Source organism: Caecibacter sp. AF58-12pH5A (genome assembly GCF_027681725.1).
Classification (GTDB): domain Bacteria; phylum Bacillota; class Negativicutes; order Veillonellales; family Megasphaeraceae; genus Megasphaera; species Megasphaera hominis.
In genome coordinates, this window is sequence record NZ_JAQDBC010000002.1 from 1 (window position 1) to 57671 (window position 57671).

A 57671-nucleotide genomic window follows, 5' to 3' on the forward strand; every position below is an offset into this window, starting at 1 on the left:
CGGCTCTTTCGAGCCAGTGATCCTCATTCGTTTTTATAGGGGCGTTATTTCACAGCCCCCTTTCAGCTTCATAGGAAGGATTACGCTTGCTTTTTGTAGACGATAGAGGCTACGCCCAGGAGGATTAAGACCATGCCCAGGGCAATATTCCAGGTCAGCACTTCACCCAGGCAGAGCACACCGCCCAAGACGCCGATGACCGGTACGACGAGGACGGCCACACCGGCCTTCGCCGCTTCCATATGCTGCAGGATATAATTCCAAAGGAAAAAACCTGCGGCCGCTGCCAGAAGGCCGTTGTAGAGGAGGGCTGCTACACTCACAGGCGTCCAGATAACCGTCGTCTGGCCGCTTCCTTCGGCCCAGAGAAAGAGGACGACGGCGCCAATCGCCATCTGCCAGGCCGTACATTGTAACACATCGCAGGCCGTCAATTTGAGCTTCAGGATCACGCCGGCAATAGCCCAGCCCAGGGCGCCGAGCAGGACGATACAGATGGCCTGGAAATTCGCGTCGAAATGGACATTCATGAGCAGACACAGGCCTGCCATGGCCGTCGCGATGCCTAGGACCTTGCGGCGCGTGAGCCTTTCGTTCAAAAAGAAATGGGCCAGAATAGCCATAAAGACGGGCATGGTATAATTAAGGACTGCCACCAGGCCGGCACTGAGACTGACGATGCCGATCTGCATGGCCGCATTGTTCAATACGACCTGGGTCATGCCGGAAAGGAAAATCCAGGGCCAATACTTTTTTTCCGGAATCAGCAGATGCCGCCAGGCACAGACGGCGAGCAAGACGAGAGCACCCAGAACGGCCCTGTAGGAAACAAAGAGCACTGGCGGAAAAAAGGCCGTCGACAGTTTCATGACGATCCAGTTAAAGCCCCAAATAAAATACAGCAGCAGTAATGCCTTAATCATGTAGATCACGTCCCGTTTGGTTTAGTATGTAGTATAGAGAACACGTTTATATTATAGCATGGACAGCGGGAAAAGTTTTGCCTGTGCCGCCGGGAATTTTGCGGTATAATAAAAACGACAGTATCTATTCCTATTAAAGGAGATAAAAGACATGACACAGCATATAACCTATCATACCCTCCTCGTAGAGGGCGCCCCTGTTTTTTATCGCGAAGCCGGCGATCCGTCGCTGCCCAAGCTGGTCCTTTTCCACGGCTTTCCTACGTCGAGCTCTATGTTCCGCGGGCTCATACCACGCCTGGCCGACGCGTACCATATTATTGCGCCGGATTATCCAGGCTTTGGCCAGTCCGGCGATCCCGACAGGAAGACCTTTGCCTATACCTTCGATCACCTGGCAAAGGTCATGGAAGCCTTCCTCGTAGCGAAGGGCTTTACGGATTTTTCCATGTACGTCTTCGATTACGGCGCACCTATCGGTTTTCGCCTGGCCCTCTGGCATCCCGGCTGGATCCGGGCCATCATCAGCCAGAACGGCAACGTCTATGAAGCGGGCCTTGGCAAGAAATGGGCAGCCCGGGCGGCCTATTGGGCCAAGCCGACGGCGGCACTGCGCGAGCAGTATAAGGCTGCCTTTCAGGCAGACGCCGTTATCGGCCAGTACACAGGCGGCGAAGCGCCCGGTTCCGTAAGCCCCGATGGCTATACGCTGGACCTTGTAGCCATGGCCAAGGCCGGACGGGACGAAATTCAGTCGGACCTCATTTGGGATTACCAGACCAACGTCCGTCTCTACCCGGCCTTCCAGCAGTACCTGCGGGAAAACCAGCCGCCTGTCCTCTGCGTCTGGGGCAAGAACGACCCGTCCTTCATTCCCGCCGGTGCCGAAGCCTTCAAAAAAGACGTGCCCCGCGCCCAGGTCGAACTCCTCGACGGCGGCCATTTTGTCCTCGAAACGCATGGGCCGGAAATAGCAGACAAAATCCGTCATTTCCTGTCCCAGGTACTACATGAATAAGGAGCTGATTGTACGTGAAGTGTGTTGTTTTATTGAGCGGCGGCGTCGATTCGACGACCTGCCTGGCCATAGCCCTGGCCAAATATAAAAAAGAAGAGGTCCTGGCCCTGACGGTCTACTACGGCCAAAAGCACGATAAAGAGCTGCAGGCAGCCCGGGCCGTTGCAGCCCATTATGGCGTAGAGCAGCAGGAAATCAATCTGGCCCAGGCCTTTACCTATAGTAATTGCTCGCTCCTCCAAAAGAGCGACCAGGCCATTGCCCATACGTCCTATGCCGACCAGCTGGCCGCCCAAGGCGGCACAGGGACGGTCGCTACGTACGTGCCCTTCCGCAATGGCCTCTTCCTGTCCTATGCCGCAGCCGTTGCCGTCAGCGTCGGTGCCGAAGTCATTTATTACGGTGCCCATGCCGACGATGCCGCCGGCCGGGCGTATCCGGACTGCACGCCCGAATTCGAGGCGGCCATGAACACGGCCATTTACGAAGGCTCCGGCCGCACGTGCCACCTGGAAGCACCGCTCCTGGCGTGGAACAAAGCCGGCGTCGTCAAGAAGGGCCTTGCACTGGGAGCCCCGTACGAGCTGACGTGGAGCTGCTACGAAGGCGGTGAAACGCCCTGCGGCGTCTGCGGTACGTGCCGCGACAGGGCAGCTGCCTTTGCGGCTAACGGCGTAGCCGACCCGGCCCTTACGAAGGAGGCCAAGGCATGAGCAAAAGGAGACTCCTCGTCTGCGCAGCCCTGGCAGCCGTCCTCGGCATGGGGCTCATGACGCCCGGCACAGGCTATGCGGCAGTGAGCGAAAAAAATGATTTCTACCAGGCCGTGAACGAAAAGGTCCTGGCCGAAAAGAAGATCAAGCCTACGGAATCGTCGTGGTCGTGGTTTCAGGAACGGAACCGGGAAAACAAAGAGTTCCTGACGAAAAAAATAGAAGCCATTGCCAAAAAGCAGGGTACTTATACGGAGGGGACGGAAGAACAAAAAATAGCCGATCTCTACCAGTGCATTACAGACCAGAAGACACGCAATGCTACGGCACCGGCGCACTTAGAGACACTCGTAGCGCCCCTGCAGGCGGCTAAGACGCCTGCTGAACTGACGGCAGCCGTGTGCGCCCTGCACGACCAGTATGGTATCGACGTCCTCATGGACATGTCCGCCCAGCGCCTGCCCGACAAGCGCCGCTACATTGCCCGCTTTGAAGCGGCCGGCCCGGTCCTTTCCCGCTACGATCTCGAAAAGGAAGCCCAGCCCGGCGCCTGGCAGGACTATCAAACGTATGTCGCCAACGTCCTTGCGGCCGGCGGCCTGGCTGAGAAGGCTGCCGTCACGGCGGCAGGCCGTATTTTTGCCTTCGAGCAAAAACTCGGCCCGACGCTGTTGACGAGCGAAGAAATGAACGACATTATGGTCCAAAACCGCCAGGTCTCGCGGCAGGAATTTATTGCCATGACGCCCCATTTGGATGGCGAAGCCTTGCTAAGGGCCTGGCACCTCGAAAAAGAGCAGACCTTGTACCTGGCCGATCCGGCCTATTTGCAGGCCCTTGATGCGGCCTATACGGCAGACAATCTGGACCTCTTCCGCCAGTACTTTACGTTCCGTGTCTATCACCAGCTGGCCCCGTATAGCGATATTCCCCTCCGCGATTTGCGCCAGCATTACCAGAACCACCGCTATGGCATCCGCGCCAGCCGCACGGAAAAAGAACAGGCCTCGTACATGCTCCAGTCCCTCATGCCCTATGAACTGGGCCAAATCTACCTGAAGGAACGCTGCACGCCGGAAACGCAGGCAGCCGTCCGCCAGATCATCGATGAAGTCCGTCAGGTCTACCGCAGCCGCCTGGAACAAAATACGTGGCTCACAGCCGCTACGCGGGCAAAAGCCATAGAAAAGCTTGACGGTCTGCGCGTCTTCGTCGGCGGCCCGGCAGCGGACGACAAGCCACTCATTGAAGATATGCACGCTGTCGTACCGGAAGGGAAGGGCGGCGACTTGCTTACCAATATCCTCCAAAACGAAGCCTGGGCAGCCAGGGAAGAAGAAAAGCTCGTGGGTACAGACTTTAATCCCGATAAATGGTATGCCTTTAATCCGCAGGACGTCAACGCTGCCTATATTTCGGATAACAACAGCATCACCATTCCTGCCGGCATCCTGCAGGCCCCCTTCTACGACAGCCACGCATCGCGCGGCACCAATCTGGGCGGTATTGGCGTCGTCATTGGCCACGAAATTTCCCACGCCTTCGACCCGAACGGCAGCCATACCGATAAGGACGGCAATCTCATCGACTGGTGGACGCCGGCCGACTACGCAGCCTTCCAGAAGCGGGCTTCTGCCTTTGCGCCCTATTATAGCCGCTACCAGCTGGCGCCGGGCCTCTACGAAAACGGCCAGCTCGTCATGAACGAAGCCATTGCCGATTGCGGCGGCCTCTCCGTAGCCACGGTTATTGCCGGCCCAGAGGAACGCGTACGGCGCGACCTGTATCAGAACTTTGCCGCCATCTTTGCCTCGAAATATACGGACCAGCTCCTGTATCAGCTCGTAAAACTCGACCCGCACCCGAACGGCAAGGCCCGTGTCAACGGCGCCCTTTCCTCGACAGAAGGCTTCTATAAGGCCTACGATATCGTCCGTGGTGACGGCATGTACGTAGCGCCGGACCAGCGGGTCGGTCTTTGGTAATCATATTTTTGCAGATTACTGACGTTTTTTTGCTTGCATTCTTGTGGTTGATACGATACAATCACAGTGAAAGAAGGTCTTATCTTTGGGTAAGGCCTGCTCCCCGGGTGGGACAAAAAACGTACCCCTGGGACGAAAAGTGAAAAGCTTAGTCTGCGATCTGGTATTGTAAGGAGGATTTTATGAGAAAGTACATAGCACTCATTGCGCATGATGCAAAAAAAGACGCGATCGTCGAATTGGCAACTACATTTAAAGCTGTATTATCCCGCTATCCTCTCGTGGGAACCGGTGAGACAGGGCTCCGCATCGAAAATGAAACGGGCCTTTCTATCCAGAAAATGCAGCCCGGACCAATGGGCGGTGACCAGCAGATCGGCGGCATGATTGCATCGGACCAGGTGTTGGGCGTCGTATTCCTGCGTGATCCTCTGACAGCCCAGCCGCACGAACCAGACGTATCGGCTTTTCTTCGTCTTTGTGACGTCCACGCCGTACCGGTTGCGACGAATGTAACGAGTGCCCGCATCCTGCTGACTGTGTTGGATACGCAGCCTGATTTATTTTAATATCGCGAAAAGGAGCCATTACCTATGTATAAAAAGACAAAAATCGTATGTACCCTGGGACCTAGCTCGAATACGCCAGAAATTTTGGCCAAAATGATTCAGGCCGGCATGAACGTCGCCCGCTTCAACTTCTCTCATGGATCTCATGAAGAGCATAAACAGCGTATCGAAATGGTACGCAACGTAGCGCGCAACCTCAACGTTCCCGTCGCCCTCATGCTCGATACGAAGGGCCCGGAAATCCGCCTGGGCCTCTTCAAAAACGGCTCGGTAGAGCTCGTCGAAGGCCATGAATTTACCTTGACGGCCCGCGACGTCGAAGGCGATGAAACCATTGCCTCCATGACCTACAAGGACCTGCCCAAGGAAGTCAAAGCCGGCGACCACATCCTCCTCTCAGATGGCCTGGTCAATCTCGTCGTCACGTCTGTCGAAGGCGACGACATTCATACGAAAATCCTTAACAGCGGCAAGATGAGCGACCGCAAGCGCGTCGCCGTGCCGGGCATTGCTATCAACCTGCCGGCCGTATCAGAAACGGACGAAGCAGATATCGAATTCGGCATCCACATGAACATGGACTGGATCGCCGCTTCCTTCATCCAGCGCGGCAAAGACGTCCTCACCATCCGCCGTATCCTGGAAAATCACGACAGCCACATGAAGATCATCTCCAAAATCGAATGCAAGGCTGCTGTCGACAATATCGATGAAATCATCAGCATGAGCGACGGCATCATGGTAGCCCGTGGCGACCTCGGTGTAGAAGTACCGGCCGAAGAAGTACCGACACTGCAAAAGCTCCTCATCCACAAATGCCAGATGGCAGGCAAGCCCGTCATTACGGCAACGCAGATGCTCGAATCCATGTGCAACAACCCCCGGCCTACACGGGCCGAAACGAGTGACGTAGCCAACGCCATCCTCGACGGCACAGACGCCGTCATGCTCAGCGGTGAAACGGCCGGCGGCCTCTACCCGGTAGAAGCCGTACAGACTATGGCCCGTGTTGCTACCTATACGGAAAGCCAGTTCCCGCCCCGCGCCTATGTAGATGAAAATGCCGGCCCGGCAACGACGACGGAATCCATCGGCAAGGCCACTGTAAAAATTGCCCAGGACTTGCACGCCGCAGCCATCATCGCCTCGACCGAACGGGGCGGCACAGCCCGGATGGTGTCCAAATACCGTCCGGCGTGCCCAATCATCGCCGTTTCGACCCATGAAAATGTTGTCCGCAGCCTGCAAATGAACTGGGGTGTCCAGGCCATTGTAGGCCAGGAAGGCAATACGACCGATGAAGTCGTCGACAACGCCATTTATGCTGCCTTAGACGCAGGCATTATCAAAGCCGGCGACCTCGTCGTCCTCACGGCCGGCGTACCTGTAGCCAAGGCCGGCTCGACCAATATGATCCGCGTCCAGGTCGTCGGCGACGCCCTCCTGCGTGGCACCGGTATTGGCCGTAACTCCGCTATCGGCTCCGTCTGCATCGGCACCAGCCTGGCAGACCTGCAGAAGAACTTCAAGGACGGAGATATTCTCGTCGTCCGCGCTGCCGGTACGGAATACGTGGACTATATGAAACGGGCCAGCGCCATCGTTTCCGAAGAAGCAGGCCTGACCAGTGAATCGGCGATCGTCGCCATTACCTTTGGCATCCCGACCATCGTCGGTGCTGCCCATGCAGCAGACCTCCTGGAAAATGGGGAAGTCGTCACTGTCGATGCCGGCAGAGGCACTATTTTCCGCGGCAAAGCCAACGCCCGCTAATATCATACATAAAAAAAACGGTTTCTTTCCTCAAAAGAGGAAGGAAGCCGTTTTTTGTATATCCGGGATCAGAAGCGGACGCTTTCGCCGTCTTCGGGCATGACGTAGTTCGTGACCTGCCGTTTGGCCAGGAGTCCGCGCATGGTATAACGCGTAATGGACGCGTGGGATACGTTATCCATATGGGTGATAAAAATTGTTGCCTCCGGTACGGTGGCAGCTACACAGGCGACGTCTTCGTCGTTCATGATCAGGCGGCCGCACGTGCTTTCTTCAGCAGCACAGGCGTTGACCGTGACGACGGCCGGCTGGAAACGGCGCAGCGTAGCCTGCACGTCCGGGTACCAGACGGTATCACCGCTGATGTAGAGCGTCTTTTCCTGCGCTGCTGTCAGGACGACGCCCATGGTGTTGCCACACGGGACCATTGTGCCGTGGCGGGACGGCACGCGGGTCAGCGTTATAGCGCCAAAGGCAGTGCCTGCTGCAGCTACGATGCGGACGTCTGTAAAACCGGATTTCCGGCAAATGGCTGCGTCTTCTTCGTCCTGGACGAAGGCCGGCGTCCCTTTGTCCAAGGGCGCGCCGACAGTACCATCGGCAGCGAGATCGATGTGGTCGGCATGGAGATGGGTAAAGATATAGCCGTCGACGCCGGCGAGGATGTCCGTTACCGGCAGGGGCAGATCAAAAATCGGCATGGCAATCTGCATCTTTACCGGATCCGGTACCTGGTAGGCGTGGCCGGGAATATCGGCCATGGCACCCATGCCGCCTTTTTTTACCAGCCAGGGATCGACGAGAAAGGTCTTGCCGGCGTACGTGATTTTGTTGGTTGCATTGCGGATCTGCTGTATTTCCATCATAGTTCCTCCTAACGCAAATACTATACATGTTGACAAATAATGAACACCTTGTATAGTATTAAGTATAGCGCGCGGGAGAGAGAATGCAATGGACAGATAGCGGGAACTGTCACGTTCCTGCACAGATAGAAAAAATTGTCTAAAATGAGGTGCTCATGATGGAAGAAAAAACACGCAAGACAGACCGGCGCAGCCGCTATACGTGCCGGGTCATTAAGGAAACACTGCTGGCCTTATTGAAGGAACGGCCTTTTACCAAGATCAACGTCTCCCAGCTTTGCCGTGCGGCCGATTTGACGCGGGGGACCTTTTATCTTCATTATCGCGATCTCTACGACGTCCTCGACGACGTTCTGGAGGAGGCCCTGCACCTGACGGAAGGGGATTTCACGGAAAAGGAATTCTGGCAGCTCCTGGAGCTCGTCGAGAGCGACGCGGCCTCCCTGCCGGAACGGCTCCTGCAGCAGTATTCCCTCCTGCCTGTGTGCCAGCGCGTAACGGACATACCGGCCTACCGCGTCCTCTTTTTGGATGAAACCATTTCCTCCTATGTCCTGCAGTTCATCTTTCGCCGTGAAAAGAGCCGTTCCCTGCCGTTTCTGGAGCATTACCTGCACGTAGATGAAGCCATGGCCGAGCGCATTTTCCTCTTCTTTGTCGCCGGTGCCTTTGCCGTCAACCAACAGGGAAAATGGCAAAAGGACCCGGCCTGGTATGCGTTTCAGAGCCTTATCCTGCAGATGTTCAGCCGTATTCCCAAGGGAAATGAATAAGCAAAAAAACACCCCAGCCGTGTGACTGGGGTGTTCGTATACCGGGCTAAGGCTTAGCCGAGGATTTTCTTCAGGTCTTCTTCCGGAGTGCTGATCGGAGTGATGTTGAAGTTGTCTACGAGGTACTGCAGAACATTCGGGGAAAGGAATGCCGGCAGGGACGGTCCAAGATAGATGTTCTTCAGGCCCAAATAGAGGAGGGTAAGGAGGATGCAGACAGCCTTCTGTTCGTACCAGGAAAGAACGAGGGTGAGCGGCAGGTCGTTTACGCCGCAATCGAAGGCTTTAGCCAAAGCGACAGCAACCTGAATAGCGCTGTAAGCGTCGTTGCACTGGCCCATATCCATGATGCGCGGCAGGCCGCCGATGGTGCCGATATCGAGGTCGTTGAAACGATATTTGCCGCAAGCCAGGGTCAGGATAACCGTATCCTTCGGTGTCTGTTTTACGAATTCCGTGTAGTAGTTACGGCCCGGACGTGCACCGTCGCAGCCGCCTACGAGGAAGAAGTGTTTGATCGCGCCGGCTTTGACAGCGTCGATAACCTTGTCAGCTACGGAAAGAACCGTGCCGTGGCCGAAGCCTGTCATAACCGTGGAGCCGCCGTTGATGCCTGTGAAGTGCTGGTCTTCACTGTAGCCGCCTAATTCGAGGGCTTTGTTGATAACCGGTGTAAAGTCTTTGTCTTCGCCAATGTGTGTCAGGCCGGCATAGGAAACGACTTCCGTCGTGAATACGCGGTCTGCATAGGACGGACGGGGCGGCATGAGACAGTTCGTCGTGAAGAGGAACGCGCCGGGAACGTTAGCAAATTCTTTCTGCTGGTTCTGCCAAGCTGTACCGAAGTTGCCTTTCAGGTGTTTGTATTTCTTCAGTTCCGGATAGCCGTGGGCCGGGAGCATTTCGCCATGTGTATAAATGTTGATGCCCTTGCCTTCGGTCTGTTTGAGGAGCAGTTCCAGGTCTTTCAGGTCATGGCCTGTAACGACGATGAACGGTCCTTTTTCGATGGTCATGGAAACTTCCGTCGGAACCGGTGTGCCATACGTGGATGTATTGGCTTCGTCGAGCATAGCCATGCAGGCCAGGTTTGCTTTACCGGTTTCCATGACGATCGGCAGGAGTTCTGCCATGCCCCAGTCTTCGCCAAGAGCAGCCAGGCCTTTTACGAAGAACGTATCGACTTCTTCGCTGGTCTTGCCGAGCATCAGTGCATGGTATGCATAAGCAGCCATGCCGCGCATGCCGAAGAGGATGAGGGATTTGAGGGAACGGATATCTTCGTTGGCATCCCAAATCTGTTTTACATCGTAGTCGGAAGCAGCGCTGCCGCCTAAAGCAGCCGTTTCTGCGTGTACTTTGTCCAGCATAGCCTGGATGGTTACGACATCGAAGTCAACGTTCGTAATCGTTGTGAACAGGCCTTCGAGGACGATGCGGTACGTATGAGCCGTAGCCGTTGCCGTCTTGCACGTACGTGCCAGGCCGATCAGGGCACCTGTTAATTTGTCCTGCAGGGCTGCAGCTTCTGCGGATTTGCCGCATACGCCGGCGCAACCGGTACAACCGGTACCGCGGGCTGTCTGTTCACATTGAAAGCAAAACATCTGTTGTTCCATCTTCATTACCTCCTGATGATCTATTCGTTAATTAAAAGAGAAAGCGTTCTGTAAGCGCAGTTCCTTACTGCTCTTACAGTATAGCCTGTAGAAATAACAAAGTCCGTTGCATATACAACAGCAACAGATTTTTTCTATGAGTATATTATATCATATAATTGAATTTGTGATATGATGTGATTATAATGAAAGGGTGATCAAAATGACCTGTAAAGAAGAAAAGAAGTCCTTGCGCCGGGCTGTTCAGCAAGGTGTACGGCAGCTGCCGGAGGACTATTGTAAAGCCGCTGATGCGGCCATTTTCGAGCATATCCGCGCCCTGCCGGAATACGCTGCCGCCAGGACCGTATTCGTCTTCGTCGGCATGGACTGGGAAATCCGTACGCAGCCCCTGATTGAAGACATGCTGCGAGCCGGGAAAATCGTCGGCGTCCCCTTATGCACAGGCAAGCGGACCATGGAAGTACGCCGCATTACGGGTATGGACGATCTGGAAAAAGGCTTCTACGGCCTGCTCGAACCGAAAGCCCATACAGCGCGCCTCCGTCCGGACGAAATCGATTTGGGTCTCATCCCCTGCTGTACCTGTACGGCTAGTGGTGACCGCCTGGGCTACGGCGCCGGCTTCTACGACGTGTATCTGGCCCAGAGCCACTTCCTGCGCGTCGTCCTCTGCCGCAGCCGCACCATGTCAGAAACAGTACCTGTAGAAGAACACGACCAGCCGATGGACGTCGTCATTTCCGAAGCGGGCATCAGCCGCACAGGCCGCAACTCACGCTGAAAATAGGCAAGTGCCCAAGCCGGCATGCGCCTGTTTCACTATATAATAGGGTAGAAAGAGGGATTTATATGACAAAATTTTCGAAACGCTGGTCTGATCCGGCACTGGTAGAAACGTGTGATGTCATGGACAGACTGTTTCAGCCCATGACCGCCGCCGATGGCATTGCCTTCAGCATTGGCTCACCGGCCCAGGAAGCCCTGCCGGTCGATGAACTGCAGGAAATCTCGCAGGACGTGTTCCGCCGTGACGGACGAGGGGTAGAAGCACTGGCGTACGGCACGAAAATGGGCATCCGCGATTTGCGCGAAATTATTGCCGCCCAGCTCTTAGCACCTAAGGGCGTAAAAACGACGGCCGACAACATCCTCATTACGGCCGGCGGCCTGGAAACGATGAAGCTCATGTGCGACGTCTTCCTCGACCCGGGCGATGTAGTCCTCGTCGAATCGCCGACCTTCGTCCACTGCGTCATGATCTTCCAGATCTTCAATGCCGTCTGCATTCCCTGCCAGATGGATGACCAGGGCCTGATCCTGGAAGACGTAGAAGCAAAAATCAAAAAATACCATCCCAAGATGATTTATACGGTACCGACCTTCCAAAACCCGACAGGTGTCACCCTGGCCCAGGATCGCCGGCAGAAACTGGCCGAATTGGCAGAAAAATACGATATCCTCGTCCTCGAAGATGATCCCTACCGGGATATCCGCTTTAAAGGCAAGGACCTCCTGCCCATCAAAGCCTTTGACCAGACCGGTCACGTCGTACTGGCCAACAGCTTCTCCAAAATCTTCTCGCCCGGCAGCCGTCTGGGCTATGTCGTCGCACCGGACGATATTATGGAAAAGATTTCCTACGCCAAAGTGGCGACGAACTCCCATTCCAGCAAGATATCCGAAGTTCTGGCGGCAGAATTCTTCAAACGGGGCTACTTCCCGGAACACCTCAAACGCATTTGCGCTCTCTACCGGGAACGCTGTGCTGTCATGATGGACGCCATCGACACGTACTTCCCGGCCGGGACAAAGCATACCTATCCTGACGGCGGCCTCTTTACGTGGGCCGAACTGCCTGGCGACATCGATACGACAGAACTGCTCAAGGAAACGATGGACCAGCTGCACATTTCCTTCGTAGCCGGCAGCGGCTTCTATGTCGAAGGCGGTGATGCAGGCAAGCACTGCATGCGCATCAGCTTTGGCGCCGTTACACCGGAAAAAATCCAAGTCGGCATCAAACGCCTGGGCGACTACATCAAGACGAAACTATAAGCCATATATACAGAAAACGCACCCTTGCACGTCCTAAGGCCTTCCCTTAGACGCGGCACGTGTGCGTTTTTTTGTCGTACGTATTTATATTTTCAAAAGCTGGCGCAAACACGGCTCGAGCAAAAGCCCCTCCCGCAGGTCGCCGCTCATAGAACGCGTGTAATCGACAGCATAATCGATAAAATTCGTAGCCAAATCGGTGGCCCTGTGAATAGACACGCCCTTTAGCGTAGCCCCGGCAATGACACTGGAAAAAACGTCGCTGACACCGGGAATGGCCGTATCAATCTTTTGCACTTCCCGTTCATAATACGCAGCCGTTTCCTCTTGCAGACAAAAATGACGGCTTTTTTTCTTGGTCTGCGGAATATCCGTAATCACTACATCCTTCGGCCCCATACGCTTCAACAGCTGGGAGACCACCAGCACCTCATTGAGGACAGAACCCTTACGAAGATCGGCTTTGATCCCCGTCAAAACACAGGCCTCTGCCAAAGTAGGCGTAATGATCGTAGCCTTACTGATGAGCTTCTTCATAAGACGCAGCCGCTTAGCCGTACAAGCAGACGCCTTTTCATAAGGAGAAGGAGCCAGAATCGGATCGACAATAACCTTGGTATCAGCCTGGGACAAAGCCTCAATCGCCTCAAGGGCAACGAGAAAATGCGCATCATCAGAGAGCTTGCCGATATAAATGACCGGGAAAGAACAACCGGACTCCTTCAACTTGGCAATAAAACTCTTCATAATCCTGGACGTATCAGCCGATTCGTACTCTGCAAACGCCGGACTATGACTGTGCAGGGACAAAGGCATAGAGCAGACCTGAAAACCTAAGGTCGAGATGATTGGCACAACGGCAGATAAGGCGCAACGGCCATAGGAACACAGGTCGTGGAGGGCTAAAACCCGCTTAGTAAACATGTAATCACCTCTTGGTATAGTTGTTATACTTATGAATTATAACGTATTGCCTCATGTATTTCAAGCATAAAATTATAATATAAAAGTATAAACTTTCATTTTTATGCATTTGACTCATACCGAATCGCTTCTGTTCCCATGCGTGCGTCTATTTGGTATTTGACACTTGGGAAGTAATAAAGAGCCAGAAACGCCTTCGCACAGGCATTCCTGGCTCTTTTTGCCTGATAAAAAAGTGAGTACTTTTTTGTCTGTTTAGTTGCTTTTCTGATTTTTCATTTCCTAAATTGTAAGCTGAAGGCTTCTTTCCATGGCTTGTAGCCTAAAATTTTTCCAGGTGATTCATGGCACTAACGTAACGTGCGCAGTAGAGGCGATTCACTGACGTCCTTCTGCGTAGCAGGTACCACGTGAATCGCCTCCTACGGCGGCCACGACAGCGTAGACTACATAGCAGGCCTCCTCGAAAAGAATAAAAAAAGAAACTAGCCCGGCCAAGATGCACTACGCCTAGCCGGCGACAGCCTCGGACAGATAGCCGGACAGGAGGCTGCTGTATCTATGAGTATCTGTCATATAGGAGCAGAAAAATTCGGAATGACCAGGCCTCTGTAAAATAAATTTTTTACAGAGCGAAAATGTACTTTTTTGTATCGAAAAAAGTGAACAGATTCATACATAAAACAGCAATAATGGAGGGTTGGTTACAAAAAATGGGATAAGTTCTTTATCTTTTTTATGAGAGAAATACCCAATTAAGTGTTTTGTTAAAATCAATAAAATACAAAAAGAATCAAAAACGAACAATGATTAAATACAATACAATTTTACCGTAAGAAGAAAGTACGATACAATACAGCCAAGTCAGCCAAGACCTTAGGCTGAGCGTATGCACGAAGAGGTCAGTATGCATTTATTTGTAGTCGTTATTTTCTAAAAGAAAGGTGAATACGTATGGGTAAAGGAATTCTTGATGGTGTAGTTGTATTGGATTTAACGCGTGTATTAGCAGGTCCCTACTGTGGTATGTTCTTAGCCGACATGGGCGCTACGGTTATTAAAATTGAACGTCCTGGCAAAGGCGATGACAGCCGTGCCTTCGGTCCGTTCTTAAATGAACAGAGCTGCTATTTTATGAACCTGAATCGTAATAAATATGGCGTTACATTGAATCTGAAGGAACCGGAAGGTAAGGAAATCTTCAAGGAAATGGTAAAGAAAGCCAACGTAGTCATTGAAAACTATCGTCCTGGCACGATGAAAAAACTGGGTCTCGATTATGATGTATTGAAGGAAATCAACCCGTCTATCATTTATGGTGCTTGCTCCGGCTTTGGCCAGTATGGCCCGTACAGCCAGCGCCCCGGTTATGATATCATCGGTCAGGCCATGGGCGGTCTCATGAGCGTAACCGGCTGGCCCGGTGGACAGCCTACCCGTTGTGGTACAGCTATGGGCGACGTTCTCGGTGGCTTAAGCCTTACGGTTGGTGTTTTAGGCGCCTTAGTACGTCAGGCTAAAACCGGTCAAGGGGAAATGGTTGATGTCGCTCTGGTCGATTCTGTCGTTTCTTCCCTGGAAATCATTACACAGATCTATTTGGCTAGTGGCCGTATTCCGGAACGTATTGGTAACCGTTATGAATCGACCTATCCGTATGATTCCTTCATTGCTAAAGATGGCAGCGTCATCATCGGCTGTGGCAATGATAAACTGTGGAAATTGATGAGCGCAGAAATGGGCCAGCCTGAATTAGCCGATGATCCTGCGTATAAGACCGTAAAGGATCGCGTTGCTCATCATGAAGCACTGAAAGTAATCGTAGAAAACTGGACAAAAGACCAGACTGTCGACGAAGTCGCTGACCGCCTGACAAAAGCCGGTGTTCCTTCGTGCCCGATTATGACTATCGACAAAATCGTCAAGGATCCGCATATTGCCGATGCACGCAAGATGTTTGTTGACGTAGAACACCCCGTAGCTGGTCATACGACGTTGACAGGTGATCAGATCAAATTCAGAGATTGGGAACAGAAAGTTCGTATGCCGGCACCGACACTGGGACAGCATAATGTAGATGTTTATGGAAAGATGTTGGGCCTGACAGAAGAACAACTGAAAGAGCTAAAGGAAAAGAACGTTTTATAATTTCTGAAGGAGGATGCCTGTATGGAAAAGATCGATATTTATGAAGTCGGCCCTCGTGACGGATTTCAAAATATAAAAGAGTATATTCCTGCCGAAGATAAACTGGCCATTATTGATGGCTTGGTCAAGGCTGGTATCAAACACATTGAAATTACGTCCTTTGTTTCGCCTAAAGCGATTCCCCAGCTTAAGGACGCAAAAGAAATTGCCCGCGTTTGTTTAGAAAAATATCCTGATGTCGATTTGATGGCCTTGATTCCTAATCTGAGAGGCGCTCAAACGGCTGCGGAAGTAGGTATTAAGCGGGTTGCTTATGTAGTTTCCCTCAGTGCCAGCCATAATAAGGCTAATATCAACCGCACGCATGAACAGTCCTATGATGCCTTGAAGGAAATTATGACGACCTATCCCGATATGGATATTGTATTGGATTTGGCAACGACCTTTGGCTGCCCCTTTGAAGGAAAATTCACGGTAGAACACATCGTCGAATTCCTGGATGCGTACGTCAAATTAGGTGTAAAGAACGTTTGCCTTTGTGATACCATAGGTATTGCTAATCCGGGACAGGTGAAGGAAGTCGTTACGGCCGTAAAAGCTGCCTATCCGCAATTGGATTTGCAGGTACATATTCATGATACACGCAATATGGGCGTAGCTTGTACGTTGGCCGCGATTGAAGCAGGAATCACAAAGGTTCAGTCTACCTTGGGCGGTTTAGGTGGTTGTCCCTTTGCACCAGGCGCATCGGGTAACCTGGCAACGGAAGACATGGTATACATGTTGAATGAAATGGGCTACGAAACAGGTGTAGATTTTGAACAGGTTTTGAATTTAGCAAAAAAAGAAGTCCAGATGATTCCGACGGGTGTCTACAGTGGTCACCATATCCATATTGACCAGACATCAAAATGTTTCCGGTAGGAGGGGAATACTATGGATATCAAAATAGCGTTATTACTTGTATTACTCCTTATCATTATTATCGGCTTTGTGCGCAAGATAAACATCGGCTTGCTGGCTATCGCCGCTGCATCCATCATTGCCTACGGTACAGGAACATTCAAGGCCAAAGATGTTATTACCGGTTTTAACTCGTCCCTGTTTATTACCTTAATGGGTATCACCCTGTTTTTCGGGGTCGTTGCGTATAATGGGTGTTTGGAGCTATTACTCAAAAAGATTACCAGTAAGTTTAAGAAGCAAGTTTGGTTTATCCCAATTCTCCTATTTCTCATCGGTGCTGTAATTGCCGGGATTGGCCCGGGCTGTGTACCGGCCTTGGCCTTTGTTGCTGCACTCGGTATTCCCTTGGCACATCAGACGGGATATCATCCAATTATGCTGCTGATTATCGGTGAGCTGGGTACCTTTACCGGTCGTTTTACAGCAATCACGCCAGAAGGTGTCTTGATTTCTTCTATTATGGGGCCTGCAGGCTATACGGACTTGGCTGTAACCATGGTAGGCGGCTCGTTCATCGCTGTAGCTCTCTTGTCAATCATTGTCTTTGTGTACTATAAGGGCTATAAGGTAAAACCAGCCGCTGTAGCACAGGAAGACGAAAAGATTGAAAAGTTTACTGGCCCGCAGATCATTGCCTTGCTGAGTATCTTGGTCATGCTGATGGGTGTTATCTTCCTTAATATGAACGTAGGTCTGGCTTCCTTCATTGTAGCTGTTTTCCTCTTGCTTCTCAATATTGGCGATTCTAAGGTGGTTCTGCAGAGAATTCCTTGGGATACACTGGTCATGGTTTGTGGTGTCGGCGTCTTGGTTAAGTTCATCATCAGCTCTGGCGGCATTGCCCTTATCGCTTCTGTTCTGGCTTCTGTTATGTCGCCTGCTACGGCTGCTGCCATTGCCGGTGGCTCTGCTGGTGTCTTGTCTTGGTTCAGTTCTGCCATTGGCGTCGTATTCCCGACGATGATGCCGATTGTTGCCGGCTTGGCTGAAACCGTTCCGGGGGCTCCGGTTGAACAGATGGTCACGGCTATTGGCATTTGTGCCGCGTGTGCAGGCTTAAGCCCGGCTTCTACAGGTGGTGCCATCATCATGAGTGCGTACCAGGGCGATGCAGAATACGCGAAAAAGATCAGCTCCAATAAATTGTTTGTTGAACTCTTCGCTTGGTCTGTATTCTGTGTGGTATTCGATGTATTGCTGGCGCTGATCGGTGCCTATGGAATCTTTTGATAGAGGGTTCATTAAAATCGCATAGTTTTATTTAAAATAAAAACTCCTCCATGTATAATAGAGAGTATCAAACCTTTATTATACATATGAGGAGTTTTTGTATCCCTGGCTGGCGTTAGGCTAAGGATACGGATTTTACTACGCGGATGGTGGAAAACGTGAAGATATTATTTATTGCTCCGTCTGAATTACTGGCTACACGGGCTGAAGAAATTATTACGAAACGAAACTTAGATGTCTGTGTGAAGGTAGGAGCTGTAGAAAAAGCGAAAGAAATTGCGACCAGAGCCATTCAATCGGGAACCAAAGTGTTGATCAGCCGTGGCGGTACAGGCGCTCTTTTACGAAAAAATTTTGATATACCGGTTATTACTGTCAAATTTTCCAGTGGCTGCTATATTGAGGCCTTTGAAACAATACGAAATATAAAAGGTTCGATTGCTTTCTTTTCTGTCGAAGAGATTCAGGGCAGTGTAAGAACTCTTTGTTATTTAATGCATGTTAAGGCTACGTATTACCGCTTTCATGATGAACAAAGTGCCGAAGAAGCTGTAAAAAAGGCTATCCAGGATGGCAATGTATTGGGCGTAGGCGGTACGGTAACCCGGGAATATGCCAGACGCTACCGTTTGGATTATATTACCCTGGAAAACGCACAGGAAGATATTGAAACGGCGCTAGATTCAGCCCAGCAAGCCCTGTCGTCCCTGCTGTTGGAAGAAACGAAGCGGAAAGTGTTACAAGTACAATTGCGACGCTATGAAGCTATTTTCAATTATACTCATGATGGGATTATTGCCATTGATAAAAACGGCAAGGTCGAAGTCGTCAATAAGCAGGCAGAACGGATTCTGCCTTTGAAAAATAAACCCTATGAGGGAAAAGATATAGAAGACGTGCTGCCTACGACACGGCTGAAAAGTACCTTAAAAAGCGGCGAAATGGAAATCGACGAATTGATGAAGGTAGAAAATGCCATTATCAACACGAACCGCATTCCTATTCTTATTGGCGATCAAATTGAAGGCGTCGTAGCTACCTTTAGGGATATTGAATCCATTCAGATTACAGAACAAAAAATACGCAGTAATTTGCATAAACGCGGCATGGTATCACGGCATCGATTTGCCGATATTATAGGGGAATCAGACGCTATAAAAAAGGCCATCCGGATTGCCAAGAGCTATGCAAAGTACACGTCCAATATTATGCTCATTGGAGAAATCGGTACGGGAAAAGAAATGTTTGCCCATTCCATCCATCGGGAAAGCCAGCGGCGTAATCATCCCTTGGTTACCTTAAACTGCGCCAATATTTCGTCTGCTGCTCTGCTGGCCGAATTACAGGGGTATGAAAACGGCTATGGTCCCTTTGGCAATAAAGGCCGTAAAGAAGGAGCCTTTGAATTAGCCCATGGCGGTACCTTGTTCCTTGATAAGGTGGAAGCAGCTCCATTAGAAGTGCAGGCTGTTTTATTGCGCATCCTGGAGGATAAAGAAGTCCGCCGCATGGGCGGCGATCATGTGATCCCCGTAGACGTGCGGATCATTGCCTCGACGAATCCGGCTATTTTTGGAGAAATTGAAAATGAAAATTTTCTTGAAGAACTATACTATATGCTAGGCGTTCTAACGCTGGAAATTCCCCCTTTGCGGGAACGCGCAGGAGATTCACTATTACTATGCAATGAATGGTTTCATCATTTTTTTGGTGCCGACTACCGTAAGTACGAAGATAAAATACTAACCATTGAACAGCATATGGAGGGCTATAACTGGAAAGGGAATGTGCGGCAACTGTCAAATTTTGTCGAACGCGTAGGTGTTCTCTTGACTAATGGTGTTGCCGTAGAAGATATCCTCTCCACGTTGCCGCGCCTGAAACCCAAAGAAACGGAACCGAAGGAAACAGATGTCACCTTGGAACGGTGGAGCCGCGAAGCAATCATAAAAGCGCTGTCTGTCAATCAACTGAATGTTTCCCGCACAGCCCGGTTATTAAAGTGTAGCCGCAGCACTCTTTATAAAAAGATGGAAGAGTTCAATATAAGAATTACAAATATGAAATAAATTGCAGCAGGCAGATGGCCTGGTTATTCGCTGTTACGTACTTTGTGAGGACGGACTGTGACAGATCGCGTGTCCTTAGACTTTTGTCGGGGCTGACGTGATGCGGGAATTTCAGGGGTCTCCTGACCAAGTGATATAATGAGGAAAACGAGTATCTATATGAGGTGAGTATCATGGCGGCAATTTTATTTATAGCCCCATCTGAGCAACTGGCAGAACGGGCACAAGAAATTGTTTTAGAACGGAATATGGATGTCAGCATTAAAGTGTCCTATTTGGAAGCGGCAAAGAAATATGTAGAAGAAGGGTTACGCAATGGTACGAAAGTAGTCATTAGCCGAGGCGGCAGCGTTTATTTGCTTAGGCAGTACTTCACTAATGTTCCTATTATTGCGACAAAACTGACTAGTGGCTGCTATATCAATGCCTTTGAAAAAATTCGGGGCATTCAAGAGCCAATAGCTTTCTTTTCTGTACCGGAAATTCAGGAAAATGTTCGGTCACTTTGTTATTTAATGAATGTAGATGCCCATTATTATCGCTTTTCTGATGAAGAAAGTGCGGAAGAGGCCGTTAAGGCGGCTCTGCGCGACGGCTGTGTATATGGCATTGGCGGTGTGCTGACAAAAATATATGCAGAAAAGCATAATTTGAAATACGTTACCTTAGAAAATAATAGAGAAGATATAGAACTGGCCTTAAGCGCTGCAAAACAATTATTAAAATCGATCACCGATGGAGAACGTCGCAGACGGGCACTAAAATTGCGTCTCGAACGCTATGAAACAATCTTTAACTACACACACGATGGCATCATTGCTATTGACCGGCAAGGCTACGTAGAGGTCGTAAACCGTCAGGCTGATGAAATGCTGCCCTTGAAGAATAAGCCCTACGAAGGAAAGAAGATTGAAGAAATATTACCGGAAACAAAGCTTCCGGCAGTCCTGCGGTCGGGCGAAAAGGAAATTGACGAGCTCATGAAAGTCGGCAACACGATTATCAATACGAATCGCGTGCCGATTATTATTGATGATAAAGTCGAAGGCGTAGTTGCTACCTTTCGGGACATTGAATCGGTCCATACGAGCGAGCAGAAGATCCGCAGCCGTTTACACCGTAAAGGTCTTGCCTCACGGTATCGCTTTACGGATATGATAGGCGAATCGAGGGCATTTCAGCGTACCATACGCATGGCTAAAAGCTATGCTAAGACAAACTCATCCATTCTTCTTCAAGGAGAATTGGGTTCAGGGAAGGAAATGTTTGCCCATTCCATTCATCATGCGAGCAAGCGGAGTAAAGGACCCTTCGTCACGGTCGATTGTGATAATTACTCTGCCAGAGCCTTGCAGGCAGAATTGGTAGGCTATGAGGACGGTGCATCCCCTTTTGGCAATAAAGGCTATCAGGAGAGTGCCTTTGAAAAAGCTCATGGAGGCACGCTGTTTCTGGATAAGGTGGCTTCAGCACCGAAGATGATTCAAAGCCTGCTCGTACGGGTAATGGAGTCTCAAGAAGTACGCCGCTTAGGCAGCGATCACGTCATTCCTATTGATGTGCGCATTATCGCGGCGACACGGTATGATTTGAATGAACGCGTGCGCGAAGGGGAATTTTTGGGAGAGCTAATGTATGAGCTGAGCGTTTTGACTTTAAAAATTCCACCATTGCGCGATAGAGGCGATGATTGGCGTATGCTTTGCGAAAATCGTTTCCATTTCTTTTTGGGGTCTAATTATCGTCAGTACGCAAAGGAGGTTCAGACCATAGAAAAATACTTGCAAGGGTATACCTGGAAAGGGAATGCGCATGAAGTATCTAATGTAGTAGAACGTGTCTGTGTGTTGCTGAAAAATGGCATGGCTGTGGAAGAAATTATACCGGCGTTGCCTATTGATTCTTCATCACAGCTAGTAAATGAAAAAGTTACTTTCGATAAATGGAATAAGGCTGCCGTCATAGAAGCATTGAGCTCATGCCAATTTAATATTTCAAAAGCTGCACGAATGTTAAATTGCAGTCGCAGTACTTTATATAATAAAATGAAAGAGTATGACATTAAAATAAATAATATGAACAATTAATTGTCATTGATCTGTATAAAGAAAGAGCAATCGGATGATTCGGTTGCTCTTTCTTTTTTTAAAAACAGGCAGATATACTAGTCGGTTTGCTATGCATAATCTGAAAATGAGCCATTTCTAATGACTTACTTGTCTATTGTTTTAATTAAATTTTTGAAAACTGAAAAGTGTACACGAACTGTATTGATCAGTTTGGACAGAAATATGTAATATTAAACATATTTTTTTAAAATACAGTCGATTAAGGGAAAATATAACTCCGATTTGGATAAAATAACAAATAAAATATAAAACACACATAAACATAAAAGTGCACAATCATACAATTACAAATAAACATGCAATTTGATATACATAAGCGGTATCTTGTATAATGCAAGCGTAGGGAAGAACGATGCACTTCCCATTGTAACGTGTGGTCTAAACGTATGCTTACTGTATGTATTTTTTTAGAAGAGGAGAGTGTTCTTTTATGGCAACAAAAGCTTTACAGGATATCGTAGTTCTCGATTTGACTCGTGTACTGGCAGGTCCGTATTGCACGATGATGCTGGCCGACTATGGTGCCAAGGTTATTAAAATTGAAATCCCTGGCCGCGGTGATGATACACGTGCTTTCGGCCCATTGAAAAATGGTGCCAGCATGTATTATGCCAACGTAAACCGTGGTAAAAAAGGCGTTACCTTGAACTTAAAGAGTGATGAAGGCAAGGAAATGTTCAAGCAGATGGTTAAGAAAGCCGATGTAGTCGTCGAAAATTACCGTCCCGGTGTTATGGATAAAATGGGCGTTGGTTACGACGTATTGAAAGAAGTAAATCCGAGAATCATCTACGGTGCTGTATCGGGATTTGGCTGCTATGGCCCGGATTCTAAGCGCCCTGGTTATGATATTATCGCTCAGGCAACTGGCGGTCTGATGAGTATTACCGGTGAACCGGGCGGTCATCCCTTACGTGTAGGGAATGCTATGGGCGATGTCCTTGGCGGCATGAACCTGACCATTGGTATCCTTATGGCACTGCATGCACGGGAACTTACCGGTAAAGGCCAGCGTGTCGATGTAGCTCTCGTAGATTCCGTCGTATCCAGCTTGGAAATTGGCATTCAGCGTTTCTTCGCTTCGGGCAAACAGCCTGAATTGATGGGCAACCGCTATGCTTCTGCCTATCCGTACGATTCCTTCAAAGCGAAAGATGGACTGTTCGTTATTGGCTGCGGCAACGATAAGCTATTTACCCTGCTTTGCAATAAAGTATTCAAACAGCCAGAACTGTTAACGGATCCGCGTTTTGAAACAAACCTGAAACGTTGCGAAAACCATGCGGCCTTGAAACCGATCGTCGAAGCTTGGAGCTCTCAGTACACGATTAAAGAAGCTGTAGACATGATCTTGGCAGCTGGCGTACCGGCCGCTCCGATTAACGATTTGCCCCATGTTACAACGGATCCTCATATTGCCGGTGCCCGTGAAATGTTTGTACCGTTACATCACCCTGTAATTGGCGATATGAAGGTAAATGGCAATCCGATCAAATTGATGGATACAAAACTGGATATTTCCGTTCCTGCACCGGAATTGGGCCAGGATAATGCAGCTGTCTATGGTGACCTGCTTGGCTTGGATGAAGCCGCTTTGAAGAAATTACAGGAAGAAAAGGTTATTTAATTACGTGATACTTGCGATAAGGAGGCCGTTGTTATGGCACAGAAAATAAATTTCGTAGAAGTTGGCCCGCGCGATGGGTTTCAGAATGTAAAAGAATTTATTCCTACAGAAGAAAAGCTTAAGGTTATCGATATGCTCGTCGATGCCGGTGTAAAATCCATGGAAATTGGTTCCTTCGTCCATCCGAAGGCGATTCCGCAGATGAAAGATATTCAGGAAGTCGTTTCCCGGACACTGGAAAAACATGGTGATAAAGGCATTGATTTCTTTGCCCTCGTACCGAATCTCTATGGCGCCAAAGCAGCCGTAAAAGCAGGCCTGAAAAAGATCGATACGGTTATTTCCGTAAGCGAATCCCACAACAAAGCCAACATTAACCGGACTGTAGAAGAATCGCTCCAAGGCTTGGAAGAAATCCGCCAGACCTTGCCTGATGTAGATATCATCTTATCTATGGCTACTTCCTTTACGTGCCCCTTTGAAGGCATTACCCCGGTAGAAAATGTACTGCGCGTTATGCGTCGTGGCGTAAAAGCAGGTATTCATAAATTCTGCCTCGCTGATACGATCGGCCAGGCCGATCCTAAGATGGTTCGTGACACCATTGCTATTGTAAAACGCGTATTCCCGGACGAATATTTGGAAGTTCATTTCCATGATACACGCGATATGGGCGTTGCCTGCACGCTGGCCTCTATCGAAGCCGGCGTACCGAACGTACAGGCTGCCTTAGGTGGTTTAGGCGGCTGCCCCTTTGCACCGGGTGCCTCGGGCAACGTAGCCTCTGAAGACCTCATTTACATGTTCCAGGCTATGGGCATGGAAACGGGCATTGATTTTGACAAGATGCTCAAAGCAGCAAAGTATGAAACGACGATTATTGATGGGAATTTTAGCAGCCACCAGATTCATATTGGAGAACCCTGCGGTAAATGAGCCAATGTGTGAATGCAAGCTTGCTTGTCTCCCCCGCTGATCTAACGAAAAATCATTAAAGGAGGAACGTATTATGGGAATGGATGTGTTGGCTCTTCTGCTCTTTATCGCAGCCATCATTATAGCCTTTGTACGGCATGTAAATGTTGGTATCGTCGCATTGGCTGTAGGTGTTATCTGTGTTCGTCTTTTTGGTATGACCGATAAGACTCTTATTGGTGGCATTAGTAGTTCTATGTTTTGTACCCTAGTTGGTATTACCTTACTGTTTGCTGTTATTAAGGATACAGGTGCACTGGACCTGTTAGCGAAAAAAATCGTCGCTGCTACAGGTAACCGTGTATGGTTACTGCCAATTGCTATGTATATTGCCGGCTTTGTTGTAGCCGGCGTTGGCCCTGGCGCTATTCCGGCCCTGGCTATTATTCCGGCCTTGGCTGTAACGACAGCTATTCAGGTAGGCTATAATCCGTTAATGTTGGCCATCATCGGTGAATTAGGACTGATGGCTGGCCGTATGACAATTCTCACGCCTGAAGCAGCCATTATTACGGACGCAGCTTCTAAAGCAGGCTTTAGCGGCGTCATGATGACTGTCTTGATTTGCCAAACACTTATTACGCTCGTGTACGGTGTCATCGTCTTTGTAGCCTATAAAGGCTATAAATTGAAGGCCCCGTTACATGAACGGGAAGCGGATTTGCCGGCTTTTACAAAGAATCAGCTGTTTTCCTTGAGCGGTATTATCATGATGCTGGTATTCATGATCGCTTTAAAGATCAATATCGGTCTGGCTGCTTTTGCTTCTGCAGCTATTCTGGTTCTCTGTGGCGTAGCCAAAGATGGTGAATGCTTGAAACATCTGCCTTGGGGCACAATCCTCATGGTTTTAGGTGTTGGTGCCTTGCTCGGTGTTGTCGATAAAGTTGGTGGCATTAAGCTCATGAGTTCTGCCATTTCCTCCATAATGACCAGCTCGACGGCAACGCCGCTGATGGGCATTTCTGCAGGCCTCCTCAGCCTGGTAAGCTCGGCTCTTGGCGTTGTTTATCCGACGATGATGCCAATGTGTGCCGATATTGCAAACCAGGTTGGCGGTGTCAGCCCGGTTGCCCTGATGGCAGCTGTTGGTTCCGGTGGCTCTATGGCTGGCCTTTCGCCAATGTCCACAGGCGGCGCTTTAATCCTGGCAGCTATGGGTACCAATATTGAAAACTTCAACTCTACAAAACAGACAAAAGTATTTATTCAATTGTTGATCTTGGCTGCAGGTGCATTATTTGTAATCGCCGTTGTTTCCGGCTTAACCTTCGATGCCATTACAGATCTTACCTTCCACCCGTAAGATGAAAGCTCAATATAACAACAAAAAAGAAGCTGATTGCCTAGTGCGACCGGCTTCTTTTTTGTTGCTTTTTTCTGCAAATTTAATTTACAACACTTAAAAAATGCTTGCTTTTTATTTTGCTCACCTATCATTATAATTAATTTAGATAAAAGAGTTTACTGTTCGTAATCTTACAGGGACTTCGAAAGAATGAGAGAGGTGTAATGAAATGGGAAAGCAAGCATTAGAGGGTGTCCGGATTTTGGACATAGCGACGGTTATTGCCGCACCGTGGGCAGCTGGGCTGCTGGCAGATTTGGGTGCTGAAGTGATTAAGGTGGAAATGACCGGACGGGGTGATGCCTTCCGGGCTATGGGTCCGTTGAAGGATGGCAAGAGTATTCGCTGGCCTTCTATGGGGCGCAACAAAAAGAGTGTTACCTTAGATTTTCACTATGAAGAGGGAAAGAAGCTGTTCCTCAAGCTGGTGGAAAAGAGCGATGTCGTTATTGAAAATTTCAAGACCGGTACGCTGGATAAATGGGGTATTGGCGTCGATGTCATGCGCCAGGTCAATCCGGATATTATCGTGCCCCATGTCACGGGCTATGGCCAGACCGGGCCGTATCGCAAGCTGGCCGGATTGGGTACGCCCTTGCAGGCGTTTTCCGGTATGACGTATATGCAGGGCTATCCTGACCGGCCGCCTGTGAGCCCGCCCTTTGCCTTAGCCGATTATGTGGCCGGCCTGTATGCGGCCATGGGCACTATGGTTGCTCTCTACCACCGGGATGCCTTGAAGGGGAAGGCCCAGGAAATCGATGTCAGCTTGTATGAAGGTATTTTCCGTATGGAAGAGGCTATGATCGCCCAGTATGATTTAATGGGGACAATCAGGGAAAGAAGCCCCATGCCTAGTGGCGCTTCGTGCCCTATCGGTACCTTTGAAACGGCCGACGACAAGTATGTCATCATCGTGTGCAGTACGAATCCGGTCTTTGAGCACTTGTGTGATGCCATGGGAAAACGGGACGAATGGCTGCCCAAATACGCAGTAGCCGGCGACCGGATCAAGGATCCCAAGCCCATCATGACGGCTGTCAGCGAATGGGTAAAACAGCATACCTTTGCGGAATTAAAGAAAAAATGCGATGCTGCCGGTGTGCCCATTTCTACAATTTACAATATCAAGGACTGTTTTGAAGATCCCCAATACCAGGCGCGTCATGACATTGTCGATGTGCCCTGCGAGGAATTCGGCTCTGTCAAAATGCCGGGTATCGTGCCTGTCTTTTCGGAAACGCCTGGGGAAATCAAATGGGCCGGACAGAAGCTGGGTGCCGCTAATGAAGAGATATATGGTGAACTGCTGGGCCTTTCTGAAGCGGAACTGGCTGATCTGAAGCAGAAGAAGATTATTTAACAGGCAGTGGACGAACACCTTCTTCTTCGTGGAGTTAGGACATCGTCCTTACAAGGAGACCCTATTATGGAAATGGACGTATTGGCGCTTATGCTTTTCATTGCTGCCATCATCATAGCCTTTGCAAGGCACGTGAATGTTGGCATCGTAGCCTTGGCCGTAGGTGTGATTAGTGTCCGTATTTTCGACATGACAGATAAGACACTGATTAGCGGCATCAGCAGTTCTATGTTTTGTACGTTAGTTGGGATTACCTTGCTTTTTGCTGTCATTAAAGATACAGGTGCATTGGATTTACTGGCAAGAAAAATTGTGGCTGCTACAGGCAACCGCGTGTGGCTGCTGCCCATTGCCATGTACATTGCCGGCTTTATCGTAGCCGGCGTTGGCCCTGGGGCGATTCCGGCCTTGGCTATTATTCCGGCCCTGGCTGTAACGACAGCCATTCAGGTGGGCTATAATCCGTTAATGCTGGCAATCATTGGCAACTTGGGCCTATTGGCCGGCCGCATGACGGTGCTAACGCCGGAAGCGGCCATCATTACCGATGCGGCTGCGAAGGCCGGTATTAGTAACGTCATGGTGACTATTTTGCTTTGTCAAACGCTGACTACGCTGGTATATAGTATTATTGTTTTCATTGCCTATAAAGGCTACAAATTGAAGACGCCCTTGCATGAACGGGAAACGGACTTGCCGGCATTTACAAAGAAGCAGCTCCTTTCCTTGAGCGGTATTATTATGATGCTGGCGTTTATGATCGTTTTAAAGATCAATATCGGTCTGGCTGCTTTTGCGTCGGCTGCCATCTTGGTTCTCTGTGGCGTAGCCAAGGATAGCGAATGCCTGAAGCATCTGCCTTGGGGGACGATTCTCATGGTTTTAGGTGTCGGTGCCCTGCTCGGCGTCGTCGACAAGGTTGGCGGCATCAAGCTCATGAGTGCGTCTATTTCCTCCATTATGACCAGCTCGACGGCCACGCCGCTGATGGGGATTTCTGCAGGCCTCCTCAGCCTGGTAAGCTCGGCCCTTGGCGTAGTTTATCCGACGATGATGCCCATGTGTGTCGATATTGCCAATCAGGTGGGTGGCGTCAGCCCGGTTGCCTTGATGGCAGCCGTTGGTTCTGGCGGCTCTATGGCCGGTATGTCGCCTATGTCTACAGGCGGTGCCTTGATCCTGGCGACCATTGGCTCTAATGTAGAAAACTTTACGTCGGCAAAGCAGATGAAACTATTCGTCCAGTTGCTGTTTTTGGCGGCAGGGGCACTGCTCGTAGTCGCCATCGTATCGGGCTTAACCTTTGATGCCATTACAAATCTCACCTTCCACCCGTGAGATACAATTCCATAGAAGCACAAAAAAAGAAGCAGTTTGCCTAGTGCGGCTGCTTCTTTTTTTGTGCGTCTATTCTGCAAATTTAATTTACAACACTTAAAAAATGCTTGCTTTTTATTTTGCTTACCTATCATTATAATTAATTTAGATAAAAGAGTTTACTGTTAGTAATCTTACGGAGTCTTTGAGAGAAAGAGAGAGGTGTAAGGAAATGAGGAAGCAAGTAGTACAGTGTTTTCTGATTTTAGGCAGCGTGGCACGTATTGTTACAGCGGGGACAGCCGGGCCGGGCGCTGCTGATGAAGAGGTATATGGTGAACTGCCGGGCCATTCTGATGCGGAACTGGCCGGTCTGAAGCAGAAGAAGAGTATTTAACAGATGGCAGGGAGGTCGAAAAAATGGCTCAAGAAACACCTACATTGGAAAAGAAGAAAAGGTCTTTTCCTCATATTCACGAATATCTCGTCGTCATTGCTATGTTGTTGCTCGCCTGTGTCTTTACGTATGTCATTCCGGCCGGCGAATATTCCAAAATGACGAACGAAGTAGGCAAACAGGTCGTAGACCCCAACGGGTTCCACTTTATTGCCAATACGCCGGTCAGTCCGGTCTATATGTTAAATATGATTTATGAGGGCTTTGTCAAACAGGCAAAACTGATTTTTACGATGTTCTTTATTGCCGGCGGCGTGCAGATGATTATTGATACCCAGTCTATTCACGCCTTAATGCGTATTTTGGCAACCAAGTACAGTAAGACGCCGCGCATGACGATTATCGTCATGATGCTGGCCTTTGGGGCTATGAGTGTGCCCATTCAGATGAACTATTTTATCCCTTTCAGCACGGTCGTATTGATGCTTTGCCTGATGATGGGCTATGATGCCGTTACGGCAGCGGCAGTCATTATTACGGCGTCTTCCTTTGGCTCTACGTGCGGCATGCTGAATATCAGCACGACGGCGATTGCCAATGAAATGGCCGGCCTGCCTTTGTACCATGGCATGGGCTTTCGCTGGGTCGGCTTTGTTGGCTTGTGGCTGCTGACGACGTGGTTTATTTGCCGCTATGCCGAACGCGTCCGGCTCCACCCGGAACAAAGTGTGGCCTATGGGATTCCCAATTTGGTGCAGCCTGGCGACCCCGAATCGCTGACCGTCATGGAACGGCGTCATGTCCTGGCGTTACTGGTCTTAGTCGGCGGTGTCGTAGCGCTCATCATTGGCTGTTCGTACTACAAGTGGAGCTACGAAGAAACGGGCGTATGCTTCCTGTTCACAGGGATTTTGGCAGCCATAGCCGGGAAAATGAACGCAAACCAAATGTGCAATAGCTTTGTTGCCGGCTGCAAGACGATCATGGGTGCCTGTATTATGATTGGCATTGCCCGCTCGGTGGCGATTGCCATGACGGATGGCCATATTCTCGATACGGTCGTTTATTATATTGCCCAGGGACTGGATTCCTTCCACCCTCTCATTCAGGCGCCTATGATGTTCTGGGCCCATACGATTATCAATTTCTTCGTGACCAGTGGCAGTGGCCAGGCTAATGTAACGATGCCTGTATTCCTGCCGGTAGCCCAATTGATTGGCATGACGCCGGAAACGGCTATTTTGGCACTGAATTATGGCGATGGCCTGAGTAACTATATTTATCCTCACTCGTCGTCTCTCATGGCCTTTTTGACGGCCTGTGGCGTCGGCTACGGTACGTGGATGAAGTTCATGGGCAAACTGTTTGGCCTTTGGTTTGTCTTTGCCAGCCTGTTCATGATGCTCGCCGTTGTCGTCGGTTATGAATAAGTACGTGACACAAAGGAATGTGCCGGCCTATGAGAGCCGCAGCCTGCTTCCTTTGTATATACGAAGCCCCCGGGAATGACGCCGTATGGCGCCGTTCCCGGGGGCTTTGTCGTGTCATATCGTTTCCGGATCGTAGTCGGTATAGGGCTTGCATTGTTCCCGTATGAGCTTGATCAGGGCCTGGCCGTATGAGGGAAAGACGCGGTCTTTCCGGTAGGCAAGGTGTAATTGGTTGGTCTCTTCCAAAAAGCGGATGGGAAAGGCATAGAGCTTGTTTTGCGTATGCTGGTTGATCAGCTTCAGGTTGGGAAGATACATGGTCAGGCAAAAGCTGGCGGCGTAGTTTAAGGTCGTCAGGCGGTGATGCAGGTCCGGATGGCTGGAGGTATGGATACAATGCAGTTCGATCTGCTGCTGTTGCAGCAAGCGGGCGATAATCTGGGACGAATTATACGTAGGCATATTGAAGGCAAAGGGGATGTGCGTGAATTTCCGTAAATCGGCACCGTGGCGGAACTCTTGGATGCACGCCGGATAGGCTTGGGGAAAATATTGCTGCAGCATTTCCTCACTGATGACTACGTATAGCCGTTCTTCCAGGATTAAGCGGCTCTGGATGAAACGGGACGGCTTTTTGGGCGCCCCTAAGATGATCAGGTCGAGCTGATTGTTTAACAGCATTTCTTCCAAGGCTGGTGAATTGGCACTCGTTACCTCTAATTGCACATGAGGGAACAGCTGGCTGTACGTGCCAATGAGGTGGGGCATAAAGATCGGGAAACGGCCTTCTGTCGTGCCCAGACGGATGACGCCGGAGTTGCCTTCCTTCACTTCTTCAAAGTGCTGACAGAGACTGCTTTCCAGGGCTTCTACTTGACGGATGTTTTCTAAAAAGAGTTCCCCTTCTTCGGTCAATTGGAATTTGGGCTTCCGATAAAATAGCATGACGCCGCATTCCTGTTCCAGATTGGTTAAATAATGGCTCAAGGCCTGATGGGTAATATATAAGGTTTCGGCCGCTTTGGTAATATTTTTTTCCTTGGCCAGGGCGATGAAATAACGGTATTTTTCGAACATAGGCAGCTCCCGTCTGGATCGACAGCAGGCGCCATCAAGGCGTAAAGCCTTCTGTATTGATCCGGTACAACATTTCCTGTAATTGGGCCAATTCCTCCGTGCTCAAGGCGTGAAAGAATTTCTTTTCCATTTCCCGTATCTTCTGGTTTATCCGGTAATACTCCCTTTCGCCGCTCGGCGTGAGGGATACTTTTTTTTCGCGCTGGTCTGTCCCGGTGACTTCTTCGATATAGCCTTTGTCGAGAAATTTTTTTTTGATGGCCGTAATGGCTGAGTTATTGATCATGTAATAGCGGGCAATAGCGACCAGTGTCGTCGGCTGGTTGTGGGCGACGTAGACCATAAACGTCCATTGGGAATAGGTGAAGCCGAATTCTTTCAGTGCTTCCTTGTCGGCGACGATCATGCGCCGCGTGGCGTAGGATAATTCTTGGAACGGTGGGTTCATACAAACACTTCCTCAGCAGGTATGGCGTGACAGCAAAACAGTAATATTACATTTTATTATTAATAATCAAAGGGGTATATGCCGGACGATTCAAAAAACGAGCCAGGCCGCGTACGGGCCATGACTGGTGCAGGATTAAAACAAATAAAGAATAAGGACGTATTTAATAAAAAAATAAGAATGGCGAATTTTATACTTAAAGAATAGCAGAAAATATAAAGACCTGGAAAATAGTATTTTTTTATGAAGGGCATAAACAAGTACTATTTTTCTTATGGGAGCAACCTAGCTTATAATAAGCTCATAGTTTGAATGTCATAAAGTCATGGAAGAAGAGAGAGGAGTTTGTGAGAAAAATATGAAAAAGGACATGCTTATCAAAAACGGGCATATTATCGACCCGGCAAACGGGCGCGACGCATTGGGTGATCTCTATATTCACAATGGACGCATCGTAGCGCCGCAGGATTGCCCTAACCCGGAAATCGTCATCGATGCTACTGGCAAATATGTGTTCCCGGGCCTGATTGATTACCATGCACACGTGTTTAAAGATAGTACGGATATTGGCATTGATACGGATCGAAACTATTTCCCTCAGGGCGTGACGGCTGTCGTAGATGCCGGGAGTGCCGGCGTGAGTACGATGAAGACCTTCATTTCTGATGTCGTAGAACGTTCATTTATGAACGTACAGTGCTACCTCAACCTCTGTCCGGCCGGCCTGGCGACGATGAAATACCATGAAAGCTATGACCCGGCCTATTGGGATTTGGACAGAATGGCGGCATACCTGGCAACATATCCTGATACCATTCAGGGCTTAAAGATCCGGATCAGCAAGCCGATTATTAAGGAAAACGGTTTCGAAATCTTTAAAAAGGCCGCGGCAACAGCCCGGCAGCTGGGAACGCGCCTGTGTGTCCATGTGACCAACCCGCCGGTAGATATGGGACAGGTCGCCTCAGTCCTGGATGCCGGTGACGTGCTGGCCCATTGCTTCCACGGTACAGGCAACACGATTATCGGTGAAGACGGCAAGGTTCTGCCAGGGGTACAAGACGCAAAAGCCCGGGGCGTCGTCATGGACGCGGCTAACGGCGGCAACCATTGGTCCTTTGCCGTAGCCGAACAGGCCCTGGCCGATGGCTTTAAGCCGGATATCATTTCGACGGATATTACGGGCAAGACACTCTTTAAGGATCCTGTTTTCAGCCTGCCTTATATTATGTCCAAATATCTGCTCTTGGGTCTTTCCCTCTACGATGTCATTGCAGCCTGCACGGCAACGCCGGCTAAGCTCATGCACGGCAAGGAACGGTTAGGGACGCTGAGCATTGGCGCCCAGGCCGACGTAGCCGTTTTCGATTTGGTTCCGGCACAGATCGTGTTCAGCGATACGCTGAAAGAAAAACGGACGGGCCAGCAGGTACTGGAACCGCTCATGACGATTTGCAAGGGTGAAGCTGTGTATCGGAACATTACCTTTTAATTGAACTGACTACTTACTACATAAATGAGGTGTCGAATCATGCGATGGTTAAAATGGATCGTCCTTTTTCTGGTTCCCTTGGGAATCATCCTGTCACCCGTTCCGGCGGGCCTTTCTCCCGAAGCGTGGCGCATGTTTGCCGTGTATAGTGCGGCTATCTTAGGCTTGATTTTACAGCCTGCCGGCGTATCGGTCGTCATGCTGGTCGTCATTGCCTTTGGTTCCTTTGTCGTACCTATGTCCAGCCTTTTGAGCGGCTATGGGAACTCGACGGTATGGCTTGTATTTTCTGCCTTCCTGATTACCCAGGCCTTCATCGATACGGGCCTTGGCAAGCGCGTCGCCTACTGGATGATCAAGCTCTTTGGCAAATCTTCCTTGGGCTTGGTATACGGCCAGATGATTACGGACTTATTGCTCAGCCCGGCAACGCCGTCTAATACGGCCCGTTCCGGCGGCATCATTTACCCTATCTTTAAAAACGTTGCTATGGCTCTCGGTTCGGAAGCCGGCCCGACAGGCCGGAAGATCGGCTCGTACATTACGCTGGCCGGGTATGCCATCAGTATGTCTACGTCGGCTGTCTTCCTGACTGCCTGTGCGCCGAATATCCTGACTGCCGGTATTGCTGCGGATATTTTGAAGATTAACGTCGGCTGGATGCAGTGGTTTGTCTATATGTCCGTACCGGCCCTGCTGGTTTGCGTAGCCGTTCCGTTCATTGTGTACAAGCTCTATCCGCCGGAAATCAGATCCATCCCCAATTACAAGGAATTGGCACAGCAGGGTCTGGCTGAACTGGGCCCCATGACGGGCAAAGAAAAAGCCTTGCTCGTACTCTTCCTCCTGGCCATTATCGGTTGGTCTACAGGCTCGTACACTAAGCTTGCAGCCACGCACGTAGCTTTACTGTTTTTTGCCGGCGCGTCTATCCTGAAGCTCCTGGATTGGCAGCATGTATTGGCCAATAAGGGCGCCTGGAATACCTTCATGTGGTATGGTGCCATCATGGGCTTTAGCGGTGTTTTGGCCAAAGCGAAGTTCTTCGATTGGTTAGCCGGTGTCTTTGGCAATACGGTTAGCTTTGACGGGATCAATCCGGTCATCATCCTGTTTGCCTTGCTGGTCATTTCCGTTCTGGTCCGCTATTTGTTTGCCTCGATGGGCGCGTATGTAGCCGCTTTCATGCCGGTCCTCTTTACGGTAGGCATGCTGGCACAGGTGCCGCCTGTACCGTTGTTCCTCCTGTTGGCCGCTTCGAGTGCCTATGGCTGCCTGACAACCCATTACGGTGGTGCCGTCGGCCCGGTCATGTTTGGTACCGGTTACGTAGCACAAAAGGACTGGTGGACCATTGGTGCCATCATCGCTGCCTTCAACGTAGTCGTCTATATGACAGTGGGCATGGGCTTCTGGAAAATCATCGGTTTATGGTGATCTCAAGCAAATATAACGTTATTTAGAATGAGACATCATAAAAATTCTTAATATTCCGCATAAAAGTAAAGTATTTTACAACACCTTATCCGAGGAGTACATTGGTTATGAAAGGAAGGAAACCTGCTTATGACTTTCGGTTCACTACCGGAGTAAGAGTCAGGCAGGCTTCCTGATAAGGAATGAGAGAAATCGGAGTGCATTGAGCTGAAAAGAGAGGTTGAAAGAAAAGATGGGCAAATTTGAATTCAATGAAAAATTATGTAAGGCCTGTGGCATCTGTGCCGTCTTGTGTCCTAAGCAAGTGTACGACAGAGATGAAGAAGGCAAACCAATATTTGCAAGACCGGAGGATTGCATCGACTGTAAGCTTTGTGAATTACGATGCCCGGACTTCGCTATTCGGATGGGGGAGAATGAATAATGGAAAACACGTATGAAATCATGACAGGGAATGAAGCCTGTACACATGCTGCCATTGCAGCAGGAATGAGATTCTTTGCAGGGTATCCCATCACACCGGCAACGGAAATTGCAGAATTATCTTCGGAATGGCTGCCGAAAGTGGGCGGCAAATACATGCAGATGGAAGACGAACTGGCTTCCATGGCCGCTATCATCGGTGCTTCCAGCGCCGGCGCCAAAGCCATGACGGCTACGAGCGGCCCGGGGTACTCCCTGATGCAGGAAAATTTAGGCTACGCAGCCATGGCTGAAGTACCTATCGTCGTTGCCTACGCTATGCGCCAGGGCCCCTGCCAGGGCGTCGCTACACTGCCGGCACAGGGCGATATCATGCAGGTACGCTGGGGCGTTCACGGTGATCATCCGATCATCGCCGTCGCACCGGCTTCGGTTGGCGAAGTGTACACAGAAACCATCCGGGCCTTCAACCTGGCAGAAACCTACCGCGTTCCCGTCGTCATCATGACCGACGCCATGCTGGCTCACATGAGTGAACGTATCCGCATTCCCGACAGCTCGGAATATGAATGCGTAGAACGGAAACGGCCGACGTGCCCGCCGGAAGAATTCAAACCCTTCGCCGATGACGGAACGGGCATTCCTCCCATGGCTTCCTTCGGTGATGGCTATCGCTGGTACTGCAGCGGCCTCATTCATGATGAAACAGGCTTCCCTGTATCGGATAATCCCCAGCTGACATCGGACTCGATCAAACGCCTCGTCGGCAAAGTAGAAAACAATCTCAAAGATATTGAATCGTATGAAGAATACAAGACGGAAGATGCAGAATATCTCATCGTATCTATCGGACTTTTATCCAGATCGGTAAAAGATGCTGTCGATCAGGCCCGTCAGGAAGGCATCAAGGTTGGCGTGTTCCGCCCCATTACGGTTTGGCCTTTCCCGGAACAGCGCTTGGCCGAACTGAGCCAGAATAAACGCAAGCTGTTTGTATGTGAAATGAACGAAGGCCAGCTGTATCACGTAGTACGCGAATCGGCAGGGGTAACGCCGGTTGTCCAGATCACACAGAATAACGGCAAAATGATTGCAGCAGAAACGATTCTGAAAGCTCTTAAGGAGGAAATCTAAATGTCTGAAAAGCAGCATGTGTTCGATACATTTTTACGGCAAGATAAACTGCCTCATATCTGGTGCCCGGGCTGTGGCAACGGGATCGTCATCAACGCGTTGATCCGGGCTATTGAAAAGACGGAAATTGATCCGGATAACGTCGTTATCGTATCCGGTATCGGCTGTTCCAGCCGTGCCAACGGCTACATGAACTTCTGCGCACTGCATACGAATCACGGCCGTGCCTTACCGTATGCAACGGGCGTCAAGATGTTCAATCCGAAGCTGAAAGTCATCGTCGTAACCGGTGATGGCGACTGCACCTCCATCGGCGGCAATCACTTCATTCACGCGTGCCGCAGAAACATCGATATTACGACGGTTGTCTTCAACAACAATAACTACGGCATGACCGGCGGCCAGTTCTCGCCGACGACGCCGTTGGGCAGCAAGACCAAGACCAGCGTCTATGGCAGCATTGATACGCCCTTCGATATTTGCTCCCTCGCTGCTGCCGCCGGTGCCACGTATGTAGCCCGTTCGACTGTATATCACGTAAATATGCTGATCAATCAGATTGCTGAAGGCATTAATCACCAAGGTTTCTCCGTTGTCGAAGCTATTTGTGATTGCCCGACCTTGTATGGCCGTCTCAACAAAAAAGGCGCAGCACCGGATATGCTGCTGGGTTTCAAAGAAAACGCTGTCATGAAAGCCAAGGCTGACACGATGACAGAAGAAGAATTGAAAGGCAAGATTGTAATCGGTAACTTCGCAAAACGGGTTGACCGGAAAGAATATACAGCACAGTACGATTCTATTATTGAAAGCGCGAAAGGTGGTCATTAATTATGAAAAACAATCATTATGAAATCAGATTCGGTGGTTCCGGTGGTCAGGGCATGATGTTATTGGGCGATATTTTCGCTAAAGCAGCCGGTGAATTGGCTGAACGGGAAGTTGTTTTGACCCGCTCTTATGGTCCGGAAGCCCGCGGCGGTGCATGCCGTTCCGAATTGATCTCTGATACAGAACCGATCAATTATCCGTCTGTACGTAAACCGAATTTCGTCCTCGCTATGTCCCAGCTCGCCTGCGACAAATATTGCAAGGACATGGATCCCAACGGCATCCTCTTGATCGAACCGAAATTCGTACACCACGTACCGGCTCATATTAAAAACGTATACTCCATTCCTATGACGCAGCTGGCGATCGACGAAACAGGCAAAAAAGTAGCCGCTAACGTTGTTGCGATCGGTGCTATTGCCGCCTTGTCCGGCTTCGTCGATGTAGAACTCGTACGCAAAGCCGTTCAGGAACATTTCAAACCGGCCCTGAGAAAAGCCAACGACAAAGCCTTTGATGCCGGCGTACGGGCAGCACGGGAAGAAATGGAACAGCTGGATCAGCAGGAATCCAAGTCTGCATAAGCTAGAGGAAGAGAAGTTCTATATCGGATAATGGAGAGTGAGTGGCATGGCAGCAGCATTAGAAGGTATTCGCGTACTTGATACGTCGACGGTTATTGCAGGACCCTTTGGCGCCGCCTTATTAGGTGATTTTGGTGCCGACGTATTAAAAGTCGAAATGCCGGGAAAAGGGGATTCCGGCCGTAATATGGGCCCCTTGTACGAAAAGAAGTCCTTGCGTTGGGCTTCCTTCGCCAGAAACAAGCGCAGCATTACGCTGGACCTGAGAAAGGAAGAAGGCAAGGATATTTTCCTCAAGCTCGTAGCGCAGAGCGATATTATCATTGAAAATTTCCGGACGGGGACATTCGATAAATGGGGTCTGACGTACGAAACATTAAAGAAAGCCAACCCTAAGATTATCGTCATCCGCATTACGGGCTATGGCCAGACCGGCCCGAACAAGAAGCTCGCAGGCTTCGGTACGCCGGCAACGGCTTTCTCGGGCCTGACCTATATGACCGGTTATCCGGACAGACCGCCGGTCAATCCGCCTATTTCCCTGTGTGATTACGTGGCTGGGTTATATACAGCCTATGCAGCTATGGTTTGTATTCACCACCGCGACAAGACAGGCGAAGGCCAGGAAGTAGACCTGAGCTTATATGAAGGCATTTTCCGCATGCTTGAAGGGGCCGTTGCCAATTATGATATTGCCGGCCAGATTACGGAACGGAGACCGAGCATCAGCGGTTCTGCCAGCCCGTCTGGTACCTTCAAGACACGGGATGGCAAATGGGTCGTTCTGGTTTGCAGCACCGATAGAACCTTTGAATATTTTGCCAAGGGCATTGGCCGGGAGGATCTCCTGGCAGATGACCGGTTTAATACAAACGGTGCCCGCGTAAAGAACAATTCCTTAGTCGAAGAAATTGTCATCGATTGGATGGGTAAACACGACTATAAAGATATTAAGGCCACGCTGGATGAAGCGGGTGCTCCTGTCAGCCTCGTATACAGCATGGAAGATATCTTTGAAGATCCCCACTATGCAGCACGGGAAGATATCGTAGAAGTTCCCTACTCTGAATTTGGCAAGATTAAAATGCCCGGCGTTGTACCTAAACTGAGTGCTACTCCCGGTGAAATTAAATGGGCTGGCCCGAAATTAGGACAGCACAATAAAGAAGTATATGAAGAATTAGTTGGTTTGGACGATAAAGACCTGGAAGCATTGAAAGAAAAGGGCATTATCTGATTTCATTACACGAGGAGTCGATAGAAATGGAAAATTCAGTAACGTGGCCTAAGCAAGTTACGATTTGTGAAGTTGGTTTACGTGATGGTTTACAGAATGAAAAGACATTGCTTAGCGTCGATGACAAATTGCGCTTATTAAACTCGGTCGTTGCATCGGGCGTAAAGGTTATTGAAATTGGTTCCTTTGTACATCCTAAGGCTGTACCGGCAATGGCTGAAACGGATAAATTAGTAGCAGCCATGCAAAAGGTACCGGGCGTAGAATACCGCGCCTTGGTTCCGAACCTGAAAGGTGTAGAAAGAGCCTTCCAGTGCGGTATCAAAAAGGTAAAATTGACCGTATCTGCCAGCGAAGCCCATTGCATCAATAACTTTAACAAGACGCCGTTGGAAATGATGGAAGGCTTTACTAAGTGCGTTGACTTTGTCCGTAAAAACGGTATGGAAGTTTCCGGTGCTATTTCGACTTCCTTCGGCTGCCCCTTCCAGGGTAAAGTGCCTGTGGAACAAGTAGAACGCGTCGTAGACCGCTTCTTGAATCTGGGCATTACAGAATTATCCTTGTCCGATACGACGGGTATGGCAAATCCCCGTCAGGTATACGAATTGGGTTCGTATATGGTAAAACGGTATCCGCAAGTGCGTTGGGTCATGCATTTCCATAACACGCGGGATATGGCCTTAGCCAACATTGTAGCAGCCATGCAGGCGGGCATTACCGTGTTTGATGGCGCTTTCGCCGGCCTCGGCGGCTGCCCCTTCGCTCCTGGGGCTTCCGGCAACGTAGCGACGGAAGATGTCATTCATATGTTACACGAAATGGGCATTGACACAGGCATTGATCTGTTGAAAGCCATGGATACAGCCAGATTGGCACAGAAACTGGTCGGTCATGAAACAGACAGCGCCGTATTAAGAGCCGGCCGCTGTGAAGACCTGACAAAAGAAAAAGCAAAGAAACAAAAACTAGCATAAGACAACACGCGAACGGTGAAAGGTGAAAAGTCCCTTGTGGCTTTTCACCTCTTGCTGTATCTAAAATAATAATGCAAAATGCCTGTTCCTGTGGTACGATAGGATAAGATTATTAAAACCCGGGGATCGCCTATTGCCCATACGGGAACAAGCTGCATAGGCATAGAATGGCCTGGTGATTGGTGAGTGCCTGGCTAACGGGCAGGGGGATACCCGGTGTGCCGCGGCAAACGAGTGGGGGAACGCTAACGTATTAGGGATAAAATAGGGCTCTTTTATTTTTTGTTGTGAAAAATAAGCGGTCTGCAGGCTTATTTTTTCATTTAGAATAGTAAGAGACTATTTACTGCCCAGCGGGATGGCACTTCAATGGACTATCTTGCTGGCTATAGGGAAGCTGTTGTGCAAGGAGGTTTAATATGGACGAAAGAGATTGGTCAATTATCAGTGCACTCTACAAATATAAAAATATCACGAAAGTAGCGGATATTTTTTATATTTCCCAGCCGGCCGTTACGACGCGGATCAAAAATATAGAAGAAAATCTGGGCTATAAACTGATCCACCGTTCGAATAAAGGCATTACCTTTACGGCACACGGCGAGTATGCAGCCCAGTTTGCCAATAAAATATTGGCGGAAGTCAATGATTTCAAAAACAACCTGGCCGACGTAGGCAAGGGCGTCGTAGGGACGCTGAAAATCGCGTCGCCAAGCATTATTGGCCGCTACTATTTGCCGGCCTTTTTGGAAAAATTTCAAAGCTATTACCCGAAGGTGAAGTTTGAAATCTACATCAAATCGAGTACAGAAATATTGAAATTAGTCAATTCCGGGCTGATTGATTTTGGTTTTACGAAGCATTGCGACAATTACGTAGAAGAAGAAAAACATCTGTTGCTCACGTATCCTGTATTAGTCGTCAACAAGGAACCCTTTGAATTGGCAGATTTGCCGAATATGAAATTAGTTTCTTACCCCTACGAAACCTATTATTATGAAGCCCTGCAGCGCTGGTGGCGCGATCATTTCGAGCAGCAGCCACAAATCGGCAGCCGTGTAACGAACTTGGATTTGTGTAAGGAAATGGTCTTCAGCGGCTTAGGCTACGGCTTTTTGCCGGATATTCTGGTGCCCGAATGTCCGTACCCCTTAGTGACGAAGAAAATGTATAACAAGGACAAGACGCCGTTTACATGGAATACGTGGCTCGTGTTTAAGAAACAAACGCTGGATAATAAAATCTCCGATCTTTTCTATGAATACGCGAAAAAATCAAATTTTAGCGAGTTCCTCCGATCGAGAAATCAGATCAACGCCAATACCATTTACAAATAATGCATAATGCATAAAAAGGGTGTCATCCTGTGGTTAAAGGATGACACCCTTTTGTATATGCTAGTGGAGTGGTGGTTAGCACCTCATATTTATTTTGTTTCTTCGAGCTTCCGCAGAACTTCGTCGCCAACCTGGCTGGTCGTGGCTGTGCCGCCCAGGTCCGGCGTGAGGACTTTCTTTTCTACGAGCATGTCTTCAATGATGGCGATGAGCTTTTTGCCCCACTGGGGGTAGCCCAGGAAGTCGAGCATCTGGCTGGCAGACCAGACCGTAGCCAAGGGGTTGGCCTTGCCCTGGCCGGCAATGTCCGGTGCCGAGCCGTGGATGGGTTCGAACATGGACGGGAATTTCTTTTCCGGGTTCAGGTTGGCACCGGCAGCGAGGCCCATGCCGCCGGCAATGGCGGCGCCCAGGTCGGTGAGGATGTCGCCAAAGAGGTTGCTCGTGACGATGATCTGGAAGCGTTTCGGGTTTTTGACCATGAACATGCTGGCAGCGTCGACGAGGAGGGAATAGGTCTTGACGTCAGGGTATTCCTTGCCCACTTCGGCGAAGATCTGGTCCCAGAAGACCATGGAGTAGTTCAGGGCATTGCCCTTGCTGATGTTGGTCAGGGTCTTGTGTTCCTTGCGGGCCAGTTCGTAGGCATAGCGCATGACCCGTTCGCAGCCCTTGCGGGAGAAGACGCCGTTTTGGATGACTACTTCGTTGGGCTGGTCCTTGTAGAGCCAGGCACCGGAGCCGGCGTATTCGCCTTCGCTGTTTTCGCGGACGAAGGTCATGTCAATGTCTTCGCGTTTTACACCGGCCAAGGGGCACGGTGCGCCTTTCAGCAGTTTAACGGGACGCAGGTTGACATATTGGTCAAAGTCGTGACGGATGCGGATGAGCAGATCCCGCGACGTCACGCTGTTGGGTACGTCCGGTGAGCCTACAGCGCCGAGGAAGATGGCGTCAAAGGGACGGAGCTGATCGATACCGTCGTCAGGCATCATTTTCCCTGTTTTCAAATAATAGGCACTGCTCCAGGGAAAGTGCGTAAAGGAAAACTGGAAGGTACCGTCCAAGGCGGCTACCTCTTTCAATACTTTGACTCCTTCGGCCAGCACTTCCGGGCCGATGCCGTCGCCGGCGATGACAGCGATGTTGTACGTATGCATATGAAACCCTCCTAAACAAAAACGTATTCTTATCTTTAAAACTATCATACGCCTTTTGCAAAAGCTTGTATAATATAGCTTTTTGATTTTGCTATAAAGGATTTATATAGCAAACGAAAGCCGTCGTGCCATTATTTTTAGGTAATGGTTCAGGACGGCTTATTTTTATGGCACCAGGCACGTTTGGGCGAATTGGATGAACTGGCGTGCAGCCTTGGACAGATAATGGTCGTCTTTCCAGACGATGGCGATTTGCACGCGCAGGGGATCGCGCAAGGGAATGCCGCAAATGCCGGGCATGGACTGGCTCAGCTCGCGAAAGAGGAAGGCTGCGGCAATGTTGCGGCGCACGAATTCTCTGATCGTGTAGAGCTGGCCCGTTTGGAAGATGATGCGGGGCTCGTAGCCGGCCTGGGCAAAACGGCTTTGAATCAGGGCGTTTTGGGAAGCCCCTTTGTGGAACATGACCAGGGGCAGGTCCTTGATTTCTTCAATGGTCAGGCTTTCCTTTGTTGCCAGCGGATGGGACGCAGAGACACAAAAGACCGTTTCTGTTTCTCTGAGGGGCAGTACCTTGTAGGCGTCGTGTTCGACCAGGTTGCTCGTAACGATGGCAAAATCCAGGTCCCCCTTGTCCACTAAGGACAAGAGCTCCTGCGAGCCTCCTTCGCGGGATTCCAGCTTGATCTGGGGATAGGCCTGGTGAAAGCCTTCGTACAACGGGGGAAAGAGAATCGTGCCAATCATGGGCGGGATGCCCAAGTGGATGGGCGTGTGGTGCACGTTGAAGTCCTGCATAGAATCCTGCAGATACTGGGTCTGCTTCAGAATGTGCAGGGCCTGCTTGTTGAAAACGCGCCCGGCCTCGGTCAGGACAAAGCCTTTGTTGTTGCGCTGCATGAGCTGTACGCCAAATTCGTCTTCCAGCTCGTGAATCGACATGGAAATCGTAGGCTGGGAAATATGCAGCTCCTCTGCAGCCCGGCTGATACTGCCACTGGCACAGGCCTGGCAAAAATATACGAGTTGATTCAGCTTCATAGGTGCCTCCTGACCGTCAGAAATGGATGTGGTAGTCGCTTTCAGAAAACTTGTCCAAATAGGGCGTCAAATATTCCAGTACTTTGAGGGTATTGGCCGTAGGGAATTTGTGCGTCACGGCATAGCAAACGCGGTCAGGCGGACGGACCGAGAGGGAGAATATCTTGTACGGCTTGTACTGCTGGATGCAGCGGGCAATACTCAAGGGGAGGATGCTCCAATGATCGATCTGGTCTAGTAGGTAAGGGAGCAGAGAGACGGAATCAATCTGAAGGTTGCACTGGTCAGCCGGCGGGAACCATTGGTCATGCCAGAGTGTAAAGGTGGTCCCGGCAGCGTAGTAGATTTCGTCTTCCGGATTCAGATCCTGTAGTGAAAAAAATTTATTTTTCGGGCACTTGTACTCAGGACTACGGACGACGACCATAGGCTCAGAAAACCACTTGCGCACGATTGTCGTCGGCGTAATCTTTTCAATCAGCGTAAAGCCAATGTCGGCCTGACGGCTTTCGACGAGGTCGTAAACATCAGGGGAATGGACAGTTAGTATATTCAGCTTAAGGTCCGGGATTTCCTCATGCATGTGGGATAAGATAGAAGGGAAAATGGATTGGTTGAGACTACTCAGGGAAGCTAAGGTCAGCATGGGTTTAAAGCTGTGACTGTTCAATCCATGGGCCTTGGACCAAAGGGCTGTAATTTGGTTGGCAATTTCCAAGAGGTGTATGCCTGCCGGCGTCATGGAAAAGGTTTTTGTGCCCTTGCTGCGTTCGACCAAGGTTGTGCCCAGCTCTTCTTCCAGATTTTTCAGCTTTTTGCTGATTGTCGATTGGGACATATTGAGTTGTTTTGCTGCCTTTGACAGGCTTTGTGCCTTTGAAATGGCTAAGAATATTTCTAGGTCTGAAATATCATACATGGCTTATCGTACCTTGTCTAAAAGTGAAAAAAGAATACATGGTATTCTAATATGGTGAAATCATTATACAAAACTGTGAGAAAGCTGTCAAAATCAAGCTTTTGAGCTTCCCTGCTGAATCCCACATTCCTATAGGAACTAATATAAATGACAATTCGGATATATCTATAGGAAAGTAAATATTCCAAATTACGATTAAAAATATAGAAAATATTCGTTTTACGACTTATAAAAATAGTAGTACAGTAAAGATATAGAAACAAAGTCAATACTACCTATGAGGAGGAATAGAAGATGGGAAAACGAGGAAATCCGCAAGATATGACAGAAGCTTATTACATTGGTCTCATGAGTGCGTCAGGGTATCGCAAAAAGGACATGGCGAAACCGGTGATCGGTATTGTCAATTCCTATAACGATGCTAATCCGGGTCACAAGCCCTTCCGGGAAATTGCCCAGTACGTCAAAGAAGGTATCTGGGCAGCCGGCGGTACGCCTGTTGAATTCGGTGTCATCGGACCGTGCGATGGTATGGCTCAGGGCGAAGGCATGCACCACATTTTGCCGTCCCGTGATTTGATCGCCGCTTCGACAGAAGCCATGGCCTCGGCTCATGGCTTTGACGGACTGGTGTTCCTGGGCTCGTGTGACAAGATTATTCCGGGCATGCTCATGGCAGCAGCCCACCTTGACCTGCCGGCCCTCTTCCTGACGGCTGGGGCAATGCTTCCTTATCATGAATGCGGCACGACCTATTGCACGAGTGATTTGAAGGAAGCCATTGGCAAACGGCGCAAGGGCGATATTACAGAAGAAACCTTTGACCGCTGGCGGACAAAGATGTGTGCCTCTGCCGGTACGTGCTCCATGTACGGCACAGCCAATACGATGGGCTGCTTCCTCGAAGCCGTCGGCGTAGCACCCTTTGGCTCGACGACGATGCTCTTCTGCGACAGCGAAAAGATCCGTCAGTCCCGTGATACAGGCGAACGCATTGTAGAACTGGTCAACGAAGGCAAACACTTCTCTGATTTCTTCAATCGTAAATCCATGGCGAACGGTATCAAATACATTTCTGCAACAGGTGGCTCGACCAATGCCATTTTGCACAGCCTGGCTATTGCCACCGTCATGGGCCTCGATTTTACACTGGAAGACTTTGCAGCCTTACAGGCCAAAGTACCAGTAGTAGGGAAATTTAAGCCCTCTGCCCAGCCAAATATCAACACGTATCATCAGGCTGGCGGTGTTCCGGCTGTTCTTTCAACAATCCGCGATTACCTCGATTTGTCCGTACCCCTTTCCTTTGGCGGTACCTTAGGCGAATTCCTGGAACATGCTGATATTCAGATTGACCGCTCCATCATCCACGGCGTAACGGATCCGCTCTATCCCCATGGCTGCTTCGGTGTCCTGAAAGGAAACCTGGCACCGCTCGGCGCAGTTGTCAAAAAGAGCGGCGTCGATCCGAAGATGTACCATCATACCGGTCCGGCTGTAGTCTTCGATTCGGAAGAAGAAGTACGGGATTACCTCCTGACGCAGAAGGTAGAACCGGGCTCGGTCCTGGTCATCCGCTACGAAGGCCCGAAGGGCGGCCCGGGTATGCGTGAGCTTTCCATTCCGGCAGCCATGCTGGTTGGCATGGGACTCCATACGTCCGTAGCCATGATTACGGATGGCCGCTTCTCCGGTGCTACACGGGGACCCTGTGTAGGCCATATTACACCGGAAGCCTGGGATGGCGGCCCCCTGGCTCTCGTAAAGACCGGCGACATTATCGAAATCGATCTCGATGCCAATACGATCAACGTCAAACTTACGGACGAAGAACTGGAAGCACGCAAAAAAGACGTAAAGAGACCGGACCATAAAGCGACGGGTATGCTCAACGCGTACCGCCATGGTGTATCCGGTGCCGATAAAGGTGCCGTATGGTTGTATCGCAAGGATTTTGAAGACTGAGTGTATGTATTCTGACGGTTTTATGTATTTTCCCAGGAAATGAGCTGATTGTAATGGACGAATTGGAAAAACGGTTTTCTCTTTTGGGTGTAGAGCATGCACCGGGCCAGGAAGTCAATTTGCAGGCCAAAGCCTTGCATCTGCAGGGACCGGCACTGGCCGGCCGCAGGGTAGATTTTTCGCACGGTGATGTCGATGCGTTTCCGCCCCCGCCAGCCAGTAAGGAGGCCTTTTTGCAGGGCTTTGCTGAAGGCGCTGCGCAGGCGTATACGGAATATAGCGGGAAAAAGGCGATTCGCGAACAGCTGGCCGCCGATTTGGCCGCGTTTATGGGTGCACCCGTCGACGGCGATAAAGGTCTGATCCTCACGGCAGGTACGCAGGGCGCCCTTTTCCTGGCTGTCAATTCCCTCTTGCCTTACGGCGGGGATATAGCGATTGTGACGCCGGATTATTTTGCCAACCACAAGCTGGCCGCCTTCTTAGGTGCGACAATCCACACGGTACCCTTGCAGTATATGGACGATGAAAACCGGGCCGGCCTGGACCTGAAGCGCTTGGAAGAAGTCTTTGCTGCCGGCGTACAGGTATTCCTCTTTTCCAATCCGAATAATCCGACAGGTGCCGTCTATAGTGCTGCAGAAGTACGGGCCATTGGCAAACTGGCTAAACAATACAAGGTCGCCGTCATTGTAGACGAATTGTATTCGCGCCAGATCTATGAAGGCCGGACCTTTACCCATCTGTGCGCCCAAGCAGAACGGCCGGACACACTGGTGACGATTATCGGGCCGTCTAAGACGGAATCCATGAGTGGCTTCCGCCTGGGCTGTGCCTTTGGTACGCCGGCGATTATCGAACGGATGGAAAAACTGCAGGCCATTATGACCCTCAGGGCAGCAGGCTATTGCCAGCCCCTGTTCCGCGTCTGGTTCCACGAAGGGCCTGACTTTATTCCTCAGCGCGTAGCAGCCCATCAGGAAATCCGCGATGCCTTATTGGACTTATTCCGTAAGGAAGAAGGTGTCACTGTCCGCGCTACCAATGCCGGCAGTTATCTTTTCCCGACCCTGCCGGAGCTGACTGTACCCATTGCGGACTTTACGGCTATCGTCAAGGAGCTGGCCCAGGTTATCGTTACGCCGGGCACGGAATTTGGTCCGGAATGGACCCATTCTATTCGCCTCAATTTCTCACAGGATAAAGAAGCGGCCATTGCTGCCGTGAAACGCTTGCTGGTTATTATGAACCGCTACAGAAAATAAAGGAGGCAGAGTATGAAACGAATCGGTTTTTTGGGCTGTGGCAAAATCGGCCAGGCCCTGTTGAAACATATAAAGGAACTGGACGGCGTCGGAGTGGCCTTCGTACAAGACCCGGTCTATACCAAAGCGGCAGGGGATACCTTTCCTGTTGTCACCAAGGGGGATACGGACCTCTACGCGACGGCCGACCTGATCATCGAATGTGCCAACGCCAGTGTCCTCAAGGAATGGGGCGTGACCATGCTGCAGACGACAGATGTTCTGACCTTTTCCGTCACGGCGTTTAGCGATCCGTCCTTCTGGGACACGATGGTGCAGTGTAAACAAACGTCGGGCCATCACCTGTATATTCCCCACGGCGCCATCTTGGGCTTGGACGGCATCTTCGACGGCCGCGCTATGTGGACGGCCATAAAGATCGTGACTACCAAGAGCCCGAAGAGCCTGGGCCGGACCGATACAGAACGGACCACCCTGTATGATGGGCCTACGCGTAAAGCCTGCGAGCTTTTTCCGCGTAACGTCAACGTCCATGCCTCCGTCGCCCTGGCAGGAATCGGCTTTGACCGGACCGAATCGGTCATCATCGTTGACCCGGCTGTAGAAACGAATGCCCATCATATCTATTTGGACAGCGATTCGACGCACATGGAACTGATCATTTCCAGTGTCGCCAAGGGTGCCGTCAGCGGTGCTTATACGCCCCAGTCGGCCTGCGGCAGCCTGGACCGCGTTTTGCAGCATACGCGGGATGTCTTGTTTGTCTAAGCGAGGGACCTGAATTGAAAACCTATATTTTAGATCCCATCGCCCCGGAAGCACTGGCCTATGCCCGGCGCTATTTGGACGTCGTCACCTGGGACGACGACGCGTGCCGCCACCCGGCTGATGCGGAAGCTCTCATGGTGCGGACCCATCCGGTCACGCGGGAGATGATCGATGCCATGCCGCATTTACGGGTCATTGCCAGACACGGTACAGGCCTCGACGCCATCGATACGGCCTATGCCAAAGAAAAGCATATTTTAGTGCAGAATACACCCTTAGCCAACGTGGAATCTGTCGTCGAGCAGGTCATCGGCCTGATCCTCGACTGTGCCCATAAGATTACGGCGTCCCATTTGGCAGGTATTCACGGCCTGAAGCAGAAAATGCCGGAATTCCTCTGTGGCTGTGAAATTACAGGTAAGAAATTGGGCCTCATCGGCGTAGGCCATATTGGCAGCCGCGTAGGCCAGCGCTTGCAGGCAGGCTTTAACATGGACGTCACGGCCTGGTCGCCTCATCTGACCGACGACGCATGCCGGGAACTGGGCTTCCACAGAGCCGCCGGGCCGGAAGAAATCTATCAAACCTGTGACGTCATTTCCGTATCCGTCCCCCTGACAGAGGCGACGCGCCACATGATTGGCGCCAAAGAGCTGCGCCTCTTCAAGCCGGGCAGCATCCTCATCAACACGTCGCGAGGCGGCATTGTCGATGAAGACGCCTTGTGCCATGCCCTGCAGGAAAACGAACTCTTCGGCGCCGGCTTTGACACCTTTTTGCAGGAACCCTTGCCGGCCGACCACGTCCTCTTCACGTGCTTCAACTTCGTAGCGACGCCCCATAATGCAGCCAATACGAAAGAAGCCCTGATCCGCATGGGCACGCAGGCCGTAGATATTATCAGAAACGCAGAGAAAGAGTAATAGAAAGAGGTACCCATCGCAGTGGATGAGTACCTCTTTTTTTGCGCGTGTATAGTGGCTGGGAGTGTCCGTTATTTGATGCGGGCACCTAAGTCGGTCAGGGTCGGTTCGCCTTTTTCCAGGCGGAGAATTTCGTCGACAGCGCCGGTCCCCATACGGGTCAGCGCTTCGCGTGTGTTGGCACCGTTGTGCGGCGTGCCGACAAAGTTGAAGCAAGAGAAGAGACGGTCATGGGCCGGCAGGGGTTCGGCGACGAAGGCGTCAAATCCGGCGCCCCAGATTTTCTTTTCCTGTAAGGCCTGATAGAGGGCGTCTTCGTTTACGATGCCGCCGCGGGACGTGTTAATCAGGATGGCCGTATCTTTCATGAGGGATAATTCTTCCGTATTGATCAAATCGCGTGTATCTTTGGTTAGCGGTACGGAAATGGAAATGACGTCGCACTCTGTCAAAATATCCTTTAAATTCTTCACATAGTGGAAGCCCATGTCTTCGCAGGCCTTCTGTGTGACGAAGGGGTCATAGGCATAGACATCCATATTAAAACCATTTTTCAAGTGGGAACCGACGAGATAGCCAATGTGGCCGATGCCGACGAGACCGAGCTTTTTGCCGGTAATTTCGTACCCCTTTAGGTACATAGGCTGGTTCCGTTCCAGGCCTTTTTCATTGTCTATATGGGCCTGTGTAATCTTGCGGGAGCAATCGAGAATCAAGGCAACGGCCTGTTCGGCAACGGAGTTGGAATTGGCACGCGGCGTATTCGTAACCAAGATGCCCTTGCTCTTGGCATAGGGAATATCGATGTTATCTGTGCCGACACCGTGTTTGGCAATAATTTTTAAGTTGGGCATGGCATCGATTTGTGCCTTATCCATTTTATATGTACGTACGATACAGGCTTCTGCATCGGCAAACTGCGTAATGGCAGCATCCTGCCAGGTCACAACCTGCAGCCGTTCCCGTGCATACGCCAGCGCATCATCAGAAATAGGGTCAAAAATATAGGTTTTCATAAAACATCGTCCTTTCTGTAATGAACTGAGAACGTTATTATCCATTAATATCTTCTAGAGATTTATTACGGGTTTCTACACCACAGGTACTGATGATTAAGGCGATTAAAGCCATCAGGATACCTACAAAGATAAATACTGCGGTGGAACCAAATTCTGTTAAAATTAAGGCAATAATGGGGGGCGTAATTACAGAAGATAATTTACCTATAGCACTACTAAATCCTACACCACGTAAACGGGCTTCTGTTGGGAAAATTTCACCGGAATAAACAAACATTACTGTAACAGAATAGAAATAAAGCAGCGTAATCATGATAAAGCCTAATCCCATGATTAAGTAATCGGACTGTTGGAGAGAGTAGATATATCCGAGTATACCGATTAGCAAAGCAAGAATTGAAAGTGTTTTGCGACGAGGTAACTTATCTGAAAGAATCGGTACGAGGAAGGCACCTGTAGGAGCACCGATCATGATGATTACAGCCATCGCGAAGGATTTAGTAATACTGATGCCTTGGCTGACAAAGATTGTTGGAATCCAGTTGACAATGGTATAAATAGCTACATTCATACCAATGAGGGCAGCACAAAGTGTAATTGTACGGCGGATTAAACGCTTAGAAAAAATGACACTGTATGAAAGATTCTGATCAGAGGGTACATTTTCAGTAGCAATGGGCTTAATTTCTTCGAGCTTACAATGGGTTTCTTCTTCGGCTTCTTTTTCGATGGCAGATACTAATTTATCGGCTTTTTCCATCAACGCTTTAGAAGCATACCAACGAGGTGACTCAGGCATCCATTTCAGGGTAATCGCCCACATTAATAAAGCCATAACGCCAATGCCGACGAAAAGCACCTTCCAACCAAACATAGGAATAACCAGTAGTGAGAATAGCATTGCAAAAGGAGGGGCTACGTTACCGATAAAACCGACAATCCCGGAATATTTACCTCGTGACTGTGGCTGGAAAAATTCAGGTAATGCTCCTGTAGCAGCTGCTTGTTGAGCACCTAAACCTAATCCCATCAGGCCTCGTAAGGCAATTAATTGATACATATTTGTTGTAAAAACGGTAGCAATAGAAGCTAAGCCAAAGACAAGATAATTCAACAGGAATGACTTACGTCGTCCAAATTTATCACCAATATATCCGGCAATCATAGCACCTAGAAACATGCCACCCATTGTGGCAGATATGAACCAGCCATTTAAAGCATTATTAGACCAGCCATCTGCAACTAAAACGGCCAAAATGGAACTACCGGCATAAATGTCTAACGTATCGCATAAAACGCCGAAACCCAGGATAGCGATGATTTTCTTGTGGAATTTCGTAGTAGGAAGTCTATCCATACGTGCGGCTATCGAAGCTGCGGTTTGATTCATAATTACACCTCCGGTATTCATTCATATATTCAACATTCGCTTTGGATTTTCGCGCAGTAATAGTGCTAAATCGGTTGAAGAGAACCCTGCTTGAACTAACTTTTCAACAATTAAAGCTGTCCCTTCGACTGGACGAATATTCTTGCGTTGACCTAAGTCGGTACTGAAAATATTGTTTTCAATACCGGTTTCTTTGATTTCTTTAAAAATGATATTCCAGTCTGCTAATCCTTGAATAGGATCAACAGCGGTTCTTTCCAAAAGGACACCTTGTTCAACCAGCCATTTCTGATCACGCAGAGAAACCGGGTTAATGGGGTTATTTGGATGGTTATATATCAGCTTCTGAATTCCTTTTTTATGGGCTAAAGGTACTAGCGCGCGTACTTCTTCTAACCCTAAATGACCAAAGCATAAAGGTATATCTCGATTGTCTCCCATGATTTCTAAAACTGTATATACTTCTTTCTTAATTTTATTTTGTTCGTCGAAAATGGTGAGACCCTTTAACCCTGTGCATAATGCAGATAAAGCATTTACTGCTTTGCCTTCTCTGCGTTCAAAATCTAAATGATTCTTAGCTGTAAAGGTAGGCATCCAGACGATTTTGGCCCCCATGTGAAGCGCGGTTTTTAGTGCCAAGGTGTTCCAATCACCAATGAAACTATTGAGAGCAATGCCCCCTAATACCTTGATCTGGTGATTTATCGCTTCATTTACTAATTCTGCCCGGGCTACAGTTGAACCTAGATGCGATTTTAATACGACTGCATACATTTTTGCCTGTACAGCATCTTTTGCAATTTCTAAATCTGATAATTTTCTAGGGACAACGTCAGGGCTGCCATGTACATGCATTTCAATAAATCCTTCTAAATTGACCATCCTTTTCTCTTCTTTCCTTAAAGTGTAGAAGCAATACTTTCCATTAATTCACGGCTCGGATTCTTACGGTTTTTATCTGATACTTCAACAATCAGCTTATAGAGATCGACGTTCTTTTCTTCAGCCACTTCTTTAAAGGTATTGACGAAGCTTGAGTGACAGCCGGAGTAGCCCAGGATAAGGTCGAGCGGTTTGACTGGTGTGTGATAGCCTTCCTTTTCCATAGCTGGAATGAGTCGGTCGTCGAGGAAGTGCAGGAGCTTGTAGAAATCGTATTCCTGGCACTGGCCTAAACGGCGGAAGAGGGCTAACGCGCCTTCGGTTGTAATGTTGCCGGCACTACGGGCCATGCCCATGAGACCACAATCGATGAAATCAGCACCGGCCTTCGCAGCAGCTTGGGCGTTTGCCATGGCTAGGCCTAAATTGCTGTGGCCGTGGAAGCCGACGGGAATGGAAACGGCAGCTTTTACTTTTCGCGTATATTCGGCAGCTTGTTCCGGGAACATGTAGCCTGCGGAGTCCATAATGGTAATGGCTTGAACGCCGGCTTCTTCGAGCATGGAAGCTTCAGAAGCTAATTCATCCGGTGTCAGGACATAGGCCTTCATGAGGCTGTATTTTGCTTCGAGGCCGGCAGCGCGAACCATTTTAACGGCAGCTACAGCCGTTTTTCCGTCGCCGGCATTGGCCCCGACACGCAGGAAGGAAAGGCCTTTCTTGGCAGCGTATTGAATCAGGTCAGCATCGGCATTTTTGGCGGACTGGAACATGCCCAAGTGAGCCTGTTTTACATAAGGCTGAATGGCTTCTAAATATTCTTCATCAGTAACAGGTGATACTTTGCCACCGTGCTGCATACTGCCCAGGCCGGTACAGTGTCCTAATTCAATCGTTGTAATCTGGCTGGCAATGAGGCCTTCTATCATCAATTTCGTTAAGTCAACGGAAAAACCGGCACCGACAACATTAGCACCATCGCGAAGTGTACAATCCATAATTTTCATGATAATTCCTCCCAGGTATAAATAAGTGTGTTGTGAATAGTGAGTTTATGTGATGCTTTATTTCGATACGTATCTTACGTTGACATCATAACCCAATTTGAATTAGAATAAAAACAAATAATAATTTGATAAATTAGTTGATGTATGAATAATTCAATTTACGCAAGAAAGATATGTAAAAAAGTGTGCGGAGGAATACCTTATGGAAAAAGATCTGTTAGAGACGTTTGTTATGCTGGCAGGCGTCAATAATATCAGTAAAACGGCACAGGCCCTATATATATCACAGGCCGCTGTCAGTCACCGCCTGAAAAAATTGGAAGAAGCGGTTGGTGCAGAATTAGTATTGCGCAGTAAAGGCGCTAAGCAAACGCAGCTGACGGCAGCAGGACGCCAGTTCTTGCCTTTAGCCCAGAATTGGCTGGATATCGATAGGGAAGTGGAAAATTTCCAACACCGGCCACAGACGCTGGAACTGACCATCGGCACGGTCAACAGCGTCAATAACTATCTTTTCAGCGAATTTTACAACCTCCTCAAGAATGACCCTTTGGATTGGCGTCTCCACATCAGGACCCTTCATTCGTCTGATATTTATGAACAAGTGCGTCTCAACGTCCTGGACATAGGCTTTCCCTTGCGGGAACAGCATATACCCAACGTGCGCGTTCGCAATATCCACTCGGAAACACTCATGGTCGTGAGCCGTCATAAAATCAATGATAAAACGGTACTCATGCCGTCGGACTTGGACGGAGAAAAGCAAATTTATATTAATTGGGGGAGCGACTATGTCTATTGGCATAGCCTGTATTTCCCGTCCTACGTAGTACCTAAGTTTTCCGTCGACACGGCAAAAATTGCCCTCGACCTCCTCGACGATGAAATGTGGTTTTTTGCGCCGTACAGCATCTGTTTGGAGCTGCGGAAAAAGGAAAACTGCTGGATTTCCGGCCTGGGCGTACAGACCTCGGCGCGCAATCTTTTTATGGTTACGGATAAACAAACAGAACGGACGAAACGCCGGGAAATCGTTCTCTTTAAATGGCGGATTTTGCACTATATTCGGAAAAAGGAACGGGATTTTGTCAGCCTCTTGAAGCAATATCATATGGACAATCAGACAGAGTATGTCTTTGAAAAGGATATCAACCAGCTTCGCTAAGGGCTGGGAAAACATAAAAACAGCGGTACAAAAATGAAACTTCATTTTTGTACCGCTGTTGACGTAATGCGTGCAGATTATACGAATAGCAAATGCCCGACAAAGATGACGATTGTCATAGATATGGCACTGAGGGCGGTCGTGTTCATGACGACCTGTGTGGCGTAGTCCGGATTATTATCGAATTCCAAGGCGTACATGGCCGTGTTGACGGCGGTCGGGATGGAGCAGTAAATGAGGAAGACGATGGCGCCGACGGCTGTGAAGGTGCCCGGGACGAGGGCGTTGGCGCCGTAGATCATGGCCAGGCCGACGAGGGGGAGAATGAAGAATTTGAGGAAGCTGACGATCCAGACTTCTTTATCAAACCAGTTGATCTTCGTTTGCGAGAGCTGTACGCCAATGGTAAACATGGCGACAGGCGTAATGGCTTTGGCCGCCATTTCCATGATGGGCCAGAAGTAAAAGGCTTTGGCATCGAGGGAAAAGGTGCGGCACAGGACGGCGGCAACGAAGACGTAGATGATGGGCATCTGGAAGATGACCTTGATCGTATCGCGGGCAGAGAGGCGGCCCCGGCCGGCCTGGTAGAGGCCCAGCGTGTTGAGGCCAACGCTCTGAATGACGAAGATGATAATTTGGATGACCATGGCTTCGGCCAAATAAGGCGTTTGCCCGTTGACGACGAAGGGTTCATGGGAAAAGACGAGGATGATGAGGGCTACGCCCAGGTTGCCCGTGTTGTTGAACATGAGGGCGTTACGACATGATTCCGTCATGCCTGCGTCGTAGTGACGCCATTTGCTGATGATATTGGCTATGGTAAAACAAATAATCATGAAAATGGCAGTACAGGCAATGATGTTGATGCTGTTGGATGGGAAGCTGGTCGTGTAAATGTTGGTGAAAATGAAGCTGGGGACGACGAGGTAGAATAAGAACTTAGATAATGTCGTGACGGTAATGTGAAAGCGTCTGTCTACAAGGTACCCGATGAGGACGAGTGTAAAAAGGGGCAGCATTGTATGTTCGAGAATAAATAGGAAAACCATAGTATGACCTCGATTCTTTAGAGATATCCTACCATGTATCATACGGGATTATGGGGGACTTGTAAAATAGCAAGTTTTGCACAAACCTATTCTGTGATAGAATATGTTTGTAAAAGAATGGCCTACATTAAAACATTTATTGATTTAGAGAATAATACGTGCCATATAACAGGAGGAGGTCTTGTTTGTGTACAACAGTACGGATATCGGTATTTTTATTATGGTCGCCAGGACGCTCAATATTTCCCAGGCGGCACAGCGCCTGAATATTTCCCAGTCGACGGTGAGCAAGCGCCTGAAGGAGCTGGAAGAAAGCCTCCATTTGACGCTGGTCGAACGGGGCCAGGGCATGAAAGCGTTGCGCCTGACTATGGCAGGAGAAAATTTCCTCAGCATTGCCAATGAAATGCAGCGCCTTTGGGAACAGGCCCAGCACATGGAATATAAACGGTCTGTCTTTTCTATTGCCTCCCTGAGCAGTCTCAATATGCAGGCTATACCGGATATTTCCGATTTTTTGCATGAGCACATTAACAATCTCCATTTGCGCATCTTCACGTCCCATTCCCAGGATATTTATGACCTCGTCGAGCAGCACGAAGCTGATTTGGGCTTTACTCTCTTCGCCAGGGAATATCCCAACGTTCATGTAGAACCGTGGTTCAGCGAGCCCATGGTGGTCGTGCGGCCTAAGGGCACCCTCTTGAGCGGTCCTGTCTGTACGCCTCAGGAGCTGCGGCCGGAAAATGAAGTATACAACTACAATGGCATCCGCTTTCAGGATTGGCACGACGAATGGTGGCCTGCAGCGCGCAACAGCTACGTCAGTCTCGATAATGCCAACCTCATTCCTCTCTTGCTGAATAAGCCCGGCCAGTGGACAATCCTGCAGGTTTCTCTGGCGCGCAGAATGGCGGCGACGGGCAACTATTGCATTCAACAGCTGTCCACGCCGCCGCCGGCACGTCATTGCTATTTAGTGACTCATTTGCATCCGACCCGGCATGCAGCCCGCATACTGGATATACTTCGCCCGTATTTGCAGGATCTGGCGAAGACCTGGAATCAGAGGACGCTTCCGGGAGAAGCGCACTAGACCTTGTCGGCAAAATAATAGACGACGTGCAGCAGGCTGTCGGCCATATAGGCCAGGGCCTTGCTGGACCAGTGGAATTCCGGGTTGTGGCCGTATACAGGGTCTTCGTCGTAGACGCCGACGTAATAGAAGCACGCCGGTACGGCGGCGCTGAAGTAGGCAAAGTCTTCTGAGCCCGAGCCCCGTTCGATGGGGACGATTTTTATGCGCTGGCCGCAGGTATCGCGCAGGATCTCTTCGACGTCCTGTGTGACGGCTGGGTCGTTTTGGCAGACCGGTGCAAAGGGGACTACGTCTAAGTGGCACGTGCCGCCGTAGATGGCAGCAGTAGAGGCCAGGATTTCTTCTAACGTATGGAGAATTTCGTGGCGTTTCGTTTCGTTGTACGTGCGCAGCGTGCCCTTCAGTTCGGCATCGTCAGGGATGACGTTGGGATTGTGGCCTGCCTGGAACTGGCCGAAGGTGAGGACGACGCCGTCGCCATCGGCACGGCGGTGGTAGACGTAGTCCTGGATTTGGGAAATGATGGAAACGCCCATCTGGATGGGGCTGACGCAGTCGCTGGGCCGCGAGCCGTGGCCGCCCTTGCCGTGAATGGTAATGGTGAAATCATCACACGATGCCGAGCAGTCGCCGTGGCGCAGGCCAATATAGCCTTGGGGCATGCTGCCGGCTACGTGCAGGCCTAAGGCGTAATCCACCGTAGGCTGGGTCAAGATGCCTTCTTTGATCATACGGGCTGCGCCGCCGTCGCCTTCTTCCGCCGGCTGGAAGGCCAGGCGGATCGTGCCGCGCAGGCAGTTTCTGTGGGCCTGGAGG

At 49.8% G+C, this 57671-nt stretch carries 50 protein-coding genes (1 of these 50 running past the window's edge); 35 read left to right on the forward strand and 15 right to left on the reverse strand.

Annotated elements, in window-relative coordinates; translation table 11 throughout:
• Window positions 1-80: 80 nt before the first annotated feature.
• A complete protein-coding gene (locus PGX44_RS01290) occupies window positions 81-923 on the reverse strand; it encodes a DMT family transporter (RefSeq protein ID WP_498853934.1) in 843 nt (280 codons plus the stop codon).
• A 151-nt stretch (window positions 924-1074) separates the two neighbouring features.
• On the opposite strand from PGX44_RS01290, the gene PGX44_RS01295 reads away from it, so the two are divergent.
• From PGX44_RS01295 to pyk, 5 genes are all read left to right on the forward strand, one after another.
• A complete protein-coding gene (locus PGX44_RS01295; RefSeq protein ID WP_498853935.1) occupies window positions 1075-1941 on the forward strand; it encodes an alpha/beta fold hydrolase in 867 nt (288 codons plus the stop codon).
• Between the two features lie 14 nt (window positions 1942-1955).
• Window positions 1956-2654, forward strand: a complete 699-nt coding sequence (queC, locus tag PGX44_RS01300) for a 7-cyano-7-deazaguanine synthase QueC (RefSeq protein WP_498853936.1) — start codon at window positions 1956-1958, stop codon at window positions 2652-2654.
• Window positions 2651-4639: a M13 family metallopeptidase gene (locus PGX44_RS01305; RefSeq protein WP_498853937.1), complete on the forward strand. Its 1989-nt coding sequence runs from the start codon at window positions 2651-2653 to the stop codon at window positions 4637-4639. Before queC ends, PGX44_RS01305 begins: the two co-directional genes overlap by 4 nt.
• Window positions 4640-4821: 182 nt before the next feature.
• The gene (gene mgsA, locus PGX44_RS01310; RefSeq protein WP_498853938.1) at window positions 4822-5208 is read left to right on the forward strand and encodes a methylglyoxal synthase; all 387 of its coding nucleotides are present in this window, start codon (window positions 4822-4824) and stop codon (window positions 5206-5208) included.
• Between the two features lie 24 nt (window positions 5209-5232).
• Complete coding sequence (gene pyk / locus PGX44_RS01315; RefSeq protein ID WP_498853939.1) at window positions 5233-6981, forward strand: pyruvate kinase; 1749 nt, start codon at window positions 5233-5235, stop codon at window positions 6979-6981.
• 68 nt (window positions 6982-7049) lie between these two features.
• Here pyk and PGX44_RS01320 read toward each other — a convergent pair whose 3' ends face one another.
• Window positions 7050-7847 (reverse strand): MBL fold metallo-hydrolase, encoded by a 798-nt coding sequence (locus PGX44_RS01320; RefSeq protein WP_498853940.1) that lies wholly within the window; start codon window positions 7845-7847, stop codon window positions 7050-7052.
• Window positions 7848-8002: 155 nt separating this feature from the next.
• On the opposite strand from PGX44_RS01320, the gene PGX44_RS01325 reads away from it, so the two are divergent.
• Window positions 8003-8620: a TetR/AcrR family transcriptional regulator gene (locus PGX44_RS01325; protein WP_498853941.1), complete on the forward strand. Its 618-nt coding sequence runs from the start codon at window positions 8003-8005 to the stop codon at window positions 8618-8620.
• 53 nt (window positions 8621-8673) lie between these two features.
• On the opposite strand, the gene hcp is transcribed toward PGX44_RS01325, so the two are convergent.
• The gene (gene hcp / locus PGX44_RS01330) at window positions 8674-10245 is read right to left on the reverse strand and encodes a hydroxylamine reductase (RefSeq protein WP_222433640.1); all 1572 of its coding nucleotides are present in this window, start codon (window positions 10243-10245) and stop codon (window positions 8674-8676) included.
• 196 nt (window positions 10246-10441) lie between these two features.
• On the opposite strand from hcp, the gene PGX44_RS01335 reads away from it, so the two are divergent.
• Window positions 10442-11023 carry a 5-formyltetrahydrofolate cyclo-ligase gene (locus tag PGX44_RS01335; protein WP_498853942.1) on the forward strand — a complete coding sequence of 194 codons (582 nt, stop codon included), beginning with the start codon at window positions 10442-10444 and terminating at the stop codon, window positions 11021-11023.
• A 68-nt stretch (window positions 11024-11091) separates the two neighbouring features.
• Window positions 11092-12297, forward strand: coding sequence for an aminotransferase-like domain-containing protein (locus PGX44_RS01340; protein ID WP_498853943.1), 1206 nt, complete (start codon window positions 11092-11094; stop codon window positions 12295-12297).
• An 84-nt stretch (window positions 12298-12381) separates the two neighbouring features.
• Here the strand turns inward: PGX44_RS01340 and PGX44_RS01345 are convergent, their stop codons facing one another.
• Entirely contained in the window at window positions 12382-13221 is an 840-nt protein-coding gene (locus tag PGX44_RS01345) for a bifunctional hydroxymethylpyrimidine kinase/phosphomethylpyrimidine kinase (RefSeq protein ID WP_498853944.1), read from the reverse strand.
• 954 nt (window positions 13222-14175) lie between these two features.
• Between PGX44_RS01345 and PGX44_RS01350 the strand changes: the two genes are divergently transcribed.
• From PGX44_RS01350 to PGX44_RS01405, 12 genes are all read left to right on the forward strand, one after another.
• Window positions 14176-15369, forward strand: coding sequence for a CaiB/BaiF CoA transferase family protein (locus PGX44_RS01350; protein WP_498853945.1), 1194 nt, complete (start codon window positions 14176-14178; stop codon window positions 15367-15369).
• 21 nt (window positions 15370-15390) lie between these two features.
• Window positions 15391-16293, forward strand: coding sequence for a hydroxymethylglutaryl-CoA lyase (locus PGX44_RS01355; protein WP_498853946.1), 903 nt, complete (start codon window positions 15391-15393; stop codon window positions 16291-16293).
• A gap of 12 nt (window positions 16294-16305) precedes the next feature.
• The gene (locus PGX44_RS01360; protein WP_498853947.1) at window positions 16306-17565 is read left to right on the forward strand and encodes an SLC13 family permease; all 1260 of its coding nucleotides are present in this window, start codon (window positions 16306-16308) and stop codon (window positions 17563-17565) included.
• A gap of 158 nt (window positions 17566-17723) precedes the next feature.
• Window positions 17724-19634: a sigma 54-interacting transcriptional regulator gene (locus tag PGX44_RS01365; RefSeq protein ID WP_498853948.1), complete on the forward strand. Its 1911-nt coding sequence runs from the start codon at window positions 17724-17726 to the stop codon at window positions 19632-19634.
• Window positions 19635-19807: 173 nt separating this feature from the next.
• On the forward strand, window positions 19808-21721 hold the full coding sequence (locus PGX44_RS01370) for a sigma 54-interacting transcriptional regulator (protein ID WP_498853949.1): 1914 nt from the start codon (window positions 19808-19810) through the stop codon (window positions 21719-21721).
• Window positions 21722-22193: 472 nt separating this feature from the next.
• Window positions 22194-23390 carry a CaiB/BaiF CoA transferase family protein gene (locus PGX44_RS01375; RefSeq protein ID WP_498853950.1) on the forward strand — a complete coding sequence of 399 codons (1197 nt, stop codon included), beginning with the start codon at window positions 22194-22196 and terminating at the stop codon, window positions 23388-23390.
• A gap of 33 nt (window positions 23391-23423) precedes the next feature.
• Complete coding sequence (locus tag PGX44_RS01380; RefSeq protein ID WP_498853951.1) at window positions 23424-24326, forward strand: hydroxymethylglutaryl-CoA lyase; 903 nt, start codon at window positions 23424-23426, stop codon at window positions 24324-24326.
• A 73-nt stretch (window positions 24327-24399) separates the two neighbouring features.
• On the forward strand, window positions 24400-25671 hold the full coding sequence (locus PGX44_RS01385; protein WP_498853952.1) for an SLC13 family permease: 1272 nt from the start codon (window positions 24400-24402) through the stop codon (window positions 25669-25671).
• A 211-nt stretch (window positions 25672-25882) separates the two neighbouring features.
• Window positions 25883-27076, forward strand: coding sequence for a CaiB/BaiF CoA transferase family protein (locus tag PGX44_RS01390; protein ID WP_498853953.1), 1194 nt, complete (start codon window positions 25883-25885; stop codon window positions 27074-27076).
• A 66-nt stretch (window positions 27077-27142) separates the two neighbouring features.
• Window positions 27143-28414 (forward strand): SLC13 family permease, encoded by a 1272-nt coding sequence (locus PGX44_RS01395; protein WP_498853954.1) that lies wholly within the window; start codon window positions 27143-27145, stop codon window positions 28412-28414.
• Window positions 28415-28625: 211 nt separating this feature from the next.
• The gene (locus PGX44_RS01400; RefSeq protein WP_498853955.1) at window positions 28626-28790 is read left to right on the forward strand and encodes a hypothetical protein; all 165 of its coding nucleotides are present in this window, start codon (window positions 28626-28628) and stop codon (window positions 28788-28790) included.
• Between the two features lie 23 nt (window positions 28791-28813).
• The gene (locus PGX44_RS01405; protein ID WP_498853956.1) at window positions 28814-30220 is read left to right on the forward strand and encodes a YfcC family protein; all 1407 of its coding nucleotides are present in this window, start codon (window positions 28814-28816) and stop codon (window positions 30218-30220) included.
• A 114-nt stretch (window positions 30221-30334) separates the two neighbouring features.
• Here the strand turns inward: PGX44_RS01405 and PGX44_RS01410 are convergent, their stop codons facing one another.
• Window positions 30335-31297: a LysR family transcriptional regulator gene (locus PGX44_RS01410; RefSeq protein ID WP_498853957.1), complete on the reverse strand. Its 963-nt coding sequence runs from the start codon at window positions 31295-31297 to the stop codon at window positions 30335-30337.
• 34 nt (window positions 31298-31331) lie between these two features.
• Window positions 31332-31745: a MarR family winged helix-turn-helix transcriptional regulator gene (locus tag PGX44_RS01415; protein ID WP_498853958.1), complete on the reverse strand. Its 414-nt coding sequence runs from the start codon at window positions 31743-31745 to the stop codon at window positions 31332-31334.
• A 358-nt stretch (window positions 31746-32103) separates the two neighbouring features.
• On the opposite strand from PGX44_RS01415, the gene PGX44_RS01420 reads away from it, so the two are divergent.
• The 9 genes from PGX44_RS01420 (at window position 32104) to PGX44_RS01460 (ending at window position 41197) form a co-directional block, all read left to right on the forward strand.
• A complete protein-coding gene (locus tag PGX44_RS01420) occupies window positions 32104-33237 on the forward strand; it encodes an amidohydrolase family protein (RefSeq protein WP_498853959.1) in 1134 nt (377 codons plus the stop codon).
• A 39-nt stretch (window positions 33238-33276) separates the two neighbouring features.
• Complete coding sequence (locus tag PGX44_RS01425; RefSeq protein ID WP_498853960.1) at window positions 33277-34674, forward strand: DASS family sodium-coupled anion symporter; 1398 nt, start codon at window positions 33277-33279, stop codon at window positions 34672-34674.
• A 232-nt stretch (window positions 34675-34906) separates the two neighbouring features.
• Complete coding sequence (locus PGX44_RS01430) at window positions 34907-35098, forward strand: 4Fe-4S dicluster domain-containing protein (protein WP_186503755.1); 192 nt, start codon at window positions 34907-34909, stop codon at window positions 35096-35098.
• A complete protein-coding gene (locus PGX44_RS01435) occupies window positions 35098-36231 on the forward strand; it encodes a 2-oxoacid:acceptor oxidoreductase subunit alpha (protein WP_498853961.1) in 1134 nt (377 codons plus the stop codon). The genes PGX44_RS01430 and PGX44_RS01435 overlap by 1 nt, the downstream gene beginning before the upstream one ends.
• Entirely contained in the window at window positions 36232-37062 is an 831-nt protein-coding gene (locus tag PGX44_RS01440; RefSeq protein WP_498853962.1) for a thiamine pyrophosphate-dependent enzyme, read from the forward strand.
• 2 nt (window positions 37063-37064) lie between these two features.
• Window positions 37065-37646, forward strand: coding sequence for a 2-oxoacid:acceptor oxidoreductase family protein (locus PGX44_RS01445; RefSeq protein ID WP_498853963.1), 582 nt, complete (start codon window positions 37065-37067; stop codon window positions 37644-37646).
• 46 nt (window positions 37647-37692) lie between these two features.
• Entirely contained in the window at window positions 37693-38883 is a 1191-nt protein-coding gene (locus PGX44_RS01450; protein ID WP_498853964.1) for a CaiB/BaiF CoA transferase family protein, read from the forward strand.
• A 26-nt stretch (window positions 38884-38909) separates the two neighbouring features.
• Window positions 38910-39860, forward strand: a complete 951-nt coding sequence (locus PGX44_RS01455; RefSeq protein WP_498853965.1) for a hydroxymethylglutaryl-CoA lyase — start codon at window positions 38910-38912, stop codon at window positions 39858-39860.
• 419 nt (window positions 39861-40279) lie between these two features.
• Window positions 40280-41197, forward strand: coding sequence for a LysR family transcriptional regulator (locus tag PGX44_RS01460; RefSeq protein ID WP_498853966.1), 918 nt, complete (start codon window positions 40280-40282; stop codon window positions 41195-41197).
• 89 nt (window positions 41198-41286) lie between these two features.
• Here PGX44_RS01460 and PGX44_RS01465 read toward each other — a convergent pair whose 3' ends face one another.
• From PGX44_RS01465 to PGX44_RS01475, 3 genes are all read right to left on the reverse strand, one after another.
• A complete protein-coding gene (locus PGX44_RS01465; protein ID WP_498853967.1) occupies window positions 41287-42357 on the reverse strand; it encodes a tartrate dehydrogenase in 1071 nt (356 codons plus the stop codon).
• Between the two features lie 165 nt (window positions 42358-42522).
• Window positions 42523-43398 carry a LysR family transcriptional regulator gene (locus tag PGX44_RS01470; RefSeq protein WP_498853968.1) on the reverse strand — a complete coding sequence of 292 codons (876 nt, stop codon included), beginning with the start codon at window positions 43396-43398 and terminating at the stop codon, window positions 42523-42525.
• Between the two features lie 16 nt (window positions 43399-43414).
• Window positions 43415-44317 (reverse strand): LysR family transcriptional regulator, encoded by a 903-nt coding sequence (locus tag PGX44_RS01475; RefSeq protein WP_498853969.1) that lies wholly within the window; start codon window positions 44315-44317, stop codon window positions 43415-43417.
• A gap of 294 nt (window positions 44318-44611) precedes the next feature.
• Between PGX44_RS01475 and ilvD the strand changes: the two genes are divergently transcribed.
• Genes ilvD through PGX44_RS01495 form a run of 4 tightly spaced genes read left to right on the forward strand, consistent with a single transcriptional unit; the run spans window position 44612 to window position 49238 of the window.
• Window positions 44612-46282 carry a dihydroxy-acid dehydratase gene (gene ilvD, locus PGX44_RS01480; protein ID WP_498853970.1) on the forward strand — a complete coding sequence of 557 codons (1671 nt, stop codon included), beginning with the start codon at window positions 44612-44614 and terminating at the stop codon, window positions 46280-46282.
• A gap of 53 nt (window positions 46283-46335) precedes the next feature.
• Window positions 46336-47547, forward strand: a complete 1212-nt coding sequence (locus tag PGX44_RS01485) for a pyridoxal phosphate-dependent aminotransferase (RefSeq protein WP_498853971.1) — start codon at window positions 46336-46338, stop codon at window positions 47545-47547.
• Window positions 47548-47559: 12 nt separating this feature from the next.
• Complete coding sequence (locus tag PGX44_RS01490) at window positions 47560-48315, forward strand: aspartate dehydrogenase domain-containing protein (protein ID WP_498853972.1); 756 nt, start codon at window positions 47560-47562, stop codon at window positions 48313-48315.
• Between the two features lie 14 nt (window positions 48316-48329).
• On the forward strand, window positions 48330-49238 hold the full coding sequence (locus PGX44_RS01495) for a hydroxyacid dehydrogenase (RefSeq protein ID WP_498853973.1): 909 nt from the start codon (window positions 48330-48332) through the stop codon (window positions 49236-49238).
• Between the two features lie 71 nt (window positions 49239-49309).
• Here the strand turns inward: PGX44_RS01495 and PGX44_RS01500 are convergent, their stop codons facing one another.
• From PGX44_RS01500 to PGX44_RS01515, 4 genes are read right to left on the reverse strand one after another with little or no spacing between them, the layout of a single operon-like run.
• Complete coding sequence (locus tag PGX44_RS01500; protein WP_498853974.1) at window positions 49310-50254, reverse strand: hydroxyacid dehydrogenase; 945 nt, start codon at window positions 50252-50254, stop codon at window positions 49310-49312.
• A gap of 37 nt (window positions 50255-50291) precedes the next feature.
• Window positions 50292-51647, reverse strand: a complete 1356-nt coding sequence (locus PGX44_RS01505) for an MFS transporter (RefSeq protein WP_498853975.1) — start codon at window positions 51645-51647, stop codon at window positions 50292-50294.
• Between the two features lie 21 nt (window positions 51648-51668).
• Window positions 51669-52532 (reverse strand): DUF6282 family protein, encoded by an 864-nt coding sequence (locus PGX44_RS01510; protein ID WP_498853976.1) that lies wholly within the window; start codon window positions 52530-52532, stop codon window positions 51669-51671.
• A gap of 17 nt (window positions 52533-52549) precedes the next feature.
• The gene (locus PGX44_RS01515) at window positions 52550-53539 is read right to left on the reverse strand and encodes a hydroxymethylglutaryl-CoA lyase-like TIM-barrel protein (RefSeq protein WP_498853977.1); all 990 of its coding nucleotides are present in this window, start codon (window positions 53537-53539) and stop codon (window positions 52550-52552) included.
• A 202-nt stretch (window positions 53540-53741) separates the two neighbouring features.
• On the opposite strand from PGX44_RS01515, the gene PGX44_RS01520 reads away from it, so the two are divergent.
• On the forward strand, window positions 53742-54704 hold the full coding sequence (locus tag PGX44_RS01520; RefSeq protein ID WP_498853978.1) for a LysR family transcriptional regulator: 963 nt from the start codon (window positions 53742-53744) through the stop codon (window positions 54702-54704).
• Window positions 54705-54781: 77 nt separating this feature from the next.
• On the opposite strand, the gene PGX44_RS01525 is transcribed toward PGX44_RS01520, so the two are convergent.
• Entirely contained in the window at window positions 54782-55756 is a 975-nt protein-coding gene (locus PGX44_RS01525; RefSeq protein WP_498853979.1) for an AEC family transporter, read from the reverse strand.
• A 187-nt stretch (window positions 55757-55943) separates the two neighbouring features.
• Between PGX44_RS01525 and PGX44_RS01530 the strand changes: the two genes are divergently transcribed.
• Window positions 55944-56852, forward strand: a complete 909-nt coding sequence (locus PGX44_RS01530; protein WP_498853980.1) for a LysR family transcriptional regulator — start codon at window positions 55944-55946, stop codon at window positions 56850-56852.
• Here the strand turns inward: PGX44_RS01530 and PGX44_RS01535 are convergent.
• Window positions 56849-57671: the 3' portion of a M20 metallopeptidase family protein gene (locus PGX44_RS01535; RefSeq protein ID WP_498853981.1), read on the reverse strand. 368 nt of this gene lie beyond the right edge of the window; 823 of the gene's 1191 nt are visible here — the last part of the coding sequence; its start codon lies off the right edge, out of view; it ends in the stop codon at window positions 56849-56851. The two genes, PGX44_RS01530 and PGX44_RS01535, sit on opposite strands and share 4 nt — an antisense overlap.

What these genes read in the sequence shown, in the direction of transcription:
- PGX44_RS01290 (WP_498853934.1), bottom strand. Translation starts at nt 923, where the DNA reads ATGATTAAGGCATTACTGCTGCTGTATTTTATTTGGGGCTTTAACTGG.
- PGX44_RS01295 (WP_498853935.1), top strand. Translation starts at nt 1,075, where the DNA reads ATGACACAGCATATAACCTATCATACCCTCCTCGTAGAGGGCGCCCCT.
- PGX44_RS01305 (WP_498853937.1), top strand. Translation starts at nt 2,651, where the DNA reads ATGAGCAAAAGGAGACTCCTCGTCTGCGCAGCCCTGGCAGCCGTCCTC.
- mgsA (WP_498853938.1), top strand. Translation starts at nt 4,822, where the DNA reads ATGAGAAAGTACATAGCACTCATTGCGCATGATGCAAAAAAAGACGCG.
- pyk (WP_498853939.1), top strand. Translation starts at nt 5,233, where the DNA reads ATGTATAAAAAGACAAAAATCGTATGTACCCTGGGACCTAGCTCGAAT.
- PGX44_RS01320 (WP_498853940.1), bottom strand. Translation starts at nt 7,847, where the DNA reads ATGATGGAAATACAGCAGATCCGCAATGCAACCAACAAAATCACGTAC.
- PGX44_RS01325 (WP_498853941.1), top strand. Translation starts at nt 8,003, where the DNA reads ATGATGGAAGAAAAAACACGCAAGACAGACCGGCGCAGCCGCTATACG.
- hcp (WP_222433640.1), bottom strand. Translation starts at nt 10,245, where the DNA reads ATGAAGATGGAACAACAGATGTTTTGCTTTCAATGTGAACAGACAGCC.
- PGX44_RS01335 (WP_498853942.1), top strand. Translation starts at nt 10,442, where the DNA reads ATGACCTGTAAAGAAGAAAAGAAGTCCTTGCGCCGGGCTGTTCAGCAA.
- PGX44_RS01340 (WP_498853943.1), top strand. Translation starts at nt 11,092, where the DNA reads ATGACAAAATTTTCGAAACGCTGGTCTGATCCGGCACTGGTAGAAACG.
- PGX44_RS01345 (WP_498853944.1), bottom strand. Translation starts at nt 13,221, where the DNA reads ATGTTTACTAAGCGGGTTTTAGCCCTCCACGACCTGTGTTCCTATGGC.
- PGX44_RS01350 (WP_498853945.1), top strand. Translation starts at nt 14,176, where the DNA reads ATGGGTAAAGGAATTCTTGATGGTGTAGTTGTATTGGATTTAACGCGT.
- PGX44_RS01355 (WP_498853946.1), top strand. Translation starts at nt 15,391, where the DNA reads ATGGAAAAGATCGATATTTATGAAGTCGGCCCTCGTGACGGATTTCAA.
- PGX44_RS01360 (WP_498853947.1), top strand. Translation starts at nt 16,306, where the DNA reads ATGGATATCAAAATAGCGTTATTACTTGTATTACTCCTTATCATTATT.
- PGX44_RS01370 (WP_498853949.1), top strand. Translation starts at nt 19,808, where the DNA reads ATGGCGGCAATTTTATTTATAGCCCCATCTGAGCAACTGGCAGAACGG.
- PGX44_RS01375 (WP_498853950.1), top strand. Translation starts at nt 22,194, where the DNA reads ATGGCAACAAAAGCTTTACAGGATATCGTAGTTCTCGATTTGACTCGT.
- PGX44_RS01380 (WP_498853951.1), top strand. Translation starts at nt 23,424, where the DNA reads ATGGCACAGAAAATAAATTTCGTAGAAGTTGGCCCGCGCGATGGGTTT.
- PGX44_RS01385 (WP_498853952.1), top strand. Translation starts at nt 24,400, where the DNA reads ATGGGAATGGATGTGTTGGCTCTTCTGCTCTTTATCGCAGCCATCATT.
- PGX44_RS01390 (WP_498853953.1), top strand. Translation starts at nt 25,883, where the DNA reads ATGGGAAAGCAAGCATTAGAGGGTGTCCGGATTTTGGACATAGCGACG.
- PGX44_RS01395 (WP_498853954.1), top strand. Translation starts at nt 27,143, where the DNA reads ATGGAAATGGACGTATTGGCGCTTATGCTTTTCATTGCTGCCATCATC.
- PGX44_RS01400 (WP_498853955.1), top strand. Translation starts at nt 28,626, where the DNA reads ATGAGGAAGCAAGTAGTACAGTGTTTTCTGATTTTAGGCAGCGTGGCA.
- PGX44_RS01405 (WP_498853956.1), top strand. Translation starts at nt 28,814, where the DNA reads ATGGCTCAAGAAACACCTACATTGGAAAAGAAGAAAAGGTCTTTTCCT.
- PGX44_RS01410 (WP_498853957.1), bottom strand. Translation starts at nt 31,297, where the DNA reads ATGTTCGAAAAATACCGTTATTTCATCGCCCTGGCCAAGGAAAAAAAT.
- PGX44_RS01415 (WP_498853958.1), bottom strand. Translation starts at nt 31,745, where the DNA reads ATGAACCCACCGTTCCAAGAATTATCCTACGCCACGCGGCGCATGATC.
- PGX44_RS01420 (WP_498853959.1), top strand. Translation starts at nt 32,104, where the DNA reads ATGAAAAAGGACATGCTTATCAAAAACGGGCATATTATCGACCCGGCA.
- PGX44_RS01425 (WP_498853960.1), top strand. Translation starts at nt 33,277, where the DNA reads ATGCGATGGTTAAAATGGATCGTCCTTTTTCTGGTTCCCTTGGGAATC.
- PGX44_RS01430 (WP_186503755.1), top strand. Translation starts at nt 34,907, where the DNA reads ATGGGCAAATTTGAATTCAATGAAAAATTATGTAAGGCCTGTGGCATC.
- PGX44_RS01435 (WP_498853961.1), top strand. Translation starts at nt 35,098, where the DNA reads ATGGAAAACACGTATGAAATCATGACAGGGAATGAAGCCTGTACACAT.
- PGX44_RS01440 (WP_498853962.1), top strand. Translation starts at nt 36,232, where the DNA reads ATGTCTGAAAAGCAGCATGTGTTCGATACATTTTTACGGCAAGATAAA.
- PGX44_RS01445 (WP_498853963.1), top strand. Translation starts at nt 37,065, where the DNA reads ATGAAAAACAATCATTATGAAATCAGATTCGGTGGTTCCGGTGGTCAG.
- PGX44_RS01450 (WP_498853964.1), top strand. Translation starts at nt 37,693, where the DNA reads ATGGCAGCAGCATTAGAAGGTATTCGCGTACTTGATACGTCGACGGTT.
- PGX44_RS01455 (WP_498853965.1), top strand. Translation starts at nt 38,910, where the DNA reads ATGGAAAATTCAGTAACGTGGCCTAAGCAAGTTACGATTTGTGAAGTT.
- PGX44_RS01460 (WP_498853966.1), top strand. Translation starts at nt 40,280, where the DNA reads ATGGACGAAAGAGATTGGTCAATTATCAGTGCACTCTACAAATATAAA.
- PGX44_RS01465 (WP_498853967.1), bottom strand. Translation starts at nt 42,357, where the DNA reads ATGCATACGTACAACATCGCTGTCATCGCCGGCGACGGCATCGGCCCG.
- PGX44_RS01470 (WP_498853968.1), bottom strand. Translation starts at nt 43,398, where the DNA reads ATGAAGCTGAATCAACTCGTATATTTTTGCCAGGCCTGTGCCAGTGGC.
- PGX44_RS01475 (WP_498853969.1), bottom strand. Translation starts at nt 44,317, where the DNA reads ATGTATGATATTTCAGACCTAGAAATATTCTTAGCCATTTCAAAGGCA.
- ilvD (WP_498853970.1), top strand. Translation starts at nt 44,612, where the DNA reads ATGGGAAAACGAGGAAATCCGCAAGATATGACAGAAGCTTATTACATT.
- PGX44_RS01485 (WP_498853971.1), top strand. Translation starts at nt 46,336, where the DNA reads ATGGACGAATTGGAAAAACGGTTTTCTCTTTTGGGTGTAGAGCATGCA.
- PGX44_RS01490 (WP_498853972.1), top strand. Translation starts at nt 47,560, where the DNA reads ATGAAACGAATCGGTTTTTTGGGCTGTGGCAAAATCGGCCAGGCCCTG.
- PGX44_RS01500 (WP_498853974.1), bottom strand. Translation starts at nt 50,254, where the DNA reads ATGAAAACCTATATTTTTGACCCTATTTCTGATGATGCGCTGGCGTAT.
- PGX44_RS01505 (WP_498853975.1), bottom strand. Translation starts at nt 51,647, where the DNA reads ATGAATCAAACCGCAGCTTCGATAGCCGCACGTATGGATAGACTTCCT.
- PGX44_RS01510 (WP_498853976.1), bottom strand. Translation starts at nt 52,532, where the DNA reads ATGGTCAATTTAGAAGGATTTATTGAAATGCATGTACATGGCAGCCCT.
- PGX44_RS01515 (WP_498853977.1), bottom strand. Translation starts at nt 53,539, where the DNA reads ATGAAAATTATGGATTGTACACTTCGCGATGGTGCTAATGTTGTCGGT.
- PGX44_RS01520 (WP_498853978.1), top strand. Translation starts at nt 53,742, where the DNA reads ATGGAAAAAGATCTGTTAGAGACGTTTGTTATGCTGGCAGGCGTCAAT.
- PGX44_RS01525 (WP_498853979.1), bottom strand. Translation starts at nt 55,756, where the DNA reads ATGGTTTTCCTATTTATTCTCGAACATACAATGCTGCCCCTTTTTACA.